Source organism: Pseudoalteromonas nanhaiensis (assembly GCF_051235485.1).
GTDB lineage: Bacteria > Pseudomonadota > Gammaproteobacteria > Enterobacterales > Alteromonadaceae > Pseudoalteromonas > Pseudoalteromonas lipolytica_C.
Genome location: NZ_JBPNYQ010000001.1, coordinates 294,345 through 352,015 on the forward strand (window position 1 = coordinate 294,345; position 57,671 = coordinate 352,015).

Annotated in this window: 57 protein-coding genes and 1 pseudogene (1 of these 58 only partly in view); 42 read left to right on the forward strand and 16 right to left on the reverse strand. The window is 41.5% G+C overall.

All coding sequences use genetic code 11. From position 1 onward, the window contains the following. From ftsY to glsB, 5 genes are all read left to right on the forward strand, one after another. Nucleotides 1-1,087, forward strand: a 1,087-nt coding sequence (ftsY, locus tag ACSFVZ_RS01290; protein WP_435557951.1) for a signal recognition particle-docking protein FtsY, incomplete at its 5' end; no start/stop codon positions are given. A gap of 54 nt (nt 1,088-1,141) precedes the next feature. After that, nucleotides 1,142-1,819, forward strand: a complete 678-nt coding sequence (ftsE, locus tag ACSFVZ_RS01295; RefSeq protein ID WP_135926099.1) for a cell division ATP-binding protein FtsE — start codon at nt 1,142-1,144, stop codon at nt 1,817-1,819. Next, nucleotides 1,816-2,802, forward strand: a complete 987-nt coding sequence (gene ftsX / locus ACSFVZ_RS01300; RefSeq protein WP_135926098.1) for a permease-like cell division protein FtsX — start codon at nt 1,816-1,818, stop codon at nt 2,800-2,802. Before ftsE ends, ftsX begins: the two co-directional genes overlap by 4 nt. 279 nt (nt 2,803-3,081) lie before the next feature. Then, nucleotides 3,082-3,945 (forward strand): RNA polymerase sigma factor RpoH, encoded by an 864-nt coding sequence (rpoH, locus tag ACSFVZ_RS01305; protein WP_054551048.1) that lies wholly within the window; start codon nt 3,082-3,084, stop codon nt 3,943-3,945. 79 nt (nt 3,946-4,024) lie between these two features. Further along, nucleotides 4,025-4,945: a glutaminase B gene (gene glsB, locus ACSFVZ_RS01310; RefSeq protein ID WP_199527376.1), complete on the forward strand. Its 921-nt coding sequence runs from the start codon at nt 4,025-4,027 to the stop codon at nt 4,943-4,945. 6 nt (nt 4,946-4,951) lie between these two features. On the opposite strand, the gene ACSFVZ_RS01315 is transcribed toward glsB, so the two are convergent. After that, nucleotides 4,952-6,256 (reverse strand): inosine/guanosine kinase, encoded by a 1,305-nt coding sequence (locus tag ACSFVZ_RS01315; protein WP_135926096.1) that lies wholly within the window; start codon nt 6,254-6,256, stop codon nt 4,952-4,954. Nucleotides 6,257-6,436: 180 nt separating this feature from the next. Between ACSFVZ_RS01315 and tadA the strand changes: the two genes are divergently transcribed. Continuing rightward, nucleotides 6,437-6,934, forward strand: a complete 498-nt coding sequence (gene tadA, locus ACSFVZ_RS01320; RefSeq protein ID WP_135926095.1) for a tRNA adenosine(34) deaminase TadA — start codon at nt 6,437-6,439, stop codon at nt 6,932-6,934. Here tadA and ACSFVZ_RS01325 read toward each other — a convergent pair whose 3' ends face one another. Next, on the reverse strand, nt 6,935-7,105 hold the full coding sequence (locus tag ACSFVZ_RS01325; protein WP_167658517.1) for a hypothetical protein: 171 nt from the start codon (nt 7,103-7,105) through the stop codon (nt 6,935-6,937). It abuts the gene before it with no gap. Between the two features lie 103 nt (nt 7,106-7,208). Beyond that, nucleotides 7,209-8,675: a membrane-bound lytic murein transglycosylase MltF gene (gene mltF / locus ACSFVZ_RS01330; protein ID WP_105181305.1), complete on the reverse strand. Its 1,467-nt coding sequence runs from the start codon at nt 8,673-8,675 to the stop codon at nt 7,209-7,211. Nucleotides 8,676-8,986: 311 nt separating this feature from the next. Between mltF and purL the strand changes: the two genes are divergently transcribed. From purL to ACSFVZ_RS01350, 4 genes are all read left to right on the forward strand, one after another. Further along, nucleotides 8,987-12,871 carry a phosphoribosylformylglycinamidine synthase gene (gene purL, locus ACSFVZ_RS01335; RefSeq protein ID WP_281546422.1) on the forward strand — a complete coding sequence of 1,295 codons (3,885 nt, stop codon included), beginning with the start codon at nt 8,987-8,989 and terminating at the stop codon, nt 12,869-12,871. Nucleotides 12,872-12,993: 122 nt separating this feature from the next. Further along, nucleotides 12,994-15,465 carry an intermembrane phospholipid transport protein YdbH family protein gene (locus ACSFVZ_RS01340; protein WP_435557952.1) on the forward strand — a complete coding sequence of 824 codons (2,472 nt, stop codon included), beginning with the start codon at nt 12,994-12,996 and terminating at the stop codon, nt 15,463-15,465. Next, entirely contained in the window at nt 15,458-15,640 is a 183-nt protein-coding gene (locus ACSFVZ_RS01345) for a YnbE family lipoprotein (protein WP_054551055.1), read from the forward strand. The genes ACSFVZ_RS01340 and ACSFVZ_RS01345 overlap by 8 nt, the downstream gene beginning before the upstream one ends. A 9-nt stretch (nt 15,641-15,649) precedes the next feature. Beyond that, entirely contained in the window at nt 15,650-15,985 is a 336-nt protein-coding gene (locus ACSFVZ_RS01350) for a YdbL family probable chaperone protein (protein ID WP_435557953.1), read from the forward strand. Nucleotides 15,986-16,050: 65 nt separating this feature from the next. Here the strand turns inward: ACSFVZ_RS01350 and ACSFVZ_RS01355 are convergent, their stop codons facing one another. Continuing rightward, nucleotides 16,051-16,593 carry a DUF1415 domain-containing protein gene (locus tag ACSFVZ_RS01355; RefSeq protein ID WP_135926315.1) on the reverse strand — a complete coding sequence of 181 codons (543 nt, stop codon included), beginning with the start codon at nt 16,591-16,593 and terminating at the stop codon, nt 16,051-16,053. Nucleotides 16,594-16,638: 45 nt separating this feature from the next. After that, on the reverse strand, nt 16,639-17,898 hold the full coding sequence (gene waaA / locus ACSFVZ_RS01360) for a lipid IV(A) 3-deoxy-D-manno-octulosonic acid transferase (RefSeq protein WP_435557954.1): 1,260 nt from the start codon (nt 17,896-17,898) through the stop codon (nt 16,639-16,641). A gap of 153 nt (nt 17,899-18,051) precedes the next feature. Here waaA and ACSFVZ_RS01365 point away from each other — a divergent pair, with 153 nt between their 5' ends. The 3 genes from ACSFVZ_RS01365 to hldE are packed head-to-tail and all read left to right on the forward strand — an operon-like array spanning nt 18,052 to nt 21,600. Continuing rightward, nucleotides 18,052-19,539 carry a capsule assembly Wzi family protein gene (locus ACSFVZ_RS01365; protein WP_435557955.1) on the forward strand — a complete coding sequence of 496 codons (1,488 nt, stop codon included), beginning with the start codon at nt 18,052-18,054 and terminating at the stop codon, nt 19,537-19,539. Nucleotides 19,540-19,570: 31 nt separating this feature from the next. Next, nucleotides 19,571-20,161: a D-sedoheptulose-7-phosphate isomerase gene (locus ACSFVZ_RS01370; RefSeq protein WP_135926088.1), complete on the forward strand. Its 591-nt coding sequence runs from the start codon at nt 19,571-19,573 to the stop codon at nt 20,159-20,161. Beyond that, nucleotides 20,161-21,600 (forward strand): bifunctional D-glycero-beta-D-manno-heptose-7-phosphate kinase/D-glycero-beta-D-manno-heptose 1-phosphate adenylyltransferase HldE, encoded by a 1,440-nt coding sequence (gene hldE / locus ACSFVZ_RS01375; protein ID WP_135926087.1) that lies wholly within the window; start codon nt 20,161-20,163, stop codon nt 21,598-21,600. The genes ACSFVZ_RS01370 and hldE overlap by 1 nt, the downstream gene beginning before the upstream one ends. Here the strand turns inward: hldE and ACSFVZ_RS01380 are convergent. Next, on the reverse strand, nt 21,590-22,312 hold the full coding sequence (locus ACSFVZ_RS01380; RefSeq protein WP_253038267.1) for a 3-deoxy-D-manno-octulosonic acid kinase: 723 nt from the start codon (nt 22,310-22,312) through the stop codon (nt 21,590-21,592). The two genes, hldE and ACSFVZ_RS01380, sit on opposite strands and share 11 nt — an antisense overlap. 124 nt (nt 22,313-22,436) lie before the next feature. Here ACSFVZ_RS01380 and ACSFVZ_RS01385 point away from each other — a divergent pair, with 124 nt between their 5' ends. The 6 genes from ACSFVZ_RS01385 (at nt 22,437) to glpG (ending at nt 27,667) form a co-directional block, all read left to right on the forward strand. After that, the gene (locus ACSFVZ_RS01385; RefSeq protein ID WP_199526331.1) at nt 22,437-23,498 is read left to right on the forward strand and encodes a glycosyltransferase family 9 protein; all 1,062 of its coding nucleotides are present in this window, start codon (nt 22,437-22,439) and stop codon (nt 23,496-23,498) included. Next, entirely contained in the window at nt 23,495-24,046 is a 552-nt protein-coding gene (gene gmhB, locus ACSFVZ_RS01390; protein WP_135926084.1) for a D-glycero-beta-D-manno-heptose 1,7-bisphosphate 7-phosphatase, read from the forward strand. Before ACSFVZ_RS01385 ends, gmhB begins: the two co-directional genes overlap by 4 nt. A 149-nt stretch (nt 24,047-24,195) precedes the next feature. Further along, complete coding sequence (locus tag ACSFVZ_RS01395; protein ID WP_135926083.1) at nt 24,196-25,392, forward strand: glycine C-acetyltransferase; 1,197 nt, start codon at nt 24,196-24,198, stop codon at nt 25,390-25,392. A 55-nt stretch (nt 25,393-25,447) separates the two neighbouring features. After that, nucleotides 25,448-26,473: an L-threonine 3-dehydrogenase gene (gene tdh, locus ACSFVZ_RS01400; protein ID WP_135926082.1), complete on the forward strand. Its 1,026-nt coding sequence runs from the start codon at nt 25,448-25,450 to the stop codon at nt 26,471-26,473. A 64-nt stretch (nt 26,474-26,537) separates the two neighbouring features. Continuing rightward, the gene (gene glpE, locus ACSFVZ_RS01405) at nt 26,538-26,855 is read left to right on the forward strand and encodes a thiosulfate sulfurtransferase GlpE (protein WP_199526330.1); all 318 of its coding nucleotides are present in this window, start codon (nt 26,538-26,540) and stop codon (nt 26,853-26,855) included. Then, nucleotides 26,852-27,667, forward strand: a complete 816-nt coding sequence (glpG, locus tag ACSFVZ_RS01410; RefSeq protein WP_199526329.1) for a rhomboid family intramembrane serine protease GlpG — start codon at nt 26,852-26,854, stop codon at nt 27,665-27,667. Before glpE ends, glpG begins: the two co-directional genes overlap by 4 nt. Nucleotides 27,668-27,705: 38 nt before the next feature. Here the strand turns inward: glpG and ACSFVZ_RS01415 are convergent, their stop codons facing one another. Beyond that, on the reverse strand, nt 27,706-28,077 hold the full coding sequence (locus ACSFVZ_RS01415; protein WP_235383316.1) for a flagellar basal body-associated protein FliL: 372 nt from the start codon (nt 28,075-28,077) through the stop codon (nt 27,706-27,708). Nucleotides 28,078-28,277: 200 nt separating this feature from the next. On the opposite strand from ACSFVZ_RS01415, the gene ACSFVZ_RS01420 reads away from it, so the two are divergent. Both ACSFVZ_RS01420 and ubiA read left to right on the forward strand, forming a co-directional pair. Then, nucleotides 28,278-28,823, forward strand: coding sequence for a chorismate--pyruvate lyase family protein (locus ACSFVZ_RS01420; RefSeq protein WP_135926078.1), 546 nt, complete (start codon nt 28,278-28,280; stop codon nt 28,821-28,823). Continuing rightward, the gene (gene ubiA, locus ACSFVZ_RS01425; RefSeq protein ID WP_435557956.1) at nt 28,820-29,698 is read left to right on the forward strand and encodes a 4-hydroxybenzoate octaprenyltransferase; all 879 of its coding nucleotides are present in this window, start codon (nt 28,820-28,822) and stop codon (nt 29,696-29,698) included. The genes ACSFVZ_RS01420 and ubiA overlap by 4 nt, the downstream gene beginning before the upstream one ends. Here the strand turns inward: ubiA and ACSFVZ_RS01430 are convergent, their stop codons facing one another. From ACSFVZ_RS01430 to ACSFVZ_RS01445, 4 genes are all read right to left on the reverse strand, one after another. After that, the gene (locus ACSFVZ_RS01430) at nt 29,699-30,319 is read right to left on the reverse strand and encodes a 2OG-Fe(II) oxygenase (RefSeq protein WP_135926076.1); all 621 of its coding nucleotides are present in this window, start codon (nt 30,317-30,319) and stop codon (nt 29,699-29,701) included. A 140-nt stretch (nt 30,320-30,459) separates the two neighbouring features. Beyond that, nucleotides 30,460-31,347 carry a LysR family transcriptional regulator gene (locus ACSFVZ_RS01435; protein ID WP_435557957.1) on the reverse strand — a complete coding sequence of 296 codons (888 nt, stop codon included), beginning with the start codon at nt 31,345-31,347 and terminating at the stop codon, nt 30,460-30,462. A gap of 118 nt (nt 31,348-31,465) precedes the next feature. After that, entirely contained in the window at nt 31,466-32,992 is a 1,527-nt protein-coding gene (locus ACSFVZ_RS01440; protein WP_135926074.1) for a DUF3369 domain-containing protein, read from the reverse strand. Nucleotides 32,993-33,044: 52 nt separating this feature from the next. Continuing rightward, on the reverse strand, nt 33,045-33,452 hold the full coding sequence (locus ACSFVZ_RS01445; protein WP_135926073.1) for a DUF2721 domain-containing protein: 408 nt from the start codon (nt 33,450-33,452) through the stop codon (nt 33,045-33,047). A gap of 79 nt (nt 33,453-33,531) precedes the next feature. Between ACSFVZ_RS01445 and ACSFVZ_RS01450 the strand changes: the two genes are divergently transcribed. The 3 genes from ACSFVZ_RS01450 to tsaD all read left to right on the forward strand — a co-directional run bounded on the left by ACSFVZ_RS01450 (nt 33,532) and on the right by tsaD (nt 35,547). After that, complete coding sequence (locus ACSFVZ_RS01450) at nt 33,532-33,897, forward strand: putative signal transducing protein (RefSeq protein WP_135926072.1); 366 nt, start codon at nt 33,532-33,534, stop codon at nt 33,895-33,897. After that, complete coding sequence (locus ACSFVZ_RS01455; RefSeq protein ID WP_135926071.1) at nt 33,881-34,471, forward strand: YjaG family protein; 591 nt, start codon at nt 33,881-33,883, stop codon at nt 34,469-34,471. Before ACSFVZ_RS01450 ends, ACSFVZ_RS01455 begins: the two co-directional genes overlap by 17 nt. Before the next feature lie 62 nt (nt 34,472-34,533). After that, the gene (gene tsaD, locus ACSFVZ_RS01460; RefSeq protein WP_135926070.1) at nt 34,534-35,547 is read left to right on the forward strand and encodes a tRNA (adenosine(37)-N6)-threonylcarbamoyltransferase complex transferase subunit TsaD; all 1,014 of its coding nucleotides are present in this window, start codon (nt 34,534-34,536) and stop codon (nt 35,545-35,547) included. A 2-nt stretch (nt 35,548-35,549) separates the two neighbouring features. On the opposite strand, the gene plsY is transcribed toward tsaD, so the two are convergent. Further along, the gene (plsY, locus tag ACSFVZ_RS01465) at nt 35,550-36,158 is read right to left on the reverse strand and encodes a glycerol-3-phosphate 1-O-acyltransferase PlsY (RefSeq protein WP_135926069.1); all 609 of its coding nucleotides are present in this window, start codon (nt 36,156-36,158) and stop codon (nt 35,550-35,552) included. Between the two features lie 227 nt (nt 36,159-36,385). On the opposite strand from plsY, the gene folB reads away from it, so the two are divergent. From folB to trmB, 8 genes are all read left to right on the forward strand, one after another. Further along, complete coding sequence (folB, locus tag ACSFVZ_RS01470; RefSeq protein WP_135926068.1) at nt 36,386-36,742, forward strand: dihydroneopterin aldolase; 357 nt, start codon at nt 36,386-36,388, stop codon at nt 36,740-36,742. Nucleotide 36,743: 1 nt separating this feature from the next. Beyond that, nucleotides 36,744-37,232: a 2-amino-4-hydroxy-6-hydroxymethyldihydropteridine diphosphokinase gene (folK, locus tag ACSFVZ_RS01475; protein ID WP_135926067.1), complete on the forward strand. Its 489-nt coding sequence runs from the start codon at nt 36,744-36,746 to the stop codon at nt 37,230-37,232. Continuing rightward, nucleotides 37,229-38,032 carry an undecaprenyl-diphosphate phosphatase gene (locus tag ACSFVZ_RS01480; RefSeq protein ID WP_063703109.1) on the forward strand — a complete coding sequence of 268 codons (804 nt, stop codon included), beginning with the start codon at nt 37,229-37,231 and terminating at the stop codon, nt 38,030-38,032. Before folK ends, ACSFVZ_RS01480 begins: the two co-directional genes overlap by 4 nt. Before the next feature lie 161 nt (nt 38,033-38,193). Beyond that, nucleotides 38,194-39,537, forward strand: coding sequence for a UDP-N-acetylmuramate:L-alanyl-gamma-D-glutamyl-meso-diaminopimelate ligase (gene mpl / locus ACSFVZ_RS01485; protein ID WP_138557238.1), 1,344 nt, complete (start codon nt 38,194-38,196; stop codon nt 39,535-39,537). A gap of 22 nt (nt 39,538-39,559) precedes the next feature. Continuing rightward, nucleotides 39,560-40,183 carry a flavin prenyltransferase UbiX gene (locus tag ACSFVZ_RS01490; RefSeq protein ID WP_135926065.1) on the forward strand — a complete coding sequence of 208 codons (624 nt, stop codon included), beginning with the start codon at nt 39,560-39,562 and terminating at the stop codon, nt 40,181-40,183. Further along, complete coding sequence (locus ACSFVZ_RS01495) at nt 40,180-41,109, forward strand: ABC transporter ATP-binding protein (protein ID WP_054551082.1); 930 nt, start codon at nt 40,180-40,182, stop codon at nt 41,107-41,109. Before ACSFVZ_RS01490 ends, ACSFVZ_RS01495 begins: the two co-directional genes overlap by 4 nt. Next, complete coding sequence (locus ACSFVZ_RS01500; protein WP_135926064.1) at nt 41,109-41,876, forward strand: ABC transporter permease; 768 nt, start codon at nt 41,109-41,111, stop codon at nt 41,874-41,876. Before ACSFVZ_RS01495 ends, ACSFVZ_RS01500 begins: the two co-directional genes overlap by 1 nt. Next, entirely contained in the window at nt 41,876-42,541 is a 666-nt protein-coding gene (gene trmB, locus ACSFVZ_RS01505) for a tRNA (guanine(46)-N(7))-methyltransferase TrmB (RefSeq protein WP_138557239.1), read from the forward strand. Before ACSFVZ_RS01500 ends, trmB begins: the two co-directional genes overlap by 1 nt. Here trmB and ACSFVZ_RS01510 read toward each other — a convergent pair. Further along, nucleotides 42,538-44,388 (reverse strand): bifunctional diguanylate cyclase/phosphodiesterase, encoded by a 1,851-nt coding sequence (locus ACSFVZ_RS01510; protein WP_421966835.1) that lies wholly within the window; start codon nt 44,386-44,388, stop codon nt 42,538-42,540. The two genes, trmB and ACSFVZ_RS01510, sit on opposite strands and share 4 nt — an antisense overlap. A gap of 248 nt (nt 44,389-44,636) precedes the next feature. On the opposite strand from ACSFVZ_RS01510, the gene panP reads away from it, so the two are divergent. After that, nucleotides 44,637-46,265 (forward strand): pyridoxal-dependent aspartate 1-decarboxylase PanP, encoded by a 1,629-nt coding sequence (gene panP, locus ACSFVZ_RS01515; protein WP_435557958.1) that lies wholly within the window; start codon nt 44,637-44,639, stop codon nt 46,263-46,265. Between the two features lie 275 nt (nt 46,266-46,540). Here panP and argE read toward each other — a convergent pair whose 3' ends face one another. Continuing rightward, nucleotides 46,541-47,707, reverse strand: a complete 1,167-nt coding sequence (gene argE, locus ACSFVZ_RS01520) for an acetylornithine deacetylase (protein WP_435557959.1) — start codon at nt 47,705-47,707, stop codon at nt 46,541-46,543. Between the two features lie 220 nt (nt 47,708-47,927). Here argE and argC point away from each other — a divergent pair, with 220 nt between their 5' ends. The 9 genes and pseudogenes from argC (at nt 47,928) to ACSFVZ_RS01565 (ending at nt 55,860) form a co-directional block, all read left to right on the forward strand. Next, on the forward strand, nt 47,928-48,938 hold the full coding sequence (argC, locus tag ACSFVZ_RS01525; RefSeq protein WP_435557960.1) for an N-acetyl-gamma-glutamyl-phosphate reductase: 1,011 nt from the start codon (nt 47,928-47,930) through the stop codon (nt 48,936-48,938). Continuing rightward, nucleotides 48,938-49,699, forward strand: coding sequence for an acetylglutamate kinase (gene argB, locus ACSFVZ_RS01530; protein ID WP_435557990.1), 762 nt, complete (start codon nt 48,938-48,940; stop codon nt 49,697-49,699). Before argC ends, argB begins: the two co-directional genes overlap by 1 nt. A gap of 7 nt (nt 49,700-49,706) precedes the next feature. Continuing rightward, nucleotides 49,707-50,627: an ornithine carbamoyltransferase gene (locus ACSFVZ_RS01535; protein ID WP_135926058.1), complete on the forward strand. Its 921-nt coding sequence runs from the start codon at nt 49,707-49,709 to the stop codon at nt 50,625-50,627. 9 nt (nt 50,628-50,636) lie between these two features. Continuing rightward, entirely contained in the window at nt 50,637-51,839 is a 1,203-nt protein-coding gene (locus ACSFVZ_RS01540) for an argininosuccinate synthase (protein WP_135926057.1), read from the forward strand. A 52-nt stretch (nt 51,840-51,891) separates the two neighbouring features. Beyond that, a pseudogene (argH, locus tag ACSFVZ_RS01545) lies at nt 51,892-53,756 on the forward strand (argininosuccinate lyase). A gap of 241 nt (nt 53,757-53,997) precedes the next feature. Next, nucleotides 53,998-54,204, forward strand: coding sequence for a hypothetical protein (locus ACSFVZ_RS01550; RefSeq protein WP_135926055.1), 207 nt, complete (start codon nt 53,998-54,000; stop codon nt 54,202-54,204). A gap of 7 nt (nt 54,205-54,211) precedes the next feature. Beyond that, entirely contained in the window at nt 54,212-54,739 is a 528-nt protein-coding gene (locus ACSFVZ_RS01555) for a hypothetical protein (protein WP_135926054.1), read from the forward strand. Nucleotides 54,740-54,810: 71 nt separating this feature from the next. Then, a complete protein-coding gene (locus ACSFVZ_RS01560; RefSeq protein WP_235404141.1) occupies nt 54,811-55,284 on the forward strand; it encodes a hypothetical protein in 474 nt (157 codons plus the stop codon). Between the two features lie 108 nt (nt 55,285-55,392). Then, on the forward strand, nt 55,393-55,860 hold the full coding sequence (locus tag ACSFVZ_RS01565) for a hypothetical protein (protein WP_135926052.1): 468 nt from the start codon (nt 55,393-55,395) through the stop codon (nt 55,858-55,860). Between the two features lie 10 nt (nt 55,861-55,870). Here the strand turns inward: ACSFVZ_RS01565 and ACSFVZ_RS01570 are convergent, their stop codons facing one another. Next, complete coding sequence (locus ACSFVZ_RS01570; RefSeq protein ID WP_199526319.1) at nt 55,871-57,232, reverse strand: capsule assembly Wzi family protein; 1,362 nt, start codon at nt 57,230-57,232, stop codon at nt 55,871-55,873. After that, nucleotides 57,229-57,671: the 3' portion of a pantetheine-phosphate adenylyltransferase gene (gene coaD / locus ACSFVZ_RS01575; protein ID WP_135926050.1), read on the reverse strand. The gene runs 40 nt beyond the window's last position; the window shows 443 of its 483 coding nt (coding positions 41-483); its start codon lies beyond the right edge, outside the window; it ends in the stop codon at nt 57,229-57,231. Before coaD ends, ACSFVZ_RS01570 begins: the two co-directional genes overlap by 4 nt.

Here is a 57,671-nt window from a genome sequence, read left to right on the forward strand (position 1 = left end):
ACAAGCAGAGGCGGAGCGCTTAGAACAAGAACGAATTGCTGCAGAACAAGCAGAGGCGGAACGTTTAGAACAACAACGAATTGCTGCAGAACAAGCAGAGGCGGAACGTTTAGAGCAAGAAAAAGCTGCTCAAGCTGCGGCTGAAAAACCAAAGAAAGAAGGTTTCTTCGCACGCCTTAAAAAAGGCCTATTAAAAACTCGCGTTAATATAGGTTCAGGCTTTGCATCTATTTTTAGTGGTAAGAAAATAGATGATGAGTTATTTGAAGAACTAGAAACACAATTACTGACTGCTGATTTAGGTGTTGATACAACAATGAAGTTGATTGATAACCTAACTGATGCAGCAGACCGTAAGCAATTAAAAGACGGTGATGCGCTTTACGAGCTGATGAAGCAAGAAATGGCAAGCATGCTCAAAACGGCTGAGCAGCCGCTGGTTATTCCTAGTGACAAAAAACCATTTGTTATCTTAATGGTAGGTGTAAATGGTGTTGGTAAAACCACCACGATTGGTAAATTAGCTAAGCAGTTCCAAAACGAAGGTAAGTCAGTGATGCTTGCAGCTGGTGATACTTTCCGAGCTGCAGCGGTTGAGCAGCTACAAGTGTGGGGCGAGCGTAATAGCATTCCGGTTATTGCCCAGCACACAGGTGCAGACAGTGCGTCAGTGGTATTTGATGCATTTCAAGCTGCAAAAGCACGTAACATTGATGTGTTAATCGCCGATACAGCAGGGCGCTTGCAAAATAAAGACAACTTAATGCAAGAGCTTGAAAAAATTGCTCGTGTAATGAAAAAAATCGACCCAGATGCGCCACATGAAGTCATGTTAACTATTGATGCTGGCACAGGGCAAAATGCAATTAGCCAAGTTAAACTATTTAATGAATGTGTTGGTTTAACTGGGATCACCTTATCTAAGCTTGATGGTACAGCTAAAGGTGGTGTGATCTTCGCTGTTGCAGATAAATTTAATATTCCAATTCGTTACATTGGTGTTGGTGAGAGTATTGATGATTTACGTACATTTAATAGTAATGACTTCATTGATGCACTATTCAGCCAAGATGAGGACGATGCATAATTAATTAAAAGGGAGCGTGCTCCCTTTTTCGCTGCAAGATGATTGATAATTAAAATGATAAATTTTCAGCAAGTCAGTAAAACATACCCAGGTGGCCACCGTGCCCTTGAGAAAGTTAGTTTTCATATAAAGCCTGGCGAGTTAGCCTTTTTAACGGGTCACAGTGGCGCAGGTAAAAGTACTTTGCTAAAGCTCATAAGTTTGATGGAGCGACCATCGGCAGGGCAGGTACTTATTAATGGTGTAGACTTAAACGCTGTTAAATCGCGGCAAATACCTTATGTGCGCCGCGATATAGGGATCATCTTTCAGAATCACCGCTTATTAGAACGTTACTCTGTGTTTGATAATGTTGCTTTGCCTTTAATAATCGAAGGGACGCATCATAAACAAATTGCAAAACGAGTAAATGGTGCGCTTGATAAGGTGGGCTTACTTGATAAAGCCAAATGTAATCCTGCGACACTATCGGGTGGTGAGCAACAACGTGTTGGTATAGCCAGAGCAATCGTCAACTCCCCCCCGATTCTACTTGCCGATGAGCCAACGGGTAACTTAGATCCTGAGCTTTCTATGGATATTCTGCGTTTGTTTGAAGATTTTAATAACCACGGTACTACAGTGCTTATTGCGACTCACGATATAGGTCTTATTGCACGCATGCGCTATCGCAGTTTAACGCTCAAAGATGGTCGTATGATCGAAGACCCGTTAGCTGAGGGGGCACTATGAGTTTATTATTTAAAAGCCGGCCTAGCCAAAATGAGCGCCAAAAAAAATCACTTTTAGCAGCGCCGTACTTCTTTATTCTTAACCTTATTCGTCAAGGTATTCACAGTTTGGGTGAAATGTGGCGAACGCCTCTTGCCTCGTTAATGACCATTGCGGTATTGGGGTTAAGTTTAACGCTCCCTGCGACACTTTATTTAGTAGTCAAAAATGTCTCACAAGTAAGCAGTGGCTTTGAAGATGCAGCAGAGATCTCATTGTTTGTTAAAGAAACTATGACAGAGCAACAAACGCAAACTTTAGTTAAGCGTTTAGCACTCTACCCAGAAGTTGATAAAGTGGAGTTTATCTCAAAAGGTGATGCCCTCACTGAATTCAAACAAGTATCAGGATTTGGTCAAGCACTTGAGTATTTAGACGCTAATCCGTTGCCAGATGTTGTGATTGTTACGCCTACAGCACGATACCGTCAGCCGAATACAGCCAAGCAATTACTGCAAAAGCTGGAGGCCGAAAGAGAAGTTGATTTTGGTAAGCTCGATATTGCTTGGCTTGAACGCTTAAATGCACTTTTAAGTTTATTAAAAGAAAGCGTTATTACCATTGCTCTACTATTATTAACTTCCGTCACTTTGATCATCGGTAACACTATCCGTTTATCAATTATGGATAAGAAAGATGAAATTCAAGTGATGAAATTAGTTGGCGCAACGAACACCTTTATTCATGCGCCATTTTTATGGACAGGGATTTGGTACGGCATTATTGGTGGTTTGTTCTCTTTTATTTGTGTTGCTTTAATGATGTGGTGGCTAGGAGCTGCGGTGAGTGAAGTGGCTGGCGTATATGAAACAAGCTTTGATTTAATCGGATTAACTTTGGCTGAGTTTGCTATTTTAGTTGCTCTTGCAACTGGATTAGGATTTGTTGGTTCTTACTTATCTGTAAACCGTTATATAAAAGAAATAGAACCTGATAAAGTTTAGCTAGTCGTATTGAGCGCTATAATTTTAGCGCTTTTTACTGTCGTTAATTTGTCATATTTAGCCGTTATGCTGTTTATTTAGGTTTTGAAGGGATACTCTATTTACCTTTCAAAACGCCTAAAAAGCTAGAATTCATCGCTTATTCAGCGCCTTAAAGTAAAATAAAATTATCTTAAAAAAACCACTTGATTTGAACTTTAAAAAAGTTTTTAATTCAAGTTAGCACTCTCGCTTAAAGAGTGCTAAGATGGTTTCAAATGTTTATCACTGAGGTGAAAAATGAGTAAAGATTTATACGCAATGGCACTTACTGCAGGTCAACAGAGCGCAAGTATGGACGGCTACCTTCAAGCGGTTAGCACTATTCCTATGCTTGATGCAGAGAAAGAAAAGCAGTTGGCGACACGTCTTCAGGAAGAAGGTGATCTTGAAGCTGCGAAGCAACTCATTATGTCGCATCTACGCTTTGTTGCTCATATTGCGAAAAGCTATTCAGGTTATGGCTTACCGCAAGCTGATTTAATTCAGGAAGGTAACATCGGTCTGATGAAAGCGGTAAAACGTTTCGACCCAAGTGTAGGTGTTCGCTTAGTCTCATTCGCAGTACATTGGATTAAAGCTGAAATTCATGAGTACGTACTGAAAAACTGGCGTATCGTGAAAGTTGCAACAACAAAAGCGCAACGTAAATTATTCTTCAACCTACGCAAAAACAAAAAGCGTCTAGGTTGGTTTAACCAAGCTGAGGTTAGCACTGTTGCTAATGAGCTAGGTGTAAGCGAAAAAGAAGTACGTGAGATGGAATCACGTATGAGTGGCCAAGATATGGGCTTTGACTTAACGGGCGACGACAATGACGATGCACCGACAAGCACATACTCGCCAGTACAATATTTAACAGATGGCAGTGCTGACCTTGCTGACGATATCGAAGAGCAGCAATGGCAAGAGCAATCTCATGCTCGTTTATTCAGTGCGTTAAAAACCCTTGATGAACGTTCACAAGACATTGTAAGTGCACGTTGGTTAGCTGATGACAAAGCAACACTGCAAGAACTTGCTGAGAAATATAACGTTTCAGCAGAGCGTGTTCGCCAGCTAGAAAAAACAGCGATGAAAAAACTGCAATCAGCAATGAGCTAATAGCAATCGCTATAGCAAACCATCTTTAGTAGACTACAAAGCCTCGCAAATGCGGGGCTTTTTGTTTTAAGGACGCGGTATGTCACAGATTGATTATCAACATGTATTAGATGAAATCACAAAAGAAGTTCAGCCATTACTGAGTCAAGGTAAGGTTGCTGATTATATCCCTGCACTTGCAGAGGTTGAGCCAAACCAGTTCGCTATTGCGATTCATACCGTGGATGGGAAAACCTACTGTGCGGGTGATTGTGGTGCACGTTTTACTATTCAATCTGTTTCTAAAGTAATGACCTTAACCTTAGCACTTCAGCGTTATGGTGATGAGCTGTGGCAACGAGTCGGAAAAGAGCCTTCAGGTACTGCCTTTAACTCACTAACACAGCTTGAATTTGAACAGGGTATACCACGCAACCCATTTATTAACGCCGGTGCTATTGTCACCTGTGATGCTTTATATAGTCGTTTATCAGCACCGATGCATTCAATGCTTGAGTCATTTCGTCAGTTATCAGGGAATCCTCAGGTTGTTATAGATAAAAAAGTCGCAAATTCTGAATATGAGTTTCGTCACCGTAATGCCGCCATGGCGCATTTAATGAAATCATTTGGCAACTTTAATAATGAGGTTGATGATGTGTTATGGGCCTACTTTAACTTCTGTGCCATTGAACTTAACTGCGTAGAATTAGCAAAAGCTTACAATTACTTAGCAAACCAAGGTAAAGATGCCAGCGGCAATAAAGTGCTCAGCGCCAGACAAAATAAGCAGTTAAACTCGTTACTATTTACCAGTGGTTTGTACGATGCTGCGGGAGATTTTGGCTACCGTGTTGGCATGCCGGGTAAGTCAGGGGTATCGGGTACTATATTAGCTGTGTTACCGAATCAATTTACTGTGGCTGTTTGGGCGCCAAGGCTGAATTCGTATGGTAACTCAGTAGCTGGGATAGCCGCTCTTGAGCGTTTATCCCAGAAACTGGATATTTCGATTTTCTAAAAGCGGTTACTGATCCCAGTAAACTTGCTCTAAACAATCTTCACGTTCAGGTAAACCACGCGATAAACGTGGAGAGTGCTGAACAAGTACTTCATAACTTGCACGGTTAGCGTATTTACTAATTTGTGCAAGTGATGAGTAAGTCATTGCAGGTTGCTGATGCTTCGCTGAGTTTGCCACATTAAGTTTGTGGTAAACGTTTGCTGATAAGTCATGTAATACCGCAGCAAGAGCGCAATCGCCTGCACCATTGGTGTTTTTAATGCTGTCTGGGCCACCCATAAATGGTGCTGTGTGGCTATAAGCACGAATAGGGTTTTGGCAATCGTCTTTACGCATTGCGCGCGAAAATTCATAGCGGTTAAAGTCAGCAATCGCACCTGGTAATAGTGGATATTCTGTTTCACGCTTGAATGAATCGTCTACATAACCTGCCATAAATAAGCCTTTTTCGCCGGCAGTGCAAATAACTAAGTCTGTCCAGTCTAGTGCTTTGTCGGCAGCCAGAAGTGGGTCTTCAAAGCCAGTAATAGCAAGCCCTTCTTCTTCGTTCATCGCAAGAATATCAACATGTTCTTTAACGAAATCAGCCCACCAGGTAGGGTCTTGTTCAATTAAGAACTTAGTTCCAAGGGTTAAAACCACAGGTACGCCTGCATCATTGGCATATTTTACTGCCTGCATGGTGGCTTCTGTCATGGTTTCATCACCTTGCGTACGCATTAGGTATGCGCTGATCACCAGTGCTGAAGAGTTCTCAATAAGTTCTTGATCGATAGATTCAGGGCGAAGATGATTCATAAGTCCAGCGCTGATCGCAAAGGTACGTTCACCTGTTTCGTCAATCAAGGTAAAGCAGCGACCAATTGGGCCGTCTACAGGCTGAAGATAATCAAGATCAACACGGCTAGAGGTATTACATAAAAAGCGGTATGCATAGCTACCAATTTTAATGTTTTCACTCATGACCCCTAATAACACTGAACGGTCGTCAGCTAGTGTTGAGTAGTTGTGCATGGTGTTACCTACTGTACCGCCGGCAAACTCATAGTCGATCATGTTGTCGAGTTTCAGTCTGTCGTATAACGCATTGGTAATATCGCTATCGATTACTTGCGACATGCCACGGCGCAATTGAAATTCATCTAGGAAAGCTTGATCAACTTTCGCTTCAATATCCACCACAATTTGGTCGATACCCGTAATATAACTACGTTGTAGTCGTTCGGTTGAGTTAAGTTGATTCGTCAGTGGATCTTTGGCTTCCACCGGAAAATAATGTTTATGCCTGCGGCGTCCAGGAAATTTCATTTGCTACCCGTGTTGTAAGCTAAATAAAAAAAGCGCGAGATTATAGCGCAATATGAGGCTGTTGAGCCATGAAAAAGCCACTAAATTTTGCGTTAATTTTTAAGTGTAGCAGTATTTATTGCCGACATTTTTCACTAACTAGGTATAATTACTCACAGTTTTACAAGATTTGTGTGATATATGAGCGAACAATTTAGCGACCAGTATTGGATGGAAAAAGCATTGAGCTTTGCCAATGAAGCGGCAGCGATTAATGAAATTCCGGTTGGTGCAGTGCTCGTAAAAGACAATCAACTAATAGCTTTTGGCTATAACCGCTCAATTACCGATAACGACCCATCCGCTCACGCAGAAATGATGGCAATCCGCGAAGCAGGCAAAGTACTTAATAATTATCGCCTAATAGATTGCACCTTGTATGTAACCCTCGAGCCGTGTTCGATGTGTGCAGGACTATTGGTTCATAGCCGTATCAAGCGACTCGTATACGGTGCTAAAGATGCCAAGACGGGCTCTGCGGGTTCTATTATGAATCTATTACAAGAACCAAGGCTTAATCATCAAGTTGAAGTAACTGGTGAAGTTATGAGTGAGCAGTGTGGGGCGGTGATATCTAAGTTTTTTAAGCGTCGTAGAGAAGAGAAGAAGGCGGCTAAGCTTGCAGCTCGCAACGCCTAGTTATACAACCGGCGTTGCAGGAACTTGAGCTTCCATTAACTGCATCGCAAATAAGCGGCGACGCCAAATAACTTTTTTGTGTGTATTACGCAGCATGATACGACGGCGTGTCGCTGTTGAGTAAATAACATTACGCTTGAACTTATGTGTCTTGCGTCTTCTTTTTAACATGTGTGCTCCTTAAGTGAGAGAAAAGCATGGCATGGTCCATTCCATTTCTACTAAAAGATAATGATCATTTGATGACAAGTAAACAGATTTCTAGTGCTTTAGGCTAGTTGTTTTCTAACGTCTGCTGCTCTTGGGAGTCTGGTTGTGTTGTGTCGTTTGGCTTTTCGCTCGTTTCTGTGGAAGTGTTAACCTCTTCAATGGTTTGCTCTTCTTCACTTGGGTCAGCAATTGCATCATTTTCATCAAGCCAAACCAACGCATCGTAATAACGACGAATATTGTCAACATACTGCACGGCAACATCGCCACGTGCATAACCATATTTGGTTTTACGATAATAACGCTTTTTAATTAAAAGCGGTAAGCGTTTTTTTACATCCGCCCACTTATCGGGGCTTGCCCCTTCTTGCTCGGTAATAATTCGCGCGTCATTGACGTGGCCCCAGCCAACATTATAAGAGGCTAAGGCAAACCAAGTTCTATCGGGTTGTGGAATACGTTCAGGGATCCACGAAATAACCTTCGCTAAATATTCGGCACCGCCTTTGATATTTTGCTCAGGCTCTAAACGGTTAGTAACGCCAACTTGTTTTGCTGTAGTTTGCGTAAGCATCATGATCCCGCGAACACCTGTCGGTGACTTGGCTTTAGGGTTCCACATTGACTCTTGATAGCTCAAGGCGGCCAGTAAGCGCCAATCAATATTCCCTGAATACTGCTCAAACCAAGGTTGATATTTGGGGAGTGTTTCTTTGATAGCTTCGATATAGGCTAGGGTATTAACATAATTAAACTGACGAACGTGGCCAAAATACTTTTCTTCTAATACATAAAGTTGGTTATTTTGTTTTACATCACCAAAAAAGGGCACCATCAAGGCATATAAAGAATCGTCACCATCTTTTCTTAGTAGCCAAGCGATAGGGTCGTTACGAGTCACTGAAAAGCCGATACTTAAATTAGGGTGGTAGCGGCGAAATAATGACAAGGTGTGAGAGTCAGCGAGAGTGTAATCAATTTCACCATCAATGACAGCTTGCAGAAGTTCTTCTTCATCCATATCTTCTGTTTCATGCCATGTTAAGTCTGGGTGAAGCTGTTTAAGTTGCTGTAATGCAAGTGAGTGACTACTTTTCGCAAGAACCGTTAGGTTCCCCGTTAAATCGGCAAATTCTCGAGGGCGAGTGCGGCCTTGCTTGTATACAAGCTTTTGGCTAATGGTGCGGTAAGTTGGCCCAAAACGATAATGTTCAGCCCGAATGGTATTGTAAGTAAGTCCAGAGGCAATAATGTCTAAATCACCACTTTCGAGGCGAGAGAACATATCTGTAAGATTAAAAAAAGGCACCATCTCGAGCTCTACGCCAACATAATCGGCAAACTCTTGTGCTAATTCGTACTCAAAACCCTGCACGCCTTGCGGTGCTTGATAGTAATTACTCGCGCCGGCTAAGGTGCCGACTCTTATCTTATTCTGTGCTTTGATATGAGCAAGTTGTGATGGTTGTTGTTGCATATCGCATGCACACAACATGAGCACAAGCGTAAATATAGCGAGTATTTTTTGCATAAATTAGAAATGCCCCTTAAACCATTACGTTACCGTTATAGCAAAACTTCACTGCCACGTCACTTCGCATATAGTTTTATATCTCTATTTAAAAATTAATAACTGTAACAGTGGCGGTAAAAGATAAGTCATACAGAACAACAGCCTGCGGGAAAATAAAGAGTACTAAGATAGTTAATTGTTGCAACCATAATCGCGGTTATGAAGATTATTTAAATAAAAGCGCAATTTTGAGTTAAATCTAGACGTTATTTGCACTATAATACGCGCCTAAAATATCGTTCAATCCCTAACCCCGGATGAAAATACCTATGTTGATCCTTCGTGGTGCACCAGCACTTTCCGATTTTAGAGTTCAGAAAATTTTAGCGCGTTGCCAACAGGCACAACTTCCAGTCACTAACGTTTATGCTGAGTTCATGCATTTTGCTGATCTTACTGCTGAGCTTTCAGCAGATGAGCAAACAAAGCTTGAAAAGCTGCTTACTTATGGTCCAACGATTGCGGAGCACAGCCCTGCAGGCACGTTAATTCTTGTAACGCCGCGTCCTGGCACTATCTCGCCTTGGGCATCAAAAGCAACCGACATCGCACACAACTGTGGCTTAAGCCAAGTTCACCGTGTTGAACGTGGTATTGCATACTACGTTGAAGGTAATCTATCAGCTGAGCAAACAGCTGAAGTAGCAGCGTTATTACACGACCGTATGACTGAAGCAACGCATGCGGATATGGCTGATGCAGCTAAATTATTCCGCCACGATGAACCGCGTCCAATGTCATCAGTTGACATTTTAGGTGGTGGCCGTGAAGCACTTGCTAAAGCCAATGTTGAGCAAGGTTTTGCGCTTGCAGATGACGAAATCGATTACTTGGTAGAAAATTTCCAAAAGTTAGGGCGTAACCCGAACGACATCGAATTATTTATGTTTGCACAAGCAAACTCTGAGCATTGTCGTCATAAAATCTTTAATGCTGATTGGACAATTGATGGCATCGAACAGCCAAAATCATTGTTCAAAATGATCAAAAACACTTACGAGCAACACCCTGAAAATGTGTTATCTGCATACAAAGATAACGCAGCGGTAATGAAGGGCTCAGTAGCGGGTCGTTTCTTCCCGAACAGTGAAGGCGAGTACGCATACCATCAAGAAAACATCGAAATCTTGATGAAAGTTGAAACTCATAACCACCCAACAGCGATTGCGCCATTCTCAGGTGCATCAACAGGTTCTGGTGGTGAGATTCGTGACGAAGGTGCTACAGGTCGTGGTTCTAAACCAAAAGCTGGTTTAGTGGGCTTCACTGTATCTAACCTTCGTATTCCAGGTTACGAGCAACCATGGGAAACCGACTTTGGTAAGCCTGGTCGTATCGTTAATGCACTAGATATCATGACTGAAGGTCCATTAGGTGGCGCGGCATTCAATAACGAATTTGGTCGCCCTAACTTACTTGGTTACTTCCGTACCTACGAAGAAAAAGTATCAAGCCACAACGGTGAAGAAGTACGTGGTTACCACAAGCCAATCATGCTTGCAGGTGGTTTAGGTAACATTCGTTCTGAACATGTTCAAAAAGGTGAAATCCCAGTTGGTGCAAAACTTATCGCACTAGGTGGTCCGGCAATGAACATCGGCCTTGGTGGTGGTGCTGCGTCTAGTATGACATCAGGTCAATCGAACGAAGATTTAGACTTTGCGTCGGTACAACGTGAAAACCCAGAAATGGAACGTCGTTGTCAGGAAGTTATCGACAAATGTTGGCAGTTAGGTGATGCAAACCCAATCGCTTTCATTCACGATGTGGGTGCAGGTGGTCTTTCAAACGCATTCCCTGAGCTTGTAGACGACGGTGGTCGTGGTGGTAAATTCCAACTTCGTGATATTCCAAACGATGAGCCGGGTATGGCACCACACGAAATTTGGTGTAACGAATCTCAAGAGCGTTACGTATTAGCAGTTGCAGCTGAAGACTTCGCGCGCTTTGAAGCAATCTGTAAACGTGAACGTGCACAATACGCGGTTATCGGTGAAGCAACAGAAGAGCGCCACTTAACGGTTGAAGATAGCCACTTTGGTAACAACCCTGTTGATCTACCGCTTGATGTTTTACTTGGTAAAGCACCAAAAATGCACCGCGAAGTTGAGTCTAAAAAAGCACAATCACAACCATTAGACGTTGCAAACATTGATGCTGCAGATGCTGCACAACGTTTATTACGCTTACCAACGATTGCTGAAAAAACATTCTTAATCACCATTGGTGACCGCACGGTAACGGGTTTAGTTGCTCGTGACCAAATGGTAGGTCCTTGGCAGGTGCCAGTAGCAAACTGTGCGGTAACAGCCGCTGCGTTTGATACTTACCACGGTGAAGCAATGTCACTAGGTGAACGTACACCAGCTGCACTGTTAAACTATGGAGCTTCTGCTCGTTTAGCTGTGGCTGAGTCATTAACGAACATCGCGTGTGCTAACATCGGTGGCCTTGAAAATATCAAGCTATCTGCAAACTGGATGGCCGCAGCTGGTCACCCTGGCGAAGATGCAGGTCTTTACGAAGCTGTTAAAGCGGTAGGTGAAGAGCTTTGTCCGGCACTTGGTTTAACAATCCCTGTGGGTAAAGACTCAATGTCGATGAAAACTCAATGGGATGAAAACGGTGAGCAAAAATCGGTTACTGCGCCATTATCACTAATCATCACTGCCTTTGGTCGTGTTGAAGATGTGCGTAAAACAGTAACGCCACAGCTACGCACTGATAAAGGTGAGTCATCACTATTATTAGTTGATTTAGGTGCGGGTCAAAACCGTATGGGTGCATCAAGCCTTGCACAGGTTTATAAGCAATTAGGTGATGTAACACCTGATGTTGATAGCCCTGAGTTATTAAAAGGTTTCTATGAAGCAATGCAAGCGCTTGTTGCTGATAACAAGTTACTTGCCTACCATGACCGTTCAGACGGTGGTTTATTCACAACTATCGCTGAAATGGCATTTGCTGGTCACACGGGTGTTACTGTTGACCTTGCAGGCCTTACAGGTTCAGACATCGAAGCACTTTATAATGAAGAGCTAGGTGCGGTTATCCAAGTGGCTAATGCTGATTTAGATGCAGTGAAAGCCGTTCTTGCTGATCACGGCTTAGCAGCTATCAGCCATGAAATTGGTGCATTAAACGCTGATGACCGTGTGGTATTCACTCGTGGTGATGATGTGGTACTTAACCACACGCGTACTGAGCTTCGCACTATTTGGGCAGAAACAACTTACCAAATGCAAGCACGTCGCGATAACCCAGAGTGTGCTAAGCAAGAATTTGACGCTAAGTTTGACGCAAAAGACCCAGGTCTAAACGTAAAACTAAGCTTTGACTTAAACGAAGACGTTGCTGCGCCTTACATTGCAACTGGTGCGAAGCCGAAAATGGCGATTCTACGTGAGCAAGGTGTTAACTCTCATTTAGAAATGGCTGCGGCATTTAACCGCGCTGGCTTTGCAGCGGTTGACGTACACATGAGCGACATCCTTGAAGGTCGTTTAACACTTGAGCAATTTAAAGGCTTAGTGGCATGTGGTGGTTTCTCTTACGGTGACGTATTAGGCGCAGGTGAAGGCTGGGCTAAGTCAATCTTATTTAATGAGATGGCGCGTGAGCAGTTCCAAAGCTTCTTCCACCGCGAAGATACATTCAGCCTAGGTGTGTGTAATGGCTGTCAAATGCTTTCAACATTGAAAGAGTTGATCCCAGGCACTGAGCACTGGCCACGTTTTGTAACCAACAAGTCAGAGCGCTTTGAAGCTCGCTTTAGCCTTGTAGAGGTGCAAGAAAACCCATCAGTATTCTTTAACGGTATGGCTGGTTCTCGTATGCCTATCGCTGTTTCTCATGGTGAAGGTCATGCTGAATTCGCTAACAGCGATGCAGTTAAAGCTGCGCTTGAGTCAGGCACTGTGGCAGTGAAGTTTGTTGATAACTACGGTAACCCAACAACGCAATACCCAGCTAACCCGAACGGCTCGCCTGAAGGTATCACAGGTATTACCTCTACTGATGGTCGTGCCACGGTTATGATGCCGCACCCAGAGCGTGTATTCCGTACTGTTGCTAACTCATGGCACCCAGATGAGTGGCGTGAAGATAGCCCATGGATGCGTATGTTCCGCAACGCACGTAAAAACGTTGGCTAGAACTTAGCTATACAAGCTAGGTTCATACAAACCGTTTAAACTAAAAAGGCTGCACTATTAAGTGCAGCCTTTTTGTTTATAATGGTGCTAGTAAGTGTAAGTTCAAAGGCAAGGAGAGTTTTTTGAGTTTTAAGCGGGTAAGCGTAGGGTTGCTAGGTATCGTGCTAAGCATGCTGCTGTTGGCGTATCTGTTCAGGCTACCACTGACATCGTGGTACTTAACGCCTATGCTTAGTAAAAATGGCGCTGAGCTTCACTGCATTGATTGGTCATTGACCAGCCAGCTTGATTTAAATATCGAGAAATTATGCTTAACTTATCAAGGGCAGCAAATAGAGTTAGCTGGCATCCTTGCTAACAAGCAACAGGTTAGGGTTTCTCGCGCTAATCTCATCGTTAGCGACCTTGCAAATAAACAACAACCAGAATCAGCACAGACTGAATTTAAAAAGCTCGCTTTAGTATTACCAGAGCAAAGACCGCTAATAAGCATTGAGCAGCTTGATGTAGTCTCACCGTTTACCGATAGCCCTGTTAGGTTGGCAATACAAGAAAAACGCCTAAATCATTTTACGATTTCGCGGGATCTCAATGCAGACGTTGTAATATCTAATTATGAAATAAAAGCCGATCTCACCCTTGATGAGCAAGTAGCTAGGCGGTTCATAACATTGCCAGCAAGCAGCCATTTTAGCACTCAATCGCAGGTTAAGTTTGATGGTATTACGATTGCAATTGAAAGCACCGTCAATGCAAGTTATCAGCATGCTCTAGCGCAATGCGACCTAGGTTTTACCACTGAAGGGCAACTGAGTGCGAAGTATCAATTAAACCAACAGCATTTATATGCGGATTTATCAGCTTTACAAAATCAGCTTAGCGCAAACCGAGATTGCTTGAACACCATAGCAGATCAACAGCATCAATCATTTATTGAAGCGCAGTTACCGCTTACTTGGCAGTTACACATTGAAAAACCAGTCAGTGTAGAAGGTGAGCTGCTATCAATCCGAACTATAAAGCTGCAAGCTACAGAAGAGCAAAGTGAAGTGACAGTCAGTAATACGACCTTTTCTTTACTGGATCCGCTCACATCACTGAATAGCCAAGTTAGTATTGATTTTAACAGTAAAGATATTGATGAGCTTAAGCTCAATGCGCATTTGCATGAAAGTGACGTTAGCGCTGATTTTCAACTGTCACTTGATTCACTCCCTGCATTTTTAGATTTTCAGGCTGACGGTGTTCTGGTTGAGGGTATTGGGGCTAAAGGAAAGCTAAAAATTGATGAGTTATTTTCTAGCCCGATAGCTGCTAGATTGAACGCAAATGTCAGTGTTAAAAACGCGCTTATATCGGGTGCTCAGATAGCCGACTTTACCAGCACGATTGAGGCAGAGCATAATGCCGAGCAACACTTAATTGTTAAAGCCAACAGTAAGGTTAAATCATTAAATTATAATGATATTCACGCAGCAAAAATCAGTAATGAGCTAACCCTTAGTACAGATCTCAGTGTGGGGGAATTATTTGCTGATATTGATGCCAAAACCACGGCTGCTAAATTATCAACACCTGAACTTACTTTAAATAAGTTGTCTGTCGTTACAAATGCCCTCCAAAGCCGCGCCTTGCAGGCAACGCATCATGTGTTTGCAGATGGCTTTGAAGCGCTTGTTAGCCATCATATGTCTAAGGTTGCGCACCCATTTGAATTGGTGATACCTGAGCAGGCAGTATCTAAGCTTAATCCGATAATTGCTCAGTTTGAGCCCCTTGCAACCATCACTGATGGGGTGGTTTCAGGGATTATTAAAGGTGATGTAAATCTTCAGCAAGCAGAAGGTAGTGTTCACATTAATAAACTCAGTGCGCTTTATAATGACTACCTAGCAAATGATTTTGCCGTGGATTTAGATGGGACGTTTAATTCAGGGCAGCTTAATATTGCAGCGACTAAATTTACACTCAATGAACTGCGCGCAGGTGCTGTGGTCAAAAATATACAAGGTCAGTTGCAGGTAACGGCTAATCAGCCTTGCGCAGCTAATCTAACTGGTCAGGTTATGGGTGGCAAATTTGTGGTGAATAAGTACTGCCCACTGAGTGACAACCAAACCGCGACCGTTAAGTTTGAAAATATTGATGCCAGCAAATTAGTCACCCTTGATGCTGAGTCTGGAATTAGTTTAAGCGGGCGCTTAGCGGGCACCTTACCTGTTGTTATAAGCAAACAGGGAATAGAGGTAAAGCAAGGGCAGCTAGTTAATCAAGGTGATGGTAAATTACTGATCACTAATAATGCGGGTTTTGAAGCTGTAAAAGCGCAGCAACAGGAGCTGAGTACAACGCTGAGTTTACTCGAGAATTTAGATATTAAAAAACTACGCAGCAGTGTTAACCTCAAACCAGATGGTTGGTTACATTTAGGTGTTAATTTAGAAGGTTATAATGAAGCGCAGCAGCAAGCAGTGAACTTTAATTATAACCACGAAGAGAATGTATTTACTTTACTTAGAGCGCTGCGTTTAAGTGATGAAATTACTCAAAAAGTTGAGAAAGAGTATGCAAAAAAAGGAAGCAATGATGGCTAAGTGGTTAGTAATGCTGACGGCTGTAGGCATGCTGAGTGCCTGTACTCACCGTGTTGAGGTGGCAGCAAAAGAGCCGATTACAATCAACTTAAATGTAAAAGTTGACCATGAGATCCGCGTAAAAGTGGATAAAGAACTTGATACCTTATTCAGTGATGACAGCGAATTATTCTAAGGAGCACACATGCGTAAATTACAACTTAAAAAACTAAATGTGATCACCTTGATCAGTGCTGTTTGTTTCTCTTTTTCTGCGTGGGCTATCAGCCTTGATGACGCAAAGAGCCAAGGATTAGTGGGTGAAGACAGCTCAGGCTATTTAGGTTTAGTGGTTAATAATAGTGAAGCAAAAGTAGTCGTTGATGAAATTAATGCAAAGCGCAAAGAGCAGTACTTAAAACTAGCGAAAAAGAATAACCTTTCGTTAGCGCAGGTAGAAGCACTCGCTGCTGCTAAAACTATCGAAAAAACGAAGCCGGGTCACTACATTGAAGTGAACGGTGAGTGGGTAAAAAAATAACTCACTAGGTTAAATTAGAAAAAGCCAGCATTGCTGGCTTGTTATCTTTATAACGCCGGCAGGCGTTAGCGTTTATCGATGCAGCTTTGTAATAGCTGCTGCCAAAAGTCGATGCCTTTACGTCTTGCAAGTTTAATGTTGTGCTCTGGGATAGACTCAGGTTCATTGTAGTTATCTAACGCTTCGCTCATACTGGCTTCACGGATCAAATGTAGTGTTGGATAAGGTGCGCGGTTAGTATAGTTTGCAGCATCACTGTCATCGCTATCGGCAAACACATAGTCAGGATGAAAGTTAGCTATTTGATACTTACCCTCATAACCTTGCGCAGCTAAAAGCGCATTAGCTAAATCGACTAAATCTAAGAACTCTTCAAAATCCTTAAAGCCTTGCTCAAACATCAACAGGGTTGTTTCACGCTGTGCTTGTTGGTCTAACTCGCTACACTGCTCAAGCATATCCATTACCGCATCATCAAGTGTAATAGACTGGCTGATTTGATAATGAATGCAATTGCTTTCAACTTCTTTGCGGGCAAACGGGCAGAAATTGTATTTCACGATTACACTTGATACCCATTCGCGCATTTGTTTTTCTGGGCGATTCATCACTTGCTTTGAAGTCACGTTATTTCTCTATTCTATGTCTCTATTTTACTTTTCTAAGTAAAGATCAATTAAATTAACCGTTTTACTGATAGCACCTTGATTATTAGCCACGCATTTTGCAGCTTGTTGACCAAGCTTTATGGTCTGATCTGCATCATTACTCAAAGCGATAAGCGTATCAGCAAGTTGGTTTTCATCAGTGACAATTTTAGCTCCTTGAGCACTAATCAGCTCAGGGTATATATGGTCAAAGTTATAGGTATGAGGGCCTGCTAATACGCCAACCGAAAACGCTGCTGACTCTAACGGATTATGGCCGCCTCGCTCTATTAAACTACCGCCAATATAGCTGATGTTTGCCACTCCATATAAGCATTGTAGCTCGCCTAACGTATCAGCTAGCACAACTTGCTGGTTGTTATAGTTATCTGCACTGCGACGGCTAAAGCTCATATCTGAGTTTTTTAATATCTCCGCAACTTTATCAAATTGCTCGGGGTGACGCGGAGCAATAATCAAAAGAGCGTTGGGCAAGGCTTTTAACAGCTTTTTATGAGCACTTAAAATAAGCTCATGTTCAACAGGGTGAGTGGAGCCTGCAACCCAGATAAAGCGCTCGTTGTTATACTGATTTTTAAGTGCTGCGACTTTATTTAATTGCTCATCTGTCGGCGTGATATCAAATTTAATTGAGCCAAACACGCGAGCCTTTTCAGGTTTTAAACCTAGTTCAATAAAACGTTTGGCATCATCTTGATTATGACTTGCAAGGTCGCTAATTGATTGCATGATCAGCTTAGTTAATGGCATCACCTTTTGATAGCCTTGCTGTGATTTAGCTGAAAGCCGGGCATTTAAAACAAGTACTTTTGTGCCGTAGTTGTTGCTTTGAGCCATAAGGTTAGGCCACAGCTCTGTTTCTAAAATACACAGTACCTTTGGCTTGATACGCTTTAAAAAACGCTGTGTAGCGAAGAAAAAATCAATCGGTAAATAACAGCAGCTAACAGTATCGTTAAAGTTGTTTTTTATTTGCTCGCGGCCAGTTGGGGTATTGCAGGTTACTAAAATCGTAAGCGCAGGGTGTTCGGATTGAACTGCCTTAATAAGCGGGGTTGCCGCTAGCACTTCTCCTACAGAGGCACAATGAAAAACAATATCGTGGCGCGATAAATCTGCATAGCCAAAGCGTTCAGCAAAATGCATTCGGTAGCCTTGGTTTTTCTTACCTCGCAAAACATATAAGTAAAAAACAATTAGCGGACTCAAAATGTATAGGAGTAAAGAATATATAATACGCGCCATTGGTTAGCCTATATGAATAAAACCCTATGATAGCGTGGAACATACGCTATCTAAATATAAAATGTTAAAAAGGGTTATCTATGAGAGTTTTAAGTGTTTAGTTTCAGGTAATTTGGTAGTATTTCGATTACTTATTAAATAAACGAAGCAGTTATGAAATTTAAAATGATAAAAGCCTCGGTAGTAGGTGCTCTCTTAAGTTGCGCTATGCCTTTATATGCAACACCCACCGCTTATTTACCTGTTGGCATGGACGCACAGCTTGATCATCAATTAGATACTTTGTTTGCACTAACAATTGGCACTCCTATGGCTAAACCATATCGTTTAGCAGAAGTCGAGAAAGCACTTCTTGTACTTGAAAAGGAAGAGCCTGGGTTAGCTGCTGCTATTCGTTCAAAAATAAAGCCATATCAAAGTGATGATGCAGTGACTCGTGTCGGTGTAAAACTACAAGTAGATACGGATAATGCAAAGAAAATAGCGAATCAAAGAGGCCTAAGCTCGGATGAATGGGGGCAAGGTTTTTTTGAAGGTATTTGGCGTGCTAATGATTACACCTTGGTACAAGTGGGTGTAGATTACCGAGCTAAAGCTAATAAATTTGTAAATTATAATTCGTTTATAAGTTTTGCTGGCGAAGATTTACAGTTAAATCTTGGTTATAAAGAACACTGGTTCTCGCCGTTTAAACATTCTGCGCAGATTATTTCTACCAATGCTAAAACAGCACCTTCGATTTCATTGGGTATGGTAAAACCAGCCCACAATTGGTGGAATTTTGATTTTGAGCTTTATTATTCTGAGCTTGAGCATGTCGATAATGGTATTCTTTATCAAAATGAGCTCCATAGCGGCACACCAAAGCTCGCTGGGACGCATTTTAGTATTGAGCCGATTGATGGTTGGAAGCTGGGCCTTAATCGTATGATGCAGTTTGGTGGGGGCCCCCGCAAAGTCGATGTTGGTGATGTGGTCGATGCATTTTTTGATCCAGCGGGTAATGACAACTCAGGGCTCACTGGTAGTAAAGATAATGAGTTAGGTGACCAATACGTAACAATTACCAGCACGGTGAATTTTAATTGGGGAATGCCAGTTGAACTTTACTTTGAATATGGTGGTGAAGACACAAAAGACCACAAAAACTACCAATTTGGTAATACTGTTAGCAATTTTGGCTTCTTCTTGCCAAAACTGAGTAATACAATGTCGCTTAGGTATGAATATACCAACATGCACAGCCTGTGGTACGTCAATGAGATTTATCCAGTATATGGTAATACAGTGGGTGGTTTTGTAACGGGTCATTATGCGGCTGATCAACGTTTTACTGAGTTACATGCCAATGGTGTTGCGAGGGTTTATGCAGATGCGCCACCGACGCAAGTGCACAGCATGGAGTTAACTTATAGTGAAAACTACCGTTCACTTTGGCGCAGTAAGCTCACACTGATAGAAAACGAAAGTAATTACCTAAATGAGTGGGGTCAAACGACCGGAGACTATGAGCGTGCCGTTGAACTGCAATTAAGCAATACACGCCAATTAAACGAGCATACATTAGAGACAACTCTTACCTATGGCGAAGATGTATTTGGCGATAACTATACGTGGTTATCTGTTGCCTATTTTTGGTAAGTAAGCCGTTAATACTTTTTAAGGAATTTATATGTCTAATCTTGATTCTGTAGCGGCAAGCTACCTCGAAAGTTTAAATCGCCATCAAATGTTGTTTGAAACGATGGAGACCTACCACCCAGAAGTGATGCAATTACTTGAAGCATGTCACAGTGCTTTACAAGCGGGTGGCAAAGTCATTTGGTTTGGTAACGGCGGAAGTGCGGCAGATGCACAGCACTTAGCTGCTGAGTTTGTGGTGCGTTATAAATTAGAGCGCGGTCCACTTGCTTCAATCGCACTGACTACTGATACCTCAATTTTAACAGCGCACAGCAATGACTATCACTTTGATACTGTATTTGAGCGCCAAGTTCAGGCCCTGTGTAAGCCCGATGATTTGGTTATTGGCTTAACCACCTCGGGTACTAGCCCTAATATTAATTTAGCGCTTGCTGCTGCTAATGAAATCGGCGCTTTTACCGTAGCATTAACAGGCCGAGATGGTGGCAAAGTAAAAGACATCGCTAAGTTACCTATTATTATTAAAAATGATGAAACCGCACGTATTCAAGAAGCCCACATGTTCATCGGGCATTGGCTATGTGAAGCCATCGATATGGTTGTAGCGGAGCAAAAGTAATGGATTTAGCGTTACTAAAAAACCTTTCAAAGGCACGTATTTTAGTTGTTGGTGATGTCATGCTAGATAGATACTGGCATGGCGACTCTGGGCGAATTTCACCTGAAGCACCGGTCCCGGTTGTGAAAGTGAGTAAGTTTGAAGACAAAGCCGGTGGTGCAGCAAACGTCGCAAAAAATATTGCTCGATTAGACGGTAAAGTTGGCTTATTAGGTTTAGTCGGTGAAGATGAAAGCGGGCAAATTCTTGAAACCATTTTAAGTTCAGAAAAAATTGATTCGCAACTTGTAAGTGTGTGTGACTTACCGACAATTTCTAAAATGCGTGTTATTAGTCGTCATCAGCAAGTTGTTCGTTTAGACCTTGAAGAAACCTTCACTGACCAGCACAGTCAACTATTACTTAATCGCCTAGAGCTAGTATTGGATGATTATGACTTTGTGTTGTTCTCTGATTACAACAAAGGCTCACTGAGCTTAATTCAACAAATGGTTCAGGTTGCAAAGAAAGCAGGCAAAACGGTGCTTATTGACCCTAAATCATCAGACTTAAGCTTATACCGTGGTGCTGATTACATTACCCCTAATCTGAATGAGTTTAAGCTTGCTGGTGGTTTGACGGACTCTGAGCAAAACTTGACTGACAGTGCTCGTAAATTAATTAGTGAAGCGGGCATAGCTGCGATGCTATTAACGCGCTCAGAGCATGGCATGTCGTTAATTAGTCAGACAGAAAAACATGATTTTGCAGCCCAACAGCTTGAAGTTAGCGATGTAACCGGTGCCGGCGATACTGTAATTGCGACATTAGCAGTGATGCTAGGCGCTGGTATGGCAGCAAAAGATGCGGTTGAAATTGCCAACCTTGCAGCAGGTATAGCTGTAAGCAAGCTTGGAGCTGCCACTGTTTCGCCTGAAGAACTCAGCCGTAAGCTTGGTCAATATTTACAGCAAACTGGCGAGCATTATCAAACACCGTTTGAAGATGTACTTCAGCATATTGAGTTTGCCAAACAAAATGGTGAAAAAATTGTTTTCACTAATGGCTGTTTTGATATTCTTCATGCAGGTCACGTGCGCTACCTTGCACAGGCAAAAGCTCGTGGTGACAGGCTTGTTGTTGGCTTAAATAATGACGAGTCTATCACTCGCTTAAAAGGCCCACAAAGACCAATTAATCCGCTCGATGAACGTGCCATGGTTTTAAGTGCGCTGGCGTCTGTTGACTGGGTTATTCCATTTGGTAGCGTTGAAGAAAATGACACGCCAGCTAAGCTCATTGAGCAAATTAGCCCCGATGTACTAGTAAAAGGTGGCGATTACACTGTTGACCAAATTGCCGGAGCTGATCATGTATTACGCCATGGCGGTAAAGTCGAAGTGCTTGAGTTTCTTAATGGTTGCTCAACATCTAACGTAATTAGCAAGATTAAGTCTTAAGCAAAGCTTGGTAGTCGCATATTAGTGACTGCCAATCACTTTGTCGCCAATGCATCTGTTCGTTACGGCCTTGCTCTTTTGCAAATGAACGAGCAAGGCGTTTAATATTCTCTGTTTGCCAGCTAGGGTGCGGCTTTTTGATTTCGCCGCGGTCAAAGTCGATGATAAACACCTTGCCTGTATCATCGAACAAGATGTTATTGATGTTTAAATCTGCGTGGTATACCCCGTGATTGTGAAAATCGCTGAGGGTGGCTGCAATCGCTTTGAGTTCAGACTGGCTTAGTGGGCGCGTGATTAAAATATCTAATACACTTTTTGCGCCTGTCACTGCCTCGGTGATGATATCGCCCCGATAGATAAAGCCGCTGGTTTTAATTTTGGCCCCAATCGGTGTGGGCACATTCAGGCCAAGCTCACGCAAACGCATCATTAGTGTAAATTCTTTATAAACTCGGGTTTGTTTTAAGCCAAAGTATAGGTACTGATCGCTGAGTAACTTACCAACGAGTCCTCCTCGCCAATAGTGGCGCAGAACACCTGTGAGCTGTTGATGTTTAAAAAACCACGCTGTTGCTCGGCCTTTTTTTGCGCCAACTATTTTTTCTTGTTGTTGCCAGTAGCTGGCATCAAACCACTGTTGCGTGAGCTCATCTTTGTAGTCAGGGTGACACAAAAGGGTGGTGTTTTGTAGATGCTGAGTTTCGAACATAACAACTTCAAGATTAAATAGAATTAGTGCTATCTTACCGTATTTTTAGCTTTTCGCATAAGTGCTTGCATTAGCATCAAGTTAATTTAAGATCGCATATTATTTGCTGTAGCTAAGGGCGCACGTGACTCAATCAACCTCCTATTCAGATATTTGTATTTTAAGGCTTTCGGCTATTGGTGATGTATGTCACGCCGTATCCGCAGTGCAAGCAATTCAAAAGGCACATCCGAAGGCAAAAATTACCTGGGTGATAGGTAAAGTTGAGGCTATGTTGTTGGCTGATTTACCTGGCGTTGAATTTGTTGTATTTGATAAAAAACAGGGTAAACAGGCCTATCAGCAACTAAAAGATACTTTCAAAGGTCGTAAATTTGATGTGCTCTTACACATGCAAGTAGCACTAAGAGCAAATTTAGCAGCTCGTTGTATTCCGGCAAAAGTCAAAGTAGGGTTTGATTGGGCTCGTTCAAAAGAGTTACATAGTTTATTCATTAATAAGCGTATTGCCCCGCAATCTGAGGCACATGTCCTTGAGGGCTTTAAGGGCTTTGCTCAAGCGATTGGTGTACCTGACTATGCGCCTCACTGGCAAATGCCAATCACAGATGAACATCAACAAGCTGCTGATGCCTTATTGGGTGAAGAACGTATAGCTGGGCGTATTTTTGTTATCTCACCTGCGGCAAGTAAAAAAGAGCGTAATTGGTTGCCCGAGCGTTATGCGGCACTTGCAGAGCACGCGTATCAGCAAGGTTTTTCGGTGGTTATCACAGGAGGACCAACACCTTTAGAAATAGAGTTGTCTGAACAAATAATTTCGCAAACGAATGCGCCTGTGCTTAACTTAGTAGGTAAAACTAAGCTTAAAGAGTTGTTGTGTGTGTTGAAGCGCGCTTCTTTAGTTTTAGCTCCTGATACGGGGCCTGCACACATGGCTGTAACTGTTGGTACACCTGTAATAGGTTTGTATGCCCATTCAAACCCGAAACGTACAGGTCCATACTTGTATCTAGATTACGTGGTTGAGGTGTACCACCAAAACTTACGTGAACAAACAGGCAAAACAGCTCAAGAGCTACCTTGGGGAACACGCGTTAAAGGAGCTGATTTAATGACGCAAATAAGCATTGATGAGGTTATAGCTATGTTTAACCGTGTTGTAGATAAAGAGCAATTGTCATGAGTAAAGTACTGTTTTTAGACCGCGATGGTGTGGTTAATGCTGATCACGGTTATGTATATAAACCGGATGAGTTTGAGTTTTTACCTGGTGTGTTTGATGCGTGCAAAAAGTTTATTGATGCAGGTTATGAAATTGTCATTGTGACTAATCAGTCAGGTATTGGGCGTGGCTACTATTCAGAACAAGACTTTTTAAACCTTACAGACTGGATGAAAGCTGAGTTTATGCGTCATGACGTGCCAATTCTTGATGTGTACTTTTGCCCGCATCATCCGACTAAAGCAGAGCCTGCCTATTTACAGGATTGTCATTGTCGTAAGCCTGCTCCTGGCATGCTGTTACAAGCCATTGAAGAGCATAGTATTACTCCCTCACAAAGTATTATGGTAGGCGATAAGCTGGGCGACTTAATTGCAGCAGAAAGAGCGAAAATCGCGACCCGTGTGCTGGTTCGTTCAGGGCAAAGTTATGCTGAATCAACAGAACAACATGCTGATTACGTATGTGAGTCTTTAGCTGATTTACCTGCTTTAATTTTACAGTCTTAGCAGGTAAGACCAGTTTTATTTCCTTAGCCTCAAGGTTTGCGACGAACTGCAAACAGTGCAATTGTTCGTCTAAGCTTTTACAATAGGCGCAAATTTTACAGTCATGCTAATCATTTCTGGTTAGATACAAGAATATTTGGAGATTACAGATGAGAGCATCTGCGTTTTTTAATCAGCTGCAACAGCAAATCGACGAAGTAAAAGCTGAAGGTTTATACAAAAGTGAACGTGTTATTACATCGCAGCAGCAAGCTCAAATTGAAGTTGCCTCAGGTGATAAGGTAATCAATTTTTGTGCGAACAACTATTTAGGTTTAGCCAATAGCCCTGAGCTGATCAAAGCCGCGCAACAAGGTTTAGATGATCATGGTTTTGGTGTTGCTTCTGTGCGTTTTATTTGTGGTACTCAAGATATTCATAAAACATTAGAGCAAAAGATTTCTGAGTTTTTAGAAACCGAAGATACGATTCTTTACTCATCTTGTTTTGATGCAAACGCTGGTTTATTCGAAACAATTCTCGGCCCAGATGATGCAATTATCTCTGATGCGCTAAACCACGCCTCAATTATTGATGGTGTTCGCCTTTGTAAAGCAAAACGCTTCCGTTACGCTAATAACGACATGAGCGACCTTGAAAAGCAACTTATTGCTGCTGATGAAGCGGGTGCTAAAACAAAACTAATCGCAACTGACGGCGTTTTCTCAATGGACGGTGTGATTTGTAATCTTAAAGCGGTTTGTGACCTTGCTGACAAATACGATGCCTTAGTTATGGTTGATGACTCTCACGCTGTTGGTTTTGTCGGTGAAAATGGTAAAGGTACGCCGGAGTACTGTGGTGTTCTTGACCGTGTTGATATCATCACAGGTACACTTGGTAAAGCACTTGGTGGCGCATCAGGCGGTTACACATCTGGTAAAAAAGAAATTGTAGAGTGGTTACGTCAGCGTTCTCGTCCTTATCTTTTCTCAAACTCACTTGCGCCATCAATTGTTACTGCATCGATTAAAGTACTTGAAATGCTGAGCAATGGCGGTGAGTTACGCGCAAAACTTTGGGATAACGCAAAATATTTCCGTGAACAAATGGAAGCGGCAGGATTTACCTGTGCAGGTAAAGACCATGCAATTATCCCAGTTATGTTAGGCGATGCAAAAGTCGCTTCTATGATGGCAGACAAATTACTTGCCGAAGGTATTTATGTAACAGGTTTCTCATTCCCTGTTGTACCTAAAGGCCAAGCACGTATCCGTACGCAGATCTCTGCGGCGCATACAAAAGAGCAATTAGATACCGCTATTGCTGCCTTTACCCGTATTGGTAAAGAAATGGGTGTTATCTAATTTTATTTCCTAAACCGAAGCTTTTGCTTCGGTTTTGTTTAATTGAGTGTAAATCATGAAAGCATTATCTAAATTAAAAGCAGAACCAGGGATCTGGATGACTGATGCGCCAAAGCCTGAAGTTGGCCATAACGATCTGCTTATTAAAATCCGCAAAACAGCAATTTGTGGAACAGATGTCCATATTTATAAATGGGATGAGTGGGCACAAAATACAATTCCAACTCCTATGGTTGTTGGCCACGAGTATGTTGGTGAAGTAATTGATATGGGTCAGGAAGTACGTGGTTTCCAAGTAGGTGACCGTGTCTCTGGCGAAGGCCATATTACTTGTGGTCATTGCCGCAACTGCCGTGCTGGTCGTGTGCATTTATGTCGCAATACAACTGGTGTTGGTGTTAATCGTGAAGGCGCATTTGCAGAATACCTTGTGATCCCTGCTTTTAATGCATTTAAAATTCCAGATAATATCTCAGATGAATTAGCCTCAATTTTTGACCCATTTGGTAATGCAGTTCACACCGCATTGTCGTTTGATTTAGTGGGTGAAGATGTATTAATTACAGGTGCAGGCCCAATTGGTATCATGGCAGCTGCGGTTGCTAAACATGTTGGTGCGCGTCATGTAGTTATCACAGACGTAAACGAATACCGCCTAGATTTAGCACGTAAAATGGGTGCGACTCGTGCAGTAAATGTAGCAAATGAAAAGCTTGAAGATGTAATGAAAGAGCTTGGCATGACAGAAGGCTTTGATATTGGTCTTGAAATGTCAGGCGTACCCGTTGCATTTAATAGCATGCTAAATAACATGAACCACGGCGGAAAAATCGCTATGCTAGGTATTCCACCTTCAGATATGGCGGTTGATTGGAACCAAGTTATTTTTAAAGGCCTTATCATTAAAGGTATTTATGGTCGCGAAATGTTTGAAACTTGGTATAAGATGGCGAGTCTAATTCAGTCTGGTCTTGATCTTAACCCAATTATCACGCATCAATTTTCGGTAGATGACTTCCAAAAAGGCTTTGATACAATGATTTCAGGCCAGTCTGGTAAAGTTATCCTGAATTGGGATTAAATGAAGGTCTAAAAGCCTCAAAATTAAGGCGGCTTTAGGCCGCCTTTTTAGTTTAGAGAGTATTATGTCGTATAAACATATTTCAGTTAGCGAAACCTTTTCGCTGTTAGACAAAGACGATGTCGTGATTGCCGATATTCGCGATCCGAATTCATTTCAAAGCGGACATATTCCAGGCGCTGAGCATTTATCGAATGCAAATATCAGCGAGTTTATGATGAACAAAGAGTTTGATCAGCCAATCATCATCGTTTGTTATCATGGCGTAAGTTCTCAAGGTGCTGCGAGCTATTTAGTTGAACAAGGCTTTGAAGATGTTTACAGCATGGATGGTGGCTTTACTGCGTGGCAAACGCAACTTCCGGAGCATATAGAACGATGATTGAACTGGGCAGCATTAATAATCCGCGCGCCGCACAAGGCTTTATTGACTACATTAAAAGTAAAGGATTACAAGGTGAGCTGCGCTCGCAAGATGGACAAACTGTGATTATTTGTGTTGCTCCAGAGCATTTTCATCAAGCTCAACCTTTATGGCAAGAGTTTGCTGAAAATCCCAACGATGAAAAGTACTTACAAGCTTCATGGCAGGTAGGAAGTACACAATCGCCGTTATCATATCAAGGCCAATCACTTGATTTAAAAGCGCGATTTAAGGCTTTAAGTTGGCTTAATCGTACCGTAACCTTAGTATCTATAGTCATCTTTGTTGCTTTTCTGATGGGCGGCTTTGAAACTATTTATGGCATGCTCCAATTTAACCCTGCCAAGCCACTTACTTGGCTTACTCCTGCCATTGTGCATTTTAGCTCTATCCATCTTATTTTTAATTTGATCTGGTGGATGACGCTGGGTAACGATATTGAAAAGCGCAGCGGTAAATTAACCTTAGTAGGGTTATTTTTAGTTACGGCGTTTATTAGTAATTGGGCGCAGTTTTTACTTGTCGGGCCTAACTTTGGTGGCTTAAGCGGCGTTGTGTATGGTTTGCTTGGGTTTTGCTGGATTTATAGTGCAATGCGCCCTAACGAACCACCTTTAGTCAGCAATAGTATTGTTGGTTTTATGTTGGTTTGGCTTATTCTAGGCTTTGTAGATATGTTGCCAGTGAGTATGGCGAATTGGGCTCACTTAGCAGGTTTGCTGGCTGGTATGGCATATGCGGTGTCTGATAAGCTGCTTACACGTAAATAAAAAAGGCGGTTAAACCGCCTTTTTTATTAAACAAACTATTAATGGTACAAATACTTAGTAAATAACACTTCTCTGACAATTTCTTGGCCAGTTTCTTGTTTAAGTAGTGACTTTAATTTTGCAGTACAGCGTTTTCTGATTTCTTCTCGACCAGTAAGCGATTTAATGTTTTCTTCAGGCTCTTTTGAGAGTATTTCAACAATCGCATCACGCAGTAGAGGGGTGTGATGTTCAACAACGCTGATATCGGCTGTATCATTTAGCATAAGGTCAACGGTAATGCGCACGTAGCCTAGCTTCTTATTACCTTGGCCTATGTAGTTGGTGATGATATCAGGCTCAAAACCAAAGTAGCCAACTTTTGACTCAGCCTGTGCAGACAGACTGGTCATTGCGCCAATTAGTAGCATACTGACTAAGTAAATTGATAACACTGATGTTTTCATAATTAAAAATATTCCACCCTTTCAATGGTTTTAGTCTATACCCAAATTCGCTTGAGATACAGGCTGTTCTGTGATTTTTAACCGTGCTTGAGATTAAATCATGACTTTTGCCAAACGTGCAGCAGTGATATCATTTGCACGGTTTTTAAAAATAATGAGTCGTTGTGATCACATTCCCAGTTTCATTAGCTGCAAATTGGCAGCCTGCTTCAGCATTTCCAGATTTGACGCAACAACAGCAAGGTTGGCTGCTTGAAGCCGGTTCATTAACAGCTAAGCTCAAAAGTCACTGTCAGGCTTTTTCAGTTGAGGTACTAAACGAAGCGCCTTTTGATTTAACTGCCGAGCAACAAGCGCTACTAAATACCTCTTTAAGTCAGGCATTAAACCGCGAGGTGCTATTATTGTGCGATGGTAAACCTATGGTTTATGCGCAGAGTTGGCTACCAGCAGACGATACTTTAAAGAAACAGCAGTTGTTAAATATGGGGACGAGGCCGCTTGGCGATGTTATTTTTCAAGACCCCAGCTTGCAGCGAACAGAAATCGAGGTGGCTGAATTTTCTCAGCAGCATGCTATTCAAGCGTTAACAGCTCACCTTGGCTTACCGTCAAATTCATTGTGGGGCCGACGCAGCGTGTTCGCATTATCAAATGCTCACTTTCTTGTGGCTGAAGTGTTCTTACCTGAGGCATATATCTATTTATGAAATTAGCTGCATTACATCGCGCAAACATTCCTTATTACAAACAACTGATGCGAACGGATAAGCCAATCGGTACTTTGTTGCTATTGTGGCCAACATATTGGGCTTTATGGCTTGCTAATCAAGGCACGCCTAGTTTGTTAAATTTTGTAGTGTTTAGCTTAGGTGTCTTTGTGATGCGAAGTGCAGGTTGTGTGATCAATGACTTTGCCGATCGTAAAATCGATGGTTCAGTAAAGCGAACTGCTCAGCGCCCTCTGGCTGCAGGACTGGTTTCTAGTGCAGAGGCAATGAGTTTGTTTGTGTTACTTATTGCAGTGGCGTTCGGATTGGTTATGTTACTTAGCTGGTCAACTATTTTGCTTTCATTTGGTGCTTTAGCACTGGCGTTTTGTTACCCATTTATGAAGCGTTATACCCAATTACCGCAAGTAGTGCTTGGTGCTGCATTTAGTTGGGCAATTCCGATGGCCTATATGGCATCAATTGGTTCAGTACCATTAGAAGCCTGGCTACTATTTACCGCTAATCTTGTTTGGACTGTGGCTTATGACACCATGTATGCCATGGTTGATAGAGATGACGATTTAAAAATAGGGGTTAAGTCAACGGCAATCTTGTTTGCCAGCTATGACAGACACATCATCTTTTTACTCAATGCCTTATTTATCGCGATTCTTGTTTTCATCGGCATGAGTAACCATCTTGGCTTGCCTTATTGGTTGGGTTTAGCGGCAGCGATTGGGTTTTTACTTTATCAACAAATGCTTATTCATAAACGAGAGCGAGACCCTTGCTTCAAAGCATTTTTGAATAATCACTATGTGGGGTTAGTGATTTTTATCGGTTTAGCAGCATCCTTGCCACTGCCATTTTAATTATCTAGGTGGGTCGATAATACCGCTGATCGAGGCATTTTTTCTGAACCAACCCGCAATAGAGTAGCGAACATCATTTGCGGGTAATACCTCATGCATAAAGCGTTCGCTTTCAAACATTACCAGCATGCCAGCTTGAGGTTTTACGACAATCTCAATATCTTTACTTTTCGGCTTGTAAATCACCAACTCACCGCCAGATTCTGGCGTATTTAAGTAACAAACAGTTGTGAAAATACGGTTCGAACGGCCTTTGAAGGCATCATAGTGCTTTTTATAAAAGTCACCCTGTTGATACTTTGCATAATGGCATTCGTAGTCAAATAACCCTAAATAAAAACTACGATTTAACTGCGTTTTTATCGCTTCCATGGTCGCCAGATAAGTAATTTGTGCTTGGCTTGAACTATCAAACCAAAAGGTCTTATCTTTACGGACATTTTTATCAATTTGTTGGTCGTTTAAACGACCAATACCCGCTGTGTGAAAATGCGGATTTATACGATAGCAGTCGGCGATTAAATCATTGATTAATGTTTCATCAATCGCGTTTTCAACAATAGCATAACCAGCTTGTTCAATTGCATCTAAATAAGTGTCAGAAATCAGCTGAGCGTTCATTTATATACACAATAAAAAAAAGGTGCGTAAGTGTATCTGAAAAATAATGCGATGCACGCTTTTTATGCAATAAATAAGTGATTAGTAAAAGACGGGAGAAGCTAGCCTGTTTAATTCAGGCTAGCAGATATAAGAGACGACTAATGCTGGCTTGCTAAGGCCATTTTTTCAATAAGATCAAGCAAGTGACTTACATGAGAGTTGTCGTTAATTTTTTGATTTGTTTGTATAACAAGTTGCTCTTGAGCAACACCTTTGTTGGTTTTTAAAAGCTGCAAGGCCGGATCAGAAGCAACATTGTTCGCGTGTTCAATGCTAGCTATTGCAATATGGTTCGATCGTTTTAGTCCTTCCATAACTTGTTCAATACTACCTACTTTAACACTGGCTGACTTATCGAATGAATCAATGGCGTCGTTTAGCATCTGTTGTACTTGTTTCGATTGTGAAAAGCAGCTGTACATAGGGTAGTCGGCAAAATCGCGTTTGCTGATATCACTCTTATTCGCTAATGGATGATCTTTAGCAACAAATAAAATCAGTTGGTCAGGTAAATGGATATCGCTTCCTATACTATTCATTGCTTGCGAACAAACACTAATATCAATTTCACCAAGCTGTAGCTTACGCATTAGCTCGCTTTGCTCTTGTAGTTGCATCTCGATTTTTACATGAGGATACTGCGCTAAAAATTGCCCGCAAGATACAGGAACGACAGCACTGGCTTTATTAGTGTAACCAATAACAAGCTTTTCGCTTGCGCAGCCATTTAGTGATTCGAAAAGATGTTGTTTTGTTTCTTCTAGATTGTCGAGGGTTTGTTGCGCATAGTCTAAGAAAATTTCACCTTCTTTGGTTAACTTAACGGAGCGGGTTGAGCGAGTTACCAGCTCATAACCAATTTCGTCTTCAAGAGTTTGAATACTCCGGGTTAACGCTGAAGTGCTTATTTGTGTTTTTTCAGCAGCTTGGCGAAAATGCCTTAATACGCCTAATGCTACAAACTGTTCAAGTTGTTCAAATCTCACTTTATATAGTCCCTTGTTATAAGTAAGCCCTACATCCAGGCAATATAATTATAATCTACAGTGGCATAGTAAATTATAGTACCTGTTTTGGGAAGTTCGTTTTACAGAAAAGTTACATCTAGTCAGGGTAACGATCTTTAATCTCAAGGAAAAGTGGTAAATTTTCAAGTAACAAGTCAACAAGATTTGGATCAAAATGTTTCGAACGTTGCTCTTTTATCAATGACAGTGCTTCATCTAAGGGCCAAGCAAGCTTGTAGCAACGGTCGCTACATAGCGCATCAAACACATCGGCAAGGGCGGTTATGCGACCAACAATGTTGATTTCATTGCCAATTAAACCTTGCGGATAACCTGAACCATCCCATTTTTCGTGATGCTGATATGAAATCAAAGCGCCGCAAGTCAGAATTTCGTTACTTGAATTTTTTAAAATTTCGTAACCCACTTCTGCATGAGTTTGCATTATTTTCCATTCTTCATCAGTTAATTTACCTGGCTTATTTAAGATGCTATCAGGAATACTAATTTTACCAATGTCATGTAGTGGTGAAGCGAGCTTGATAATTTCACATTGAAATGGACTGAGTTGTGATAGTTTAGCAAGTAATTCACTATATAAAGCAACGCGCTTAACATGCGAGCCTGTTTCTTTAGAGCGTTTTTCAACGGCTTCACCTAAAATGTAAGACAACTCTTTTTGTGATTCTTTAACCATTTCTCTAAGCTTAAGGTTGTCGTAGGCTAGGGCAATATTGTTCGCGTAAAACTCTAATAGTTGATGATCGGTTGTTTGCAGTTTACTTCCTTTATGAACATATAACATGGTCTCAAGGCCTGCTTTTGTCGGAAAGTAACCAATATAGTCGGTGCTCGTTTTTAATGATGATTTACGCTCATGGGCGTCAATAAATAAACTTTTCACTTCATCTGGAATAGTATTTTGATTCGGCGTTGGTCCAACTCCCGACGCGGCTAATAGTTGAAAATCTTTCGCCGGTGAGGACTGAAAATTAACTGCTGCAGCACAATAGATTTGTGCGTCATTAATCCCCATTACATTCGTGACGTGACTTAAAATAGTGGATGCAAATTCGTTAACACTATCGCATTTTAAGAAATTCGCAGACGCATTAATAATTTGCTCTAGGCCACTTTTATGGCGATCAATAATTTGTATATCTCGATGCCCTCTGAGTGCAGAATAAAGAAGCGTCTTAATTTTTATAGCCGTTAGTTCGGTTTTATTCTTGTAATCGTTTATATCATAATCACGGATAATCGACTCTTCAGGTGCCTCTCCAGGCTGACCTGTACGCAGAATTAAGCGAATATCATGGTTTTCTATTTCATCGCGAATGTATTGGATAAGCTCAAGTCCTGCATGGTTTGTTTCCATGACAACATCGACAAGCGCGACTGAAAAAGGAATATTTTGCTTTAATAACTCTTTTGCTTCGGCTGCTGAATAGGCGTCATAAAAGCGCAGACCTTTATTTTCGAAAGTGAAGCCAGCTAGCACTAATTTCGTAACTTGGTGAATATCTTCTTCATCGTCAACAACAAGAATATGCCAACATTCTGATTCATCAATAGGAACGTTATTTTCTTCTAGCTGCTCATCAGAAAATAAAAAATCTTCCACAAACACACCACTTATTGTTGCATCTCGTAACAATAAGTATAGAGGCAGAAATTTACTCTGCCTTATCAGCTACTGGTTTTTTTTCGATATTTTTTAATTCGATTTCGATGGCATCGCATGAAATGTGGATCTCATACAAAGAGGTTAAAAGTGACATCGCTAAGCAAGCTAGGCTAATCCCAAATAAGATGATGCCTGTGGTATTAAATTCTATAAATAAAGCGAACATTGATAAGGTGCACATTAAAAATGAGGCAACGCCGTATACTTGCATCACTCTTATTAACTTAATGCGCTTTCTTAAGTTGGTAATTTGTGCGACAACAAGAGGGCGAATACTTTCCCCTTCGCGCGCATTCAGTTCACGAATAAGTTGGGCGAGCACCAAAAAACGATTGGTGTAAGCGAGTAAAAGTAAAGAAATCGCAGGAAATAGTAGTCCTGGTGTCGTTAATGTCATGTAGTTACCTTGAAATAAGCATTGCGGCAAAGCTTTTGTAGTTTAGGTTTTATATTTAGAAAAGTAAAAGAGAAGTAATTTGCAAAATAAGAAATTAAATCAAACCGCTAGCTCTGAACCGTTCAAATGGGTACGAGTATTTCAGGCTGAAAACAGTCTTGAAGCGAATATTATTAAAGGGCTGTTAAACAGTAAAGGTATTGAGTGTCAGTTACAAGGTGAGCTCTTACAAGGGGCATTGGGAGAGATACCCTTTGAACAGACGGGAGTTGATATGCTTGTTTACGCATTAAAAGAGCGCCAGGCGCAAGAAATATTGTTAAACTATCAGCAAGTAAAACAATCGGCTCCTGATTGGGTGTGCCCAAAGTGTCAAGAGCTTAACGGATCAACATTTGAACTTTGTTGGTCTTGCGGGACTGTTAAAAATGACGAAAGCGAATAATTTTCAACGCATTAGAGAATTAAACTATTTACAAAAAGCAGTATTAGGTGGTGCTTTGTTAGAACGCATGCTGCCTAATTACAGTTTATTCTGTGAAGCCACAGGGTTTGGTGATGCTGCGGTTTTTCGTAGTGCTTTGAATGTTTGTTGGGAGAAGATTTTACTGCCAAAAAGTAAAATTAGCCTCGAAAAACAAATCGAAAAAATAGAGCCTAATGTGCCTGAACTAACTGATTTTGATATGTTTGGCACTTACCCTGCTATTGATACAGCAACAGCTTTACTGGGCATGTTACACGGCTTAATGGCAAAAGATGACCAAGAGTTTTTGAACATTAGTAAAATTTCACAGGCATCGGTGGCACGTTACATTGAATATCAACTTACCGTTGATGGTGAAGTAGCTGACAATAAAGCAGTTCGTGAACACCCATTAATGCAATATGAAATTGAAGTACTGGCTGAGTTAATTGATTTTGTAGAGCAAATGGGCCGAATTAGCTCTGAAAACGTAAAAGAACTCAAACAGCTTGCGGTATCAGACGGTCAAACCAACATTGGTATTGCAATTTAATATTCAGTAATGCGTATTTTCACTGTAAAATACGCGTTTATTTTTTCTTGGCGGAGTAATTGATGCGAATTTTAGGTATTGAATCATCATGTGATGAAACAGGTATTGCCATTTACGATGATGAACAAGGCTTATTAGCACATCAACTGTATAGCCAAGTAAAAGTGCATGCTGACTACGGCGGTGTCGTACCTGAACTTGCGTCACGTGACCACGTGCGTAAAACCTTACCTTTAATTGATGCCGCCTTTGCACAAGCGGGCTGTGGCCCAGAAGATTTAGATGGCATTGCTTATACTGCGGGCCCTGGATTGGTTGGCGCACTCCTTGTGGGTACTTCTATTGGTCGTTCTTTAGCCTATGGTTGGAATATACCAGCGGTAGCGGTTCATCATATGGAAGGGCATCTTCTTGCGCCAATGCTTGAAGAAGACAAACCTGAATTTCCGTTTATCGCGTTATTAGTATCTGGCGGCCACACCATGATGGTTAAAGTATCTGGAATTGGTGAATATGAAGTATTAGGTGAGTCAGTTGATGACGCCGCAGGTGAGGCATTCGATAAAACGGCGAAATTACTTGGGCTTGATTACCCAGGAGGCCCGCGTTTGGCAAAACTTGCTGAGCAAGGTACACCTGAGCGCTTTGTATTCCCGCGTCCGATGACTGACAAACCCGGCTTAGATTTTAGTTTCAGTGGTTTAAAAACAGCTGCGTCACTCGCTATTCGTGATAGCGATGATGATGAACAAACTAAAGCGGATATTGCTCATGCATTCCAAACAGCGGTTATTGATACCTTAATTATCAAGTGTAAACGTGCATTAAAGCAAACCGGTATCAAGCGCTTAGTGATTGCTGGGGGCGTGAGTGCAAACGTGCAATTGCGTGCGCAACTTGAGCGAGTAATGCAAGGTATGAAAGGGCGTGTGTATTACCCGCGCACAGAGTTTTGTACAGATAACGGTGCGATGATCGCTTACGCTGGTATGCAGCGCTTAAAAGCAGGGCAGTTTGCTAGCCTTGATATGAAAACAAAGCCGCGCTGGCCAATAGACTCGTTAGAGGCTATTTAACATCAACCTTCTTCATGTTCAGGGGCTTTTTTCTTAGCCCCTACTTTTGGCTCTTCACCGGCGAGTAAACGAGTAATATTTGCTCTGTGACGGAAAATTATCAACACGGTTAAAAAGGTTACAGGCAACGTATACAAAGGTTTTATCCACCAAGTATATAGAGGTGCTAACGAAACCGTGACTAACGCTGCAAGAGATGAGTAGCGCGTGATAGCAACAATTAAGATCCAAGTTGCAATTAACATCCCACCTAACGATAAACCAATGGGTAATAACGTGCCAAAAGCGGTCGCGACAGCCTTACCGCCTTTAAAACTGAAAAACAGCGGGTACATATGGCCTAAACAGGCTGCTACACCAATCAAGCCGAGCATAAGTGGCTCTATTTTTAAGAAGTAAGCACCCCAAACCGGAATGGTTCCTTTTAAAATATCAAAGACAAGTACAAGTACAGCAGGGACTTTTCCACCTAAGCGATAGACATTCGTTGCACCTGGGTTGTTCGATCCGTGACTGCGTGGGTCCGGTAGTTTAAACAGCCGAGAGACAAGGATTGCGGATGAGACCGATCCCAGTAAATAGGCTAAAACTAACATTAGGGCTGTTAACACGCGCTTCCTTATTTTTAAATCTGCACTTTTGGGCTATCATTGGCGGCAAAACCATCTGCCACTATTTTTGAGTAGAACATGTGAGCAATAATGCATCGCATCTACCCGTTATTGTAGGGGTAATTTTTATATATTAAAACAGTATGACAACTTATAGCGCGGATTATTCAAATCAATAAGCGTTTAGTATGAGAGGTGTTTTAATATTTATGTCACTTGGAGTATCAATGGACAAGGTATATATATCACAATTGCATGTAGACACCATTATCGGTGTGTATGATTTTGAAAAAGAAAGTAAACAAAGCCTGTATTTTGATATTGAAATGCTATGTGATATTTCTGCGGCAGCTGCAACTGATGATATTAACCTTGCACTTGATTATGCAAAAGTCAGCGAGCGGGTTATCGCTCATACAACAGCAAAACCAGTAGAGCTGCTTGAAACCTTAGTTGAACAATTAGCGGCCATTATCTTAACTGAGTTTGCAACTGAGCAAGTGACCATTCGCGTGAGTAAACCTGCAGCAGTGCCACAAGCCAAAACGGTGGGAGTCGAAATCACCCGTCGCAAGGCATATTAACATGGCGCAAATTTTTATTAGTTTAGGCTCTAACGTTAATAAAGAGCATTATATTCGCCAGGCGCTTGATGCTCTAAAAGTACATTTTCCTGATTTTATTCACTCATCAGTTTTTGAGAGTGAGGCGGTCGGTTTTGCAGGCAGTAACTTTTATAACTCAGTATTAGGGGCGCAAACCGATATGCCACTACCTGAACTGTGTAAGTTATTGAAAGAAATTGAGCTTGAAAATGGCCGTACCCGTGATGACAAAAAGTTTAGTCCACGAACGCTTGACCTAGATCTTTTATTTTATGATGACGTAATTTGTGATTCGCCTGCACAGTTACCTCGCGATGAAATTACCAAAAATGCATTTGTTCTTCAGCCTTTAGCTGAAATAGCCCCTGATTTTTTTCACCCTGTAGCAAAATGCACGCTAGCAGAGCTATGGGATAATTATAATAATCCGCAACAAAAACTATGGAAGGTGGAGTTTTCTTACCCATGAGTATTATTGAGATAATTGTTTTAGCCTTAATTCAAGGATTGACTGAGTTTTTACCTATTTCGAGCTCAGCACATTTAATTTTACCTTCGCAAGTTTTAGGTTGGCACGATCAAGGTTTAGCATTTGATGTTGCCGTTCATGTCGGTACTTTAGGTGCCGTGGTATTGTATTTCCGTAAAGAAGTGGTAGACATTCTAGGCGCGTGGTTTAAATCGTTTGGCTCTCAAGGTGCCACCGATGACAGCCGCTTAGGCTGGTGGATTATTGTCGCAACCATTCCTGCATTATTAATTGGTTATTTGTTTAAAGATTTCGTTGAAAGTTACTCGCGAAATGCGTGGGTTATTGCCACCTCTACCATCGTGTTTGGTTTGTTACTTTGGTATGCCGATGTAAAAGCAAAGCAAGTTAAGAACATTTACCAAATCAATTTTTTCAGTGCGCTATTGTTAGGCTTTTCACAAGTGCTGGCTATGGTATTCCCTGGGACATCGCGTTCAGGTATTACCATCACCGTAGGTTTAATGCTGGGCCTTAACAAGCAAAGTGCTGCGCGTTTTTCATTTTTAATGTCAATTCCGGTCATTGCAGCAGCGGGTTCCTATTATGTGTATCAGCTTGCAACAGCGGGCGAGGCGATTGATTGGCATGCGATTTTACTCGGCGCAGGTTTATCATTTGTATCAGCTTATGCGTGTATTTTCTTTTTCTTAAAAGTTATTGAGCGCATGGGTATGATGCCATTTGTTATCTACCGCTTGTTACTTGGTGTTGGTTTGTTTGCATTCTTAATGCTGTAAATAACCATTCAACTTAATTCGAAAAACACCTCAAATTTGAGGTGTTTTTTATGATGGCTATTTGGCAATACTCTATTGACTGCTAGTCATGGTAAGTAAAGCTTATATTTGGCATTATAACGGCTTATTTTATCTCTCATTCATTTTGCTCAGGACAGTAGATGCATATTCATATTCTTGGAATTTGTGGCACCTTTATGGGTGGTATTGCCGCAATCGCTAAATCGTTAGGTCATACAGTGACAGGCTCTGATCAAAATGTTTACCCACCGATGAGCACGCAATTAGAAGAGCTAGGTATTACGCTCACCCAAGGTTATGACGTTGCTCAACTAGAGCCTGCGCCAGATATGGTAGTAATTGGTAACGCTATGAGCCGAGGCAACCCTTGCGTTGAATACGTGCTTGATAAAGGCTTACCTTATACTTCAGGTCCTGAATGGTTAAAGCATAATCTGTTGCAAAATTCGTGGGTGTTAGCTGTCGCTGGTACACACGGCAAAACAACAACAGCGAGTATGCTGGCATGGTTATTAGAGTATGCCGGAATGAAGCCTGGCTTTTTAATTGGTGGGATAGTACAAAATTTTGGCGTGTCAGCACGGGTTGGTGAAACGCCATTTTTTGTTATCGAAGCCGATGAGTACGACACGGCATTTTTTGATAAACGCAGTAAATTTGTTCATTACTTACCACGTACCTTAATTCTTAATAACCTTGAATTTGATCACGCTGATATTTTTGAAGATTTAAACGCAATAAAGAAACAATTTCATCACTTGATGCGTACATTACCCTGTAGCGGTAAGGTTATTTGGCCAAGCCAAGATGAAGCCTTACAAGATGTGATTGAGCGTGGTCTTTGGAGCGAAAGCGAAACGCTGGCAGGTGATTGGGATTACCGTTTACTGAAAGCTGATGGTAGCGAATTTGAAGTGCTACTTGAGGGAGAAGTTCAAGGCGTTGTTAGTTGGCAAGCGATGGGCGAGCATAATGTGAAAAATGCTATCATGGCTATTGCAGCAGCGCGCCATGTCGGGATTGCCGTACCAGTCAGTATTGCGGGCTTGGCTGAGTTCATTTCTCCTAAGCGCCGTATGGAGCTTAAAGCCGATATTAACTCGATTAAGGTGTATGACGATTTTGCCCATCACCCAACGGCAATTAAAACAACTTTGGCAGGGCTTCGTGCAAAAGTGGGCGATGAGAAGATTATTGCCATTTTAGAGCCTCGTTCAAATACCATGAAAATGGGCGTGCATCAGCAAACCTTGATTGACTCACTTGAAGCTGCCGATGAGGTGTATTTATTTGAACCAGACAATTTAAGCTGGTCACTCAAAGAATACGCCGCTGCGGCAGGTATGCATTGTAGCTCTAGCACTGAAGAAATTATTAAACACGTGGTTGCAGGTAAAGCGCCTAAGCAGCATGTTTTAATTATGAGTAATGGTGGCTTTGAGGGGATTCATCAGCGCTTAATTACCGCTCTTGAACACAACTAACCGGTATATGGAGCGTCAAAATATGCAATTTAAAGATAAAATAACCTTAGCTTTTAGCGGTGCCTCTGGTGCGCCATACGGTTTACGGTTATTAGAAGTGTTACTTCAGCAGCAGTTTCAAGTTTATGTGTTGATCTCAAGTGCTGCTCGAGTGGTTTTTGATACAGAATCGAATATCAAGCTATCGGGTAACGAAGATAAAGCGACAGAACAGTTAAGCACGCTTTTTAATGCTGCGCCTGAACAACTAAAGGTGTTTGGTAAAGACAATTGGTTTAGTCCTGTTGCGTCGGGCTCTGCTGCACCGAAAAAAATGGTGGTTTGTCCGTGTAGTGCAGGTTCAGTGTCTGCAATTGCGGTAGGTGCGTCAGATAACTTACTTGAACGCGCCGCTGACGTGGTTATAAAAGAACGAGGGCAGTTGATTTTAGTCCCGCGTGAAACGCCATTTAGCGAAATTCATCTTGAAAACATGCTGAAACTAGCAAGGCTAGGCGTAACGATTATGCCTGCGGCACCGGGTTTTTATCATCAGCCAGAGCAGATTTCAGACTTGGTTGATTTTATGGTGGCGCGAATTTTAGATCATTTAAACATTGAACATACTCTGACCAAGCGTTGGGGTTATGGAGAGGGCAAACAGTGAGCGAAAAAACGATCGCATTAAATATTGAAGGCCTAAAAAAGGTTTATAAAAATGGTGTTGAAGCCGTAAAGGGCATCGACTTACAAGTTCAACAGGGCGATTTCTTTGCTTTACTTGGTCCGAACGGTGCCGGTAAATCAACTACCATTGGTGTTATCTCATCGTTAGTGAACAAAAGCGCTGGCCGTGTCCAGGTGTTTGGGCATGACATTGATACAGATTTAGAAGCCGCTAAGTCTGAACTAGGTTTAGTGCCGCAAGAGTTTAATTTTAGCCAATTTGAAACACTGAACCAAATTTTGGTTAATCAAGCGGGCTATTATGGTGTACCTAGAAAGCTGGCGCATGAGCGTGCTGAAAAGTATCTAAAGCAACTGGGTTTATTTGAGAAAAAAGATAAGCAAGCGCGTACGCTGTCAGGTGGTATGAAGCGCCGTTTAATGATTGCTCGTGCACTGATGCATGAACCTAAATTACTTATTTTAGATGAGCCAACAGCCGGTGTTGATATTGAGCTACGCCGCTCTATGTGGGACTTTCTTCGCGAGATTAATAAGCAAGGTGTGACCATCATCTTGACTACTCACTACCTAGAAGAAGCTGAGCTGTTATGTAAAAACATCGCGATTATTGACAGCGGCGTGATTGTGGAAAACACCACTATCAAAGCGCTACTAGCCAAGCTCGATAAAGAGACCTTTGTACTTGATTTAAAGCAGCCAGTGCAACCAATTAGCATTGAAGGTTACAAATATACACTAACTGATGACCACACTTTAGAAGTTGAAGTGGCGAAGTCTCAGGGCTTAAACCAAGTATTTAGCGCGTTGACCGAACAAGGTAATACCGTGCTGAGTATGCGAAATAAAGCAAATCGTTTAGAAGAACTTTTTGTAGGCTTATTAGAACAAGGGCGAGGCGAATAATGTTTAAATATGGAGTAGCGCTAAAAAGTATTTGGATCAAAGAGTGTATTCGCTTTTTACGTATTTGGGTGCAAACCTTAGTTCCGCCAGCAATCACGATGAGCCTTTATTTTGTTATTTTTGGTAACCTGATTGGTTCGCGTATCGGTGATATGGGTGGCTTTACTTATATGGAGTTTATTGTACCGGGTCTGATTATGATGTCGGTGATCACTAACTCTTACTCGAATGTAGCTTCAAGCTTTTATTCGACCAAGTTCCAAAAGAGTATTGAAGAGCTATTAGTTGCACCAGTGCCAAATTACATTATCGTACTTGGCTACATGGGCGGTGGTATGACCCGGGGTATGCTAGTTGGCTTAATCGTTACCTGTGTATCATTGCTGTTTGTTGATATCCAAATTCATAATATTTTTGTGATCATGGCGACGGTTATTTTAACCTCAGCGGTATTTGCTTTAGGTGGCCTTATTAACGCAATTTATGCAAATAGCTTTGATGATATTAGTATTATTCCAACCTTCATTCTTACTCCACTGACTTATTTAGGCGGAGTGTTTTACTCAATCAGCTTGTTACCGGAGTTTTGGCAAGGTGTATCGCAAGTGAATCCAATCATCTATATGGTCAATGCATTTAGATTTGGTTTTTTAGGTGTGTCTGATGTCGATTTATCGGTAGCTTTTGGGGTACTTGGTTTATTTATTGTGGGTTTATTTACTTTAGCGTTAACGCTTATTAAACGTGGTGTGGGGCTTAGACACTAATGACTGATGCAAATTCGAGAAGTATTGTATCGAATCAGCCTGGCTTACATGAAAAGTTAGACGAAATAGTTTTAAAGCACTTAAGTGCGGATTTTAAAAAGCCGATTGCACAGCACACGCAAGCGGCTTTTGATGAGGTAAATGAAAAGGTTCAAGCGTTTAACGGGCCTATAATCCTTGATTCGTGTTGTGGTGTAGGTGAAAGTACGGCTAACTTAGCTAAGCGTCACCCTGATGCGTTGGTGATTGGTATAGATAAGTCATCTCATCGCTTAGAGAAGCATGAGATAGAGTATAAGCAAACCGATGCGGGCCAGTATATTTTAGTGCAAGCAGACCTAAACGACTTTTGGCGTTTAGCGGTAGCTGCTAATTGGCAACCGACGCATCATTATTTGCTATACCCAAATCCATGGCCGAAAGCAAAGCACTTGCAAAGGCGCTGGCATGGCGCTGCTATTTTTCCGTTTATCATTAAATTAGGCGGTCGTTTAGAGCTCAGAAGCAATTGGGATATTTACGTGAAGGAATTTGCCCGCTCGCTCGAGCTTGCAGGACATCCTTGTGATGTTCAATTATATGAGAGCGATATAGCAATCACGCCATTTGAACGTAAATACTGGGCTAGCGGTCAGCAAAGCCACCGTTTAGTGATCAACCTTTAATGAATGTAGGGAGCTGGCGATGAAAAGTGGCTCCCCTGCATTAAATTAATCCCCGCACGAGACAGCGCGTCAGCAATTTGTTCGTTATCGACTTGTTCAGCGATAACTTGCAGGTTTAGCTGATTAGCGTACTTTACTAAATTCTCAATAAACAAAAAGTTATCATTATTACTGTGAATTTGACTCACAAGGTTTTTATCGAGTTTTAAACCATCGATCTCTAATTTTAGAATATGCGGTAAGTTTGAAAAGCCTGAGCCAAACTCATTAATAAACACCTGCGCTCCTTTATTTTTTAAAAGGCTAATAAAGGTTTTTACCTCACTAAAATAAGCAATAGCATCGCTTTCATGAAATTGAAAAATAATGTTATGAGGCTGTGGATAGCGTCTTAGTTGCTGTTCGAAAAACTCACTTAAGCTTGGATCAAGAATATCTTGCGCGGTGATGTTAATGCTCCAGCTTAGGTTGGTTTTTCTAAAATGCTCAACACAACGGGTAAACATAGTACGTCTTAACAGCCCATCCATACGTGAGCGTTTGAGCACCGTCATAAAGTAGTCAGGACTATGAATACGGCCTTGGGCACTGGCTAATCTCGCTAGACATTGGTAGTGCTCAATCTGCTCAGTGTTGGTATCATAAATAGCTTGAAAGTAAGGCACAATGCGATTGTTATCAAATGCTTCTTTCACCTCTTTGGCAAGCGTTACATTATTTCTAAAGCGCTCTTCGACTTGTTTAAAAACATTTTCATAGCGAACAACTCGCTGATTATTAAACTTTGCTTGCTGTAAGGCTATGTGGGCATTTTCGATAAGCATAAGCTTGTTGCCAGATGCAATGCCTGCATACAAGCTAACGTAAATGAACGGTTCTTTTAACACCGGGATAGCATTGTTGAAGGTGTTAATTATTTCTTCTAATTCTTTGTCAGAGCTGCGCGTTTGCAACAAAGCTATCTTATTCGTGGCAAGGCGATAGGCAAAGCAGTCATTCGGCAAACGTGCTTGAAAGTAGCCAAGTAAACTTGCCATAACTTTATCGCTGACTTCGGTACCGTAAAAACTACTGATATCGTCTAATTCATTAATGACGATAACCGCGAGCTCCATGCGATACTTGGTTGTCTTTTTTAAGTAATACTCTAGCGCTACATGGTTGGCAAAGCCTGTGCGAGCATCTGTTGATAGTGAACGTTTGAGTTGTAAAAAATAGAGGCCTGCAATTAATACTGCTATAAAGAAAAAGAAACAGGCTGTAATTGCTGCGCGAGTAACACTGTATTGCAGTTGCTGATTAAAATCGCTAAGTGTTATGTCTGCACCGGTGATGTAGGTCTGGCCGTTGTTATCGACAAAGGTTACGAAAATACTTTTAAAGTAGCCCCATTGATCTTGTGAAATTTCATAAACAGGTTCTGTTGAATTAAAGGCTTCTTTATTTAATTCTGTTGCTTCAGGGTAGATGTCAAAAAACTCGGTAACTTTGCCTGTATTTTGATCTTTTTGAGTATAGCTTGAAGCACTGAAGTAGACGGTATCATCACGCTTAACCATGGCATAGACATAGGCAAGTTGCATTTGTTTTGCATACTCAGAGAGTGCGCGACTTTTTTCTTTGTATACAGCAGGAGAGATAGCTAAACCAGCATTAACTCGATCATGGTAATCATCACCTAAGATATGTTTTACACTCACAGCAGCATTAAATAATTTGTTATCAACATGCGTGATTATTTCATTGCGAGTGGTTTCATAGGTATAGTAAATGTAACCAAATAAGCTAACAAAAAAAGCGGCAAAGCCATAAAGTAGCCAGCTGGTTTTTTGCATTCCTTTGGGCATAAGTGCTCCCTTAGCTGTTATTACTTGATTATACTGAAAAAAGACTTAATCGATAGTATAAAATTACCGCAAATGTCATTTTTAGATCACTTTTTTGTCATCGAAGACGTGGCTTTTTTGCTTTAGACGAGACATTTTCGTGATATTCCAGTAAAGTTAGCCAATTTCGTAGCAACAGTGCCGCAAAAGTGAAAACGGTGATGTTTCAACATCTAATTCATTTTTAGCTGCTTAGAATGGGTATTAGGATGGATCAAAAGCGTTGTGCCGTCGCCTCAAAAGAAAGCTTGATTCGTATATTTACGGTGCCAGAGGCACCTGACTCAACCTTGAGTAAAATCGAATCAGAAATTTCAAGCAATCTTGCTGGGTTCTTAAATGGGAACATAGCGGCGATTGAGAAGCCCTTGCACGAGATTGAAAAAGATTTTCAGTCGGCCACTATCCCTGAAGAGCCAACTTTCGTCTCTGACTATGCACAAGACATTATGGAGCAGTTAGTTGCGCATTCTGTTCATACTGCTGCACCAAGCTTCATTGGTCATATGACCTCGGCATTGCCGCACTTCGTTTTGCCATTATCAAAACTGATGGTGGGCTTGAACCAGAACCTAGTTAAAATTGAAACATCGAAAGCGTTTACACCTCTTGAAAGACAAGTGTTAGGCATGATGCACCATCTAGCCTATAGTGAAGACGATGCTTTTTACAGCAAGTGGATGCATAGCGCTAAAACCTCTCTTGGGGCGTTTTGTTCAGGTGGCACAGTAGCCAATATCACCGCATTATGGATTGCCCGCAATCGGCTATTAAAAGCCGATGGTGATTACAAGGGAATTGCAGCACAAGGTTTAATCGCCGGTATGTTGCACTACGGCTATAAAGGGTTGGCTGTGCTTGTTTCTGAGCGGGGTCATTACTCTTTGGGGAAAACGGTCGACTTATTAGGTATTGGTCGCGATAACATTATTGCCATCGAAACTGATAAGAATAATAAAGTTGACGTTAATGCCATGCGTAAGAAGGCTTATGAACTCGAAGCGTCAGGCATTAAAGTGATGGCATTAGTAGGGGTTGCTGGCACTACAGAAACCGGCAGTATAGACCCACTCAATGAAATGGCTGATTTAAGTGCTGAACTAGGCTGTCATTTTCATGTCGATGCTGCATGGGGTGGAGCCACATTACTATCAACGAATTATCGCCACCTTCTAAGCGGTATAGAGCGTGCTGATTCGATCACTATCGATGCGCATAAGCAAATGTATGTGCCTATGGGGGCGGGCTTAGTGTTATTTAAAGACCCTGCTGCTACAGATGCGATTGAACATCATGCCGAGTATATTCTTCGTAAAGGCTCGAAAGATTTAGGTAGTCATACACTTGAGGGAAGTCGCCCAGGTATGGCGATGTTAGTGCATGCTTGCTTACGTGTTATTGGCCGTAAAGGCTATGAAATGTTGATTGACCGCGGCATAGTAAAGGCGCGTACGTTTGCACAGATGATTAAAGAAGATGAAGACTTTGAGCTTATTTCTGAGCCTGAGCTTTGTTTATTAACGTACCGCTATGTGCCTAAAGAAATTCAGGCCAAAATAAAAGACGCCGACGAAGAGACCAAGCTCGACATCTATGCGTCATTAAATCGCTTTACTGCAAGTATGCAAAAGCGTCAGCGTGAAGCCGGTCGTTCTTTTGTATCGCGTACTCGTTTGACACCTGCAAAATATGACCATCAACCAACTGTGGTATTTCGAGTTGTATTAGCAAATCCGCTCACTTCTAAAGCCATCCTTAAAGATATTTTGGCGGAGCAAAAAGAGCTGGCGAAAACCGATCCGGTATTTAAAAAGTACTTAAGTAAGTACATGGATTAAAAAAGGGAGCGTGATGCTCCCTTTTTATTATACCCAAGCCACCTCAAGATGCAGAATTCAGCGTTTCACAGGTGCTTAATATCAAGGCGTTACTTTGCAAGAATGGTAGTCCCTTTTAAGAAGTAACAACGATGAGAGTAAGTGCCTGTGAAGCGCCCGAAGGGTTGGTTTAAAAGCGATTTATACTGCGTTATTGATTTTAAGAATAGAACCACTATTACTTGCAATCAATGCCTTGTCTAAATCGCTTTTAATTCCAACTGAAACTCGCATCTTTAGGTGGTTTGGGTATATTCACTAAAGCAGTTTGCTTTAATCATCTTGCTAATTATCTCTTGTGACGGTTTTATTTTTTCCATCGCTAAAAACTCATCAGGCTGGTGGGCTTGATTAATTGAACCTGGCCCCATCACAATCGTTTCGCAACCTAGTTGTTGAATAAAGGGAGCTTCAGTGCAGTAGTTTACAGCAACAGCAGGTTGTCCTGAGATTTTTTCAGCTAGTTTTACAAGCGCAGTATCTGTGCTGCCACTAAATGCAGGGATAGGTTCATGCATGTCGATAACACTCACTGCATTTGGGTATTGGGTATTTATTTCTTCAGCAGCACTTAGCAAAATCGCCTGCAGTTCTTGCACGCTCAAACCGGGCAGTGGTCGCATATCGATGTGCATTTCACAGCAGCCACAAATACGGTTGGCGTTATCGCCACCATGAATATGACCAAGGTTCAAAGTAGGGTACGGAATTTCAAAGTGATCAACTGAATATTTATTCTTTAATTCTTCTTTAATGATTAACAATTTTGTAATCATTTTATGCATCACTTCGATGGCGTTTAAACCACGTTCAGGATCAGAGCTATGACCTGAGCGACCAATTACCCGAATGGCTGTACTCATATGTCCTTTATGAGTGAAAACAGGAGTCATATCGGTTGGTTCACCAATAATACAGCGCGCTGGTTTCAAGTTAGGGTGGCGGCATATTTGTTGCGCACCCGCCATTGTGGTTTCTTCATCGGCGGTTGCTAAGATTAATAAAGGCTCTGTTTGCTTTGTTGCATCAAGCTCACTAATCGCTTGTAAAACAAAGGCAAAAAAGCCTTTCATATCAATACTGCCTAAGCCATATAATTTATTGTTATGCTCGCTGAGTTTGAAGGGATCATAATTCCAGCGGCTATCATCAAATGGCACTGTATCGGTATGACCTGCCAACATTAATCCACCGTCACCTTCACCGCGTTTTGCCAATAAATTATAACGGCCTTTACCTTGCTCCAGTTCTGTTATTTCGCAAGTAAAACCGAGGCTTTCACACCAAGAGGCAAGCAAGGAGATCACCTCTTTATTGCTCATACATAGTGAATCTTCAATTGCACTGATTGAAGGCGCTGCAATCAATTGCTGGTACATAGATAAAAAAGACGGTAAAGACATAAAAAATCCAAAAATAATTATTCAATCTAATTGCATAACAATATAAAAGTATTTATGATGAATATCAATTCACTTTTTAAGCATAAATATTAGTGTAACTGTACTATGAACACAAAACGACGATAACCTGATTTCATTACTTTAGACAGTGTTTTTATTCGCTTTTCAGCGAGAAGTTTTAGGCGTATCGATAAATAGATTTAATAGGTAAAAGTAAGCAATGAATGTAGTGATTATTGGCGCAAGTGGTTACAGCGGCGCAGAGCTAGCAAGTTTAGTTGCTAAGCACCCTAAATTAACCCTACAAGCATGTTATGTCTCAGAGGGCAGTTTAGATAAAGGTAAATTATTAAGTGATTTATATCCTGAGCATTTAGGGCTGTTAGAGTATCCTTTGCAAGCACTAACAACAGCTGCTTACAAAGATATTGAAAATAATGCTGATTATGTGTGCTTGTGTACTGATCACAAAGTAAGTGTTGACCTTGCGCCACAATTTTTAGCTATGGGTAAAAAAGTGTTCGACCTTTCAGGTGGCTTCCGTTTAGCTGGGAATGAGGATTACCAAACTTATTATGGTTTCGCACATGAACACCCAGAGCTTTTAGCACAAGCTGCATATGGTTTAGCTGAATGGAATAGTGATGCGATCAGTAAAGCAAAGCTTGTTGCTGTAGCGGGTTGTTATCCGACAGCAGCGCTTAACGCATTAAAGCCCCTTAAACAAGCGAACTTACTTGCTGAGCAGCCTGTTATTGTTAATGCTGTGTCAGGTGTGACAGGCGCTGGTAGAAAAGCCAGTGTTAATACGCATTTTTGCGAAGTATCACTTGCCCCTTATGGTTTATTTAATCATAGACACACGCCGGAGATTGAGCAGCATCTTGGACATCCCGTGTTATTCACCCCGCATTTAGGTAATTTTCCACGCGGCATCCTAGAAACCATTTATGTGCAGCTAAAGCCAGATGTTACCCCTGAACAGGTTAAAGAGGCATATCAAGTTTTAGCCGATGAGCCATTGATCCGCTTATTAGGTAATAAGATTCCAAGTATAAAAGGTGTTGCAAAACAACCTTATGTAGATATTGCATGGCAACAAAAAGGTCAGCAATTAATTGTAATGTCTGCGATTGATAACCTATTAAAAGGTGCTGCAGGCCAAGCGTTGCAATGTATTAATTTAGCGATGGGTGAACCTCATCATACAGGCTTTAGCGGAGCACTATGATGAAAACATGGGTTATTAAAATTGGTGGTGCAGTATTAAACACTGCCGATGCAGCAAAAGCATTGTTCGATGTTCTAGCATCGCAAGAATACGCTAATTTTGTGATTGTGCATGGCGGTGGAGCGCTTGTAGATGCATGGTTAAAAGAGGCGGGTTTTGTAACTGCAAAGCACCAAGGATTACGCATCAGTCCTAACGAACAAATGCCTTATATTGTCGGGGCGCTTGCAGGTTGTGCTAACAAACAGCTTATGAGTCAAGCTATCGGTGCGGGCCATAAGCCTGTTGGATTGAGCCTTTATGAAGCGGGCGTTGCAGTTTCAGAAAAACTCAAAGTATTAGGCCAAGTTGGTCAATGTAGTGGAAGCTGTCATAGCGTGTTACCGAGCTTATTAGAACAAGGTCGCTTACCTCTTGTTAGTTCAATAGGCTTTGGAGAGGACGGTCAGTGGTATAACGTAAATGCCGATGAAGCAGCCGCAGCCATAGCGAAAGAGCTCAATGCAGAGCTTATTTTTATGACTGATGTAGAAGCTGTACTTGACGCAAATAAGCAGCCATTACATCAATTAAATACGCAGCAAATCGATACACTTATCCTTGAAGGAGTTATTCAGGGCGGGATGGAGGTCAAAGTAAAGACCAGCCTTCTTGCTGCCCAACATTTACGACGTGGTGTGTATATCTCAAGCTGGCTAAAGCCAGAAAACTTAGTCGCTTTATTACAAGGCGAGCACGTAGGAACGAAAATTACACCATAGGTATTTCATGTTAAATCATTTTTTATCGGGTCTAGAGTTAGACCAAAAAGGCGCACTTAAACTTCTTAACCTAGCGCAAAAAATTAAAGCAAATCCTGCAGATTTTAGCCAAGCGCTTGCAGGTAAATCAGTGGTTACTTTATTTGAAAAACCTAGTTTACGTACCCGTTTATCATTTGATATTGGTATTAATAAGCTAGGTGGTCATGCGGTCTATCTTGATTCACAAAATGGTGCCATGGGCGCACGTGAATCAGTTAAAGACTTTGCACTTAATATCTCAACGTGGGCAGATGGTATTGTTGCTCGTGTATTCGAACACAAAACACTTACCACTTTGGGTGAGTTTTCAAGCGTACCTGTTGTTAATAGCTTGTGCGACTTATATCACCCATGCCAAGCTTTGGCTGATTTCTTGACACTTCAAGAAGTACATGGCGATGTTAGTAAACTTAAGCTAGCTTACTTAGGTGAGGGGAATAATGTAACTCACTCACTGATGCTATTAGCAGCCACTTTAGGCACTGATTTTGTGGCAGTTTGCCCTAAAGGTAGCTCACCTGATTCGCAAATTCTTAAGCAAGCTGAGCAAATTGCAGCGATGAATGGCGCCTCTGTAATGGTCAGTGACCGAATTGAAGCGGCAGTTGGTGCAAATGCAGTCTATGCTGATACGTGGGTTTCGATGGGTGATAAAACACCGCTTGAGCAAGTTAAAGCTAAGTATATGCCGTATCAGCTAAATCAGGCATTGCTTGAGAAGACTGGCGCACAAACTGTGCTGCACTGTCAGCCGGCTCATCGAGAGTTTGAAATTACCTCTGAGGTAATGGATGGCCCGGCATCAAAAATTATTCAACAAGCAGAGAACCGTATGCATGCGCAGAACGCTCTTCTTGTGACATTACTAAATCCAAATTTTGTTTAAGGAACACCAATGAGTTCAATTAAAAAAGTCGTATTAGCCTATTCTGGTGGTCTAGATACATCGGCAATCGTGCCTTGGTTAAAAGAAAACTATGGCTGTGAAGTAATTGCCTTTGTTGCTGATGTAGGTCAAGGCGCTGAAGAACTAGAAGGCGTTGAAGCAAAAGCGATTGCTTCAGGTGCGTCTGAGTGTCATATAGTTGATTTAAAAGATGAAATGGTAAGTGATTATATTTACCCAACATTAAAAACTGGCGCTATTTACGAAGGTACGTACTTACTTGGTACGTCTATGGCTCGTCCGATTATTGCTAAAGCACAAGTTGAAATTGCTCGTAAAGTAGGAGCCGATGCGCTTTCGCATGGTTGTACGGGTAAAGGTAACGACCAAGTGCGTTTTGAATCATGTTTCGCTGCCCTTGCGCCAGACCTAAAGGTGATTGCACCGTGGCGTGAGTGGGACTTATCAAGCCGTGAATCATTACTTGATTACCTTGCAGAGCGTAATATTCCGTGCTCTGCCTCTGCGACAAAAATTTATAGCCGTGATGCAAACGCATGGCATATTTCACACGAAGGTGGTGAGCTTGAAGATCCATGGTGCCAACCAAGTGATCAAGTATGGACTTGGACTAACTCTCCTGAACAAGCTCCTAATGAAGCTGAATATGTGACATTAAATGTTGTTGAAGGCGAAGTGGTTGCTGTGAATGGTGAATCACTAAAACCGTATGACTGCTTAGTTAAATTAAATAACATTGCTGCGCCACATGGTGTTGGTCGTGTTGATATCGTAGAAAACCGTTTAGTAGGCATGAAGTCGCGTGGTTGTTATGAAACGCCAGGAGGCACTGTGATCATGGCTGCATTACAAGCTGTTGACGAACTAGTGCTAGATAAATCAAGCCGTAAATGGAAAGAAGTACTTGGCGGTGAGTTTTCACACTTAGTGTATGACGGTCGTTGGTTTACACCGTTAAAAGACTCAATTTTAGCGGGGGCGGAGTCTCTGGCTAAATTGGCAACAGGTGAAGTAGTACTGAAGCTTTATAAAGGCCAAGTAACTGCGGTACAGAAGAAATCTCCAAACAGCCTTTACAGCGAAGATTTTGCAACCTTTGGTGAAGATGATGTTTATGATCAATCACATGCAGAAGGCTTCATTCGTTTATTCTCGCTTTCTAGCAGAATCTCAGCACTAACGAAAAAGTAATTTTATTATCGCCCCGCTTTGCGGGGCGATAGCCCAATTTGGAGACAGTTCAATGGCATTATGGGGCGGACGTTTTTCTTCGGGTCCAGATGAAGCGTTTAAACAATTTAACGACTCACTTCCTTTCGATTATCAGCTTGCAGAGCAAGATATTATTGGCTCAGTTGCATGGGCAGGTGCTTTAAAGCAAGTTGATGTTTTAAATCAGCAAGAGTATGACGATCTTGTTGCAGCACTGAATACTTTGTTAGAAGAAGTTAAAGCTAATCCACAAGCTGTTGCAGTTGCAGGTCATGAAGATATTCATTCATATGTTGAGTCAGCACTGATTGACAAAGTAGGTGATTTAGCAAAGAAACTGCACACCGGTCGTAGTCGTAACGACCAAGTTGCTACAGACTTCCGCTTATGGTGTCGTGACACCGCAGAGCACATCTTAACAGCAATTAGTGACTTAAAAGCGGAGTTTGTTGCCTTAGCTGAGCGTGAACTCGGTACTATTTTACCGGGCTACACACACTTGCAGCGTGCTCAACCTGTGTTATTTAGCCATTGGTGTATGGCTTATGTTGAAATGCTTGAGCGTGATGAAAGCCGGTTAAATGATGCCAAAAACCGTATGAATTATTGCCCATTAGGTAGTGGTGCATTAGCAGGCACTGCGTACCCAATTGACAGGCAGGTTCTTGCCGAGGGGCTAGGTTTTACCGGGGCAACACGCAATAGTCTTGACGCTGTATCTGACCGTGACTTTGTGGTTGAGCTATTAAGCTGTGCATCAATTTCGATGATCCACTTATCGCGTATGGCTGAAGATCTGATTTTTTATAATTCAGGTGAAGCGGGCTTTATAGAGCTTTCAGATGGCGTAACCTCTGGCTCATCATTAATGCCACAGAAAAAGAACCCTGATGCATTAGAATTGATCCGTGGTAAAACAGGCCGTGTTTTTGGTGCATTTAGCGCCATGATGATGACATTAAAAGCGTTGCCACTAGCCTACAACAAAGACATGCAAGAAGATAAAGAAGGCTTGTTTGATGCAATGCCAACTTGGCTTGCTTGTATTCATATGGCGCAAGCATGTATTAAAGGTATCAAAGTAAAAGCTGATAAAACGCTTGCAGCAGCTAAAGGTGGACACTCAAATGCGACCGAGCTTGCAGACTATTTAGTTGCTAAGGGAATTCCATTTAGAGAGGGTCACCACATTGTAGGAACCTTAGTGCAAATGGCTATTGCCCAAGGGAATAACTTAGAAGATTTAAGTTTAGAAGAATTTAAGTCTGTACATAGTATTTTTGAGTCAGATGTTTATCCTGTACTAGAGATAGATGCTTGTATTAAAGCCCGCCGAGCTCTTGGTGGCACTTCATTAGAGCAAGTGTCGAGCGCAATTAAGCAGGCAAAAAAAAACAGCAAATAACGGTTCGTGATGCAAACTTAGGTGATGTTGAATCGATAGCAAAGCTTATCCAATATTGGGCTGCGGTAGGTGAAAACCTTCCGCGAGCTAAAAGCGATATGGTTCATTCAATCAACGAGTTTGCTGTTACACAATGTAATAACAAAATTACTGGCTGCGCATCACTATATATCTATGATACCGGTCTTGCCGAGATCCGCTCGTTAGGCGTTGATCCACAAGCAAAGGTGTCGGGACAAGGTAAGCTACTTGTTGAGCACTTACTTGTAAAAGCCAAAAAATTGGCGCTTAGCAGGATCATTGTACTTACGCGTGTGCCAGAATTTTTTGCAAAGCAAGGGTTTAGCCACTGTAGTAAAGACAGCTTGCCCGAGAAAGTTATAAAAGACTGTGAGCTTTGCTTACGAAAAGATAATTGCGATGAAGTTGCAATGGAATTCATTTTAAAGCCAAGTACTAAAGCGGTGATCCCGTGTAAATGCGTGGCTTAAATTCCCTGGATAGAAAAAACGCACGGTTACCCCTGTGCGTTTTTTTATGTCTAATAATAAGCTGAAGATCAAAAAGATCATATGTTAACGAAAAGTTGGATCGCTAATTGCTTTTAGATTAGTGTGGTGGCAACATCACATTAATGCACAAAAAAGCGTCAAAAAAAATGAGAACGCTTAACAAGTTACATATTTCATGTAAACCTTGGTGCAACAACAATTAACTTAAAGGAATTATCTTATGCAAATTTCAAATAATAGCCAATTGCAAATGCAAGCATACAGCCAAATGCAACAAACTAAGCCAGCTTTGGAACAAACTACTAGTAATAAAACCCTGCAATCTGATACAGTAACTTTATCAAGTGAAGCACTGTCTTTATCAGGTGGTGCAGAGATTCAACGTGGCGGTGGTGCAATGCTTCCACCTAGCAAGAAAGAGTACTAGGAACTGAATGTCTTTTATAGAGCAACTAGGTTTTTTTTCCCTGTCTGCGATGAGTGCATGGGGATTTTTAATGGCGTTCTTTTTTAATATTTTTGTCTATTGCATAGACGAAAATAAAAGAAAAACCACGTTGCTCTTTAGTTCTTTTATTATGATGCTCTCTTATTTAGGGGGAGATTACTTTTTTAATTGGATAACTTACACTGCAACAACATTTCTAGATTGGGCTCTTTACGATCTGGCTACGCTAATATTCTTAGCTATTTCTTTCTTTGTAATTAAACGAACGACTCCTTCATTCATTTATCTTATTGTAGGCTTGATAATAAACACTATTTTATTCCTTGCAGTTTACTTGGACGTTGAAGTTTATAAAAATACAACTCATTGGATACTCTGGGATATTTATTCGCTTGGAGTTAACATTGTCGATTTTACGATGATTATTGCTTTAATAGTTGATCGTGACTTTCTCTTGTTAAACAAGTTAAAAAACGCAGTTTTTTCTGCTTCAAATACCCAAAGCTTAGCTTAAATATTTTCAATATGTACATAAGTGATGTTGTTGGAAGCTTGATAGGCTCCTTTATTGAGTGGGGGTTTTTGATGGCTTTTCTTTGCAATCTAGTGACTCACATAAATAAACCAGATAAACGCCTTGTTATCTTGGCATTTATCATGATGGTTTCGTACTTTTTAAGCGGTATTTTTAATTTTTCAGTTTATAGCTATATGAACTGGTTTTATTTTGACCTACTTACAATAACAGTCATATTTTCTTGGGGTTACTTTGCAAAGATCAGCTCTTTTTGCGCTCTTTATTACGCAATATTGGGATTATTTTTGAATTCCCTTTTGATGCTCTCAATTTATGTAGATATTGTACTTCTCGAAAACCGGACTCCATGGGGACTTTGGAGTATTTACTCTTTTGGTGTCAACATTATAGACATTACAATGATAATTGCATTGATCACAAACCGTGACTTTTTGTTTATTTTTAAGTTAGGTAAAGCTATAGAGAGTAAAGTTATTTTCTTTTCTAAAGAGTTTTCAAAAAGTGGTGCTAACGTTTCATAATGCCTTTTGTAAATTGAAGTCAAAAAGTTTGACGTTTGTATAATGCTTAAATTAATCCAAGAAAACTTTGGGGTCTATCTCGCCGCATTTATTATGTGGGGGTTTCTGATGTCTTTTTTATATAACATGGTGAAGAAGTCGTCTACGCCAAATGGTGACAAAACACTAATGTGGATGTCGCTGGCACTGTTTATCTCTTATATGATGAGTGATCCATTACTAAATATAGCGCTAGGCTATAATATTCTAGACTCGAGCTTTGCTTATATGATCTGGGCTGTTTCGGATCTACTAATACTTTTAATTATTAGCTTAATTGCTCGTGGCAGAAAGGTAACTTTGGTGCCAGCAAAGCTCTATATTTTTACTGGGCTTTTGATCAACACATCGCTTTTTCTAGGTATGTATTATGACATCAATTATGCCTATACGGGTGATTGGTGGTTCTGGAGCTTTTATACAGTTACAGTCAATGTCATGGACATCATGATGCTCATTGCACTTTTCTCTAATAAAGACTTTTTGGGGCTGGTGCGGCTCTATAAGGGCTTAACAGGTCAAGCTAGGCTAGCTTGACCTCAATTAGTTAAAAGCGGTATTCCCAGCTGGTTCTGAGGGCCGTGTTGGTTTCGTTGTTATCGTTTAATTCATCTCTTGAAATTAATCCAGTTACTTTCCAAAGACCGCTGAGTAATGCTTGTTGATAGCCTACTTCTAACTGCAATTGGCTACTCTTAATGATATTTTCACTATCAATCCAGCGTAGTTTAGCATGTCCGCCATAGCCGTTGAGGGTGTGATAATAAGCCCCAAGCACTGCTGATTTACTTTGCTCTGGTGTTGAGCTGCCAATTAAACGCGAGCGCTGGGTATAGCTGCCTGAGCCATACACACAGTCACTGGCAATATTACATTGTTGCTGAGTATTCGAGTATTCGAGATACGTTTTTAGCAAGCTATCAGTTGTACCAAAGTAGCTTTCAAAGCCAACGGTGTAAAACGGCTCACTTGGTGCCAAACCGCTTTCGTTGCGGCCCATTAATTCACCATATATGGCAATAGGAACCGACATTAAAGTGGTTGAGTATTTAACATCAATCCCCGTTAAACGATGCGTTTGCTCGTTATTCTCAAGATTAATAGGAGCTAATTCTGGAGTTGTTAAATAGTCAGACCCAGCTGTATTAACAGCCACTTCTAAACCATTTAAAGGGGTACTAGCAAACCTCAACGCCCAATAATCACCTTTGTCGCTTGTATTCAAATATGGCTTTTGTTTGGCATAAATACCAGTCAGTTGCCAATTACCAATAAATGATAACCAACTTGGGCCTACATATTGAGTATTCGCTCTTGTGAAACGCAAACCTTTCATGGGGGCTGCATTATTTGATAGTAGTAACGCGTTATCGTTACTTGGTCCCCACCAATGACTGACTTGCTCGGCACTGAGTGACCAATTACCAACCAACACCGCTAAATAGCTATCTTGGTAGTTTACATGCTGTTCGTCGAGTGCATCATCTGCGTAATTAACACTCACTTTTGCACTTACACGTTTACCCGTTATTGAACCGTAGCTATTAACACCGCTTTGCTGTTGATGGCGTTTACCAAACCCTTGTTGAGTATCAGTGCTGCCATTGTAGTTTAGTCGAACACCTGAATCTGTTTTTTGCTTGGCAATATTTAACGCGTGTTTCACATGTTGATAAGCAAATTGAGACTGTTCATCAAGTTGATTGCTATCTACAAGGCTAAGATCGCGAGCAATACCTTGCCACATCAAAGGGTAGCTATTTATAGGCTGTTTAATCACACCTTGGTTAAATAACATCTCGATTGAGGCGCGTAATAATGGATCGTCACTTTCAACCCAAGGGCCTGCTATAGTCGGTGTCGAGACCATAAAAAAGGCCCCTAGGGTAAGTATTTTTTTTAGCTTCATCCGCGAATTTTTTCCTGTAAAGCTTTAGCAACAATAGGATCAACAAACTCGCTAACATCACCATTGTGTCTTGCTACTTCTTTTACTAAGGTTGATGAGATAAACGAATTTTTTTCGGCGGGTGTTAAAAATACACTTTCTAAATCAGGGTTAAGTCGACGGTTCATATTGGCTAATTGAAACTCGTAATCAAAGTCAGAAACAGCTCGAATACCGCGAATGAGCACTTCAGCTTTATGGTCGCGAGCTAAATCTGCTAATAGTCCAGAAAAACCAATTACACTCACATTATCTAGGTGTGCCAAGATGTTATTAGCAAGTTCAACGCGCTCATCAAGCGTAAAACACGGCTGTTTACTTGGGTTGTGCGCAATAGCAACGATGACATGGTCGAACATTTTCGCTGCTCGGTGAATTAAGTCAGTATGGCCATTTGTAA

Coding starts and splice junctions, on each gene's coding strand:
- panP (WP_435557958.1), top strand. CDS start 44,637: ATGGATCAAAAGCGTTGTGCCGTCGCCTCAAAAGAAAGCTTGATTCGT.
- ACSFVZ_RS01370 (WP_135926088.1), top strand. CDS start 19,571: ATGTCTAATCTTGATTCTGTAGCGGCAAGCTACCTCGAAAGTTTAAAT.
- ACSFVZ_RS01350 (WP_435557953.1), top strand. CDS start 15,650: ATGCGTAAATTACAACTTAAAAAACTAAATGTGATCACCTTGATCAGT.
- ACSFVZ_RS01445 (WP_135926073.1), bottom strand. CDS start 33,452: ATGACATTAACGACACCAGGACTACTATTTCCTGCGATTTCTTTACTT.
- ACSFVZ_RS01480 (WP_063703109.1), top strand. CDS start 37,229: ATGAGTATTATTGAGATAATTGTTTTAGCCTTAATTCAAGGATTGACT.
- hldE (WP_135926087.1), top strand. CDS start 20,161: ATGGATTTAGCGTTACTAAAAAACCTTTCAAAGGCACGTATTTTAGTT.
- argB (WP_435557990.1), top strand. CDS start 48,938: ATGAAAACATGGGTTATTAAAATTGGTGGTGCAGTATTAAACACTGCC.
- rpoH (WP_054551048.1), top strand. CDS start 3,082: ATGAGTAAAGATTTATACGCAATGGCACTTACTGCAGGTCAACAGAGC.
- mltF (WP_105181305.1), bottom strand. CDS start 8,675: ATGCAAAAAATACTCGCTATATTTACGCTTGTGCTCATGTTGTGTGCA.
- trmB (WP_138557239.1), top strand. CDS start 41,876: ATGACTGATGCAAATTCGAGAAGTATTGTATCGAATCAGCCTGGCTTA.
- argC (WP_435557960.1), top strand. CDS start 47,928: ATGAATGTAGTGATTATTGGCGCAAGTGGTTACAGCGGCGCAGAGCTA.
- ACSFVZ_RS01345 (WP_054551055.1), top strand. CDS start 15,458: ATGGCTAAGTGGTTAGTAATGCTGACGGCTGTAGGCATGCTGAGTGCC.
- glpE (WP_199526330.1), top strand. CDS start 26,538: ATGTCGTATAAACATATTTCAGTTAGCGAAACCTTTTCGCTGTTAGAC.
- ACSFVZ_RS01430 (WP_135926076.1), bottom strand. CDS start 30,319: ATGAACGCTCAGCTGATTTCTGACACTTATTTAGATGCAATTGAACAA.
- ACSFVZ_RS01355 (WP_135926315.1), bottom strand. CDS start 16,593: ATGAATCGCCCAGAAAAACAAATGCGCGAATGGGTATCAAGTGTAATC.
- ACSFVZ_RS01540 (WP_135926057.1), top strand. CDS start 50,637: ATGAGTTCAATTAAAAAAGTCGTATTAGCCTATTCTGGTGGTCTAGAT.
- tdh (WP_135926082.1), top strand. CDS start 25,448: ATGAAAGCATTATCTAAATTAAAAGCAGAACCAGGGATCTGGATGACT.
- ACSFVZ_RS01365 (WP_435557955.1), top strand. CDS start 18,052: ATGAAATTTAAAATGATAAAAGCCTCGGTAGTAGGTGCTCTCTTAAGT.
- purL (WP_281546422.1), top strand. CDS start 8,987: ATGTTGATCCTTCGTGGTGCACCAGCACTTTCCGATTTTAGAGTTCAG.
- ACSFVZ_RS01380 (WP_253038267.1), bottom strand. CDS start 22,312: ATGTTCGAAACTCAGCATCTACAAAACACCACCCTTTTGTGTCACCCT.
- folB (WP_135926068.1), top strand. CDS start 36,386: ATGGACAAGGTATATATATCACAATTGCATGTAGACACCATTATCGGT.
- glsB (WP_199527376.1), top strand. CDS start 4,025: ATGTCACAGATTGATTATCAACATGTATTAGATGAAATCACAAAAGAA.
- tsaD (WP_135926070.1), top strand. CDS start 34,534: ATGCGAATTTTAGGTATTGAATCATCATGTGATGAAACAGGTATTGCC.
- ACSFVZ_RS01550 (WP_135926055.1), top strand. CDS start 53,998: ATGCAAATTTCAAATAATAGCCAATTGCAAATGCAAGCATACAGCCAA.
- ACSFVZ_RS01325 (WP_167658517.1), bottom strand. CDS start 7,105: ATGTTAAAAAGAAGACGCAAGACACATAAGTTCAAGCGTAATGTTATT.
- mpl (WP_138557238.1), top strand. CDS start 38,194: ATGCATATTCATATTCTTGGAATTTGTGGCACCTTTATGGGTGGTATT.
- ftsE (WP_135926099.1), top strand. CDS start 1,142: ATGATAAATTTTCAGCAAGTCAGTAAAACATACCCAGGTGGCCACCGT.
- ACSFVZ_RS01535 (WP_135926058.1), top strand. CDS start 49,707: ATGTTAAATCATTTTTTATCGGGTCTAGAGTTAGACCAAAAAGGCGCA.
- folK (WP_135926067.1), top strand. CDS start 36,744: ATGGCGCAAATTTTTATTAGTTTAGGCTCTAACGTTAATAAAGAGCAT.
- ACSFVZ_RS01455 (WP_135926071.1), top strand. CDS start 33,881: ATGACGAAAGCGAATAATTTTCAACGCATTAGAGAATTAAACTATTTA.
- ACSFVZ_RS01315 (WP_135926096.1), bottom strand. CDS start 6,256: ATGAAATTTCCTGGACGCCGCAGGCATAAACATTATTTTCCGGTGGAA.
- ACSFVZ_RS01490 (WP_135926065.1), top strand. CDS start 39,560: ATGCAATTTAAAGATAAAATAACCTTAGCTTTTAGCGGTGCCTCTGGT.
- gmhB (WP_135926084.1), top strand. CDS start 23,495: ATGAGTAAAGTACTGTTTTTAGACCGCGATGGTGTGGTTAATGCTGAT.
- ACSFVZ_RS01415 (WP_235383316.1), bottom strand. CDS start 28,077: ATGCTACTAATTGGCGCAATGACCAGTCTGTCTGCACAGGCTGAGTCA.
- ACSFVZ_RS01395 (WP_135926083.1), top strand. CDS start 24,196: ATGAGAGCATCTGCGTTTTTTAATCAGCTGCAACAGCAAATCGACGAA.
- tadA (WP_135926095.1), top strand. CDS start 6,437: ATGAGCGAACAATTTAGCGACCAGTATTGGATGGAAAAAGCATTGAGC.
- ubiA (WP_435557956.1), top strand. CDS start 28,820: ATGAAATTAGCTGCATTACATCGCGCAAACATTCCTTATTACAAACAA.
- argE (WP_435557959.1), bottom strand. CDS start 47,707: ATGTCTTTACCGTCTTTTTTATCTATGTACCAGCAATTGATTGCAGCG.
- ACSFVZ_RS01500 (WP_135926064.1), top strand. CDS start 41,109: ATGTTTAAATATGGAGTAGCGCTAAAAAGTATTTGGATCAAAGAGTGT.
- ACSFVZ_RS01570 (WP_199526319.1), bottom strand. CDS start 57,232: ATGAAGCTAAAAAAAATACTTACCCTAGGGGCCTTTTTTATGGTCTCG.
- ACSFVZ_RS01555 (WP_135926054.1), top strand. CDS start 54,212: ATGTCTTTTATAGAGCAACTAGGTTTTTTTTCCCTGTCTGCGATGAGT.
- glpG (WP_199526329.1), top strand. CDS start 26,852: ATGATTGAACTGGGCAGCATTAATAATCCGCGCGCCGCACAAGGCTTT.
- ACSFVZ_RS01560 (WP_235404141.1), top strand. CDS start 54,811: ATGGCTTTTCTTTGCAATCTAGTGACTCACATAAATAAACCAGATAAA.
- ftsX (WP_135926098.1), top strand. CDS start 1,816: ATGAGTTTATTATTTAAAAGCCGGCCTAGCCAAAATGAGCGCCAAAAA.
- ACSFVZ_RS01565 (WP_135926052.1), top strand. CDS start 55,393: ATGTCTTTTTTATATAACATGGTGAAGAAGTCGTCTACGCCAAATGGT.
- ACSFVZ_RS01510 (WP_421966835.1), bottom strand. CDS start 44,388: ATGCCCAAAGGAATGCAAAAAACCAGCTGGCTACTTTATGGCTTTGCC.
- waaA (WP_435557954.1), bottom strand. CDS start 17,898: ATGGCGCGTATTATATATTCTTTACTCCTATACATTTTGAGTCCGCTA.